General features: G+C 72.4%; 43 protein-coding genes and 1 pseudogene (2 of these 44 only partly in view). 15 read left to right on the forward strand and 29 right to left on the reverse strand.

Going from position 1 to position 57,671, the window contains the following annotated elements; all coding sequences use genetic code 11:
- The 18 genes and pseudogenes from ABZ862_RS01185 to ABZ862_RS01270 form a co-directional block, all read right to left on the reverse strand.
- A protein-coding gene (locus tag ABZ862_RS01185; RefSeq protein ID WP_360950207.1) for a GTPase-associated protein 1-related protein crosses the window boundary here: on the reverse strand, window positions 1–1,161 show its 5' end (the start). 1,539 nt of this gene lie to the left of the window's left edge; 1,161 of the gene's 2,700 nt are visible here — the first part of the coding sequence; its start codon is at window positions 1,159–1,161; its stop codon lies off the left edge, out of view.
- The gene (locus tag ABZ862_RS01190) at window positions 1,158–2,402 is read right to left on the reverse strand and encodes a hypothetical protein (protein ID WP_360950210.1); all 1,245 of its coding nucleotides are present in this window, start codon (window positions 2,400–2,402) and stop codon (window positions 1,158–1,160) included. The genes ABZ862_RS01185 and ABZ862_RS01190 overlap by 4 nt, the downstream gene beginning before the upstream one ends.
- 4 nt (window positions 2,403–2,406) lie before the next feature.
- Window positions 2,407–4,785: a hypothetical protein gene (locus ABZ862_RS01195; RefSeq protein WP_360950213.1), complete on the reverse strand. Its 2,379-nt coding sequence runs from the start codon at window positions 4,783–4,785 to the stop codon at window positions 2,407–2,409.
- Window positions 4,786–4,951: 166 nt separating this feature from the next.
- Window positions 4,952–5,077, reverse strand: a pseudogene (locus ABZ862_RS01200) (sirohydrochlorin chelatase); the annotation flags it as partial.
- 6 nt (window positions 5,078–5,083) lie between these two features.
- The gene (locus tag ABZ862_RS01205) at window positions 5,084–5,995 is read right to left on the reverse strand and encodes an ABC transporter permease (RefSeq protein WP_360950216.1); all 912 of its coding nucleotides are present in this window, start codon (window positions 5,993–5,995) and stop codon (window positions 5,084–5,086) included.
- Window positions 5,982–6,797, reverse strand: coding sequence for an ABC transporter ATP-binding protein (locus ABZ862_RS01210; protein WP_360950219.1), 816 nt, complete (start codon window positions 6,795–6,797; stop codon window positions 5,982–5,984). The genes ABZ862_RS01205 and ABZ862_RS01210 overlap by 14 nt, the downstream gene beginning before the upstream one ends.
- Before the next feature lie 19 nt (window positions 6,798–6,816).
- Window positions 6,817–7,929, reverse strand: coding sequence for an aliphatic sulfonate ABC transporter substrate-binding protein (locus ABZ862_RS01215; RefSeq protein ID WP_360950222.1), 1,113 nt, complete (start codon window positions 7,927–7,929; stop codon window positions 6,817–6,819).
- A gap of 241 nt (window positions 7,930–8,170) precedes the next feature.
- Window positions 8,171–9,517, reverse strand: coding sequence for a GTP-binding protein (locus ABZ862_RS01220; protein WP_360950225.1), 1,347 nt, complete (start codon window positions 9,515–9,517; stop codon window positions 8,171–8,173).
- 2 nt (window positions 9,518–9,519) lie between these two features.
- Complete coding sequence (gene cysD / locus ABZ862_RS01225; protein WP_360950228.1) at window positions 9,520–10,458, reverse strand: sulfate adenylyltransferase subunit CysD; 939 nt, start codon at window positions 10,456–10,458, stop codon at window positions 9,520–9,522.
- Window positions 10,455–10,991, reverse strand: coding sequence for an adenylyl-sulfate kinase (gene cysC, locus ABZ862_RS01230; protein ID WP_360950231.1), 537 nt, complete (start codon window positions 10,989–10,991; stop codon window positions 10,455–10,457). Before cysC ends, cysD begins: the two co-directional genes overlap by 4 nt.
- 86 nt (window positions 10,992–11,077) lie before the next feature.
- The gene (locus ABZ862_RS01235) at window positions 11,078–11,788 is read right to left on the reverse strand and encodes a phosphoadenylyl-sulfate reductase (RefSeq protein ID WP_360950234.1); all 711 of its coding nucleotides are present in this window, start codon (window positions 11,786–11,788) and stop codon (window positions 11,078–11,080) included.
- Window positions 11,785–11,979, reverse strand: coding sequence for a hypothetical protein (locus ABZ862_RS01240; RefSeq protein WP_360950237.1), 195 nt, complete (start codon window positions 11,977–11,979; stop codon window positions 11,785–11,787). Before ABZ862_RS01240 ends, ABZ862_RS01235 begins: the two co-directional genes overlap by 4 nt.
- Window positions 11,976–13,673, reverse strand: coding sequence for a nitrite/sulfite reductase (locus ABZ862_RS01245; RefSeq protein ID WP_360950240.1), 1,698 nt, complete (start codon window positions 13,671–13,673; stop codon window positions 11,976–11,978). Before ABZ862_RS01245 ends, ABZ862_RS01240 begins: the two co-directional genes overlap by 4 nt.
- Window positions 13,674–13,853: 180 nt before the next feature.
- On the reverse strand, window positions 13,854–13,937 hold the full coding sequence (locus ABZ862_RS01250) for a putative leader peptide (RefSeq protein ID WP_313904670.1): 84 nt from the start codon (window positions 13,935–13,937) through the stop codon (window positions 13,854–13,856).
- A gap of 127 nt (window positions 13,938–14,064) precedes the next feature.
- Window positions 14,065–14,637 (reverse strand): GNAT family N-acetyltransferase, encoded by a 573-nt coding sequence (locus ABZ862_RS01255; protein ID WP_360950243.1) that lies wholly within the window; start codon window positions 14,635–14,637, stop codon window positions 14,065–14,067.
- A 101-nt stretch (window positions 14,638–14,738) separates the two neighbouring features.
- Window positions 14,739–16,040: a hypothetical protein gene (locus ABZ862_RS01260; RefSeq protein ID WP_360950246.1), complete on the reverse strand. Its 1,302-nt coding sequence runs from the start codon at window positions 16,038–16,040 to the stop codon at window positions 14,739–14,741.
- A 183-nt stretch (window positions 16,041–16,223) separates the two neighbouring features.
- Window positions 16,224–17,489: a GAF domain-containing protein gene (locus ABZ862_RS01265; protein WP_360950249.1), complete on the reverse strand. Its 1,266-nt coding sequence runs from the start codon at window positions 17,487–17,489 to the stop codon at window positions 16,224–16,226.
- A 422-nt stretch (window positions 17,490–17,911) separates the two neighbouring features.
- Window positions 17,912–19,543 (reverse strand): acyl-CoA dehydrogenase family protein, encoded by a 1,632-nt coding sequence (locus tag ABZ862_RS01270; RefSeq protein ID WP_360950252.1) that lies wholly within the window; start codon window positions 19,541–19,543, stop codon window positions 17,912–17,914.
- Between the two features lie 130 nt (window positions 19,544–19,673).
- Between ABZ862_RS01270 and ABZ862_RS01275 the strand changes: the two genes are divergently transcribed.
- Entirely contained in the window at window positions 19,674–20,810 is a 1,137-nt protein-coding gene (locus ABZ862_RS01275) for a YihY/virulence factor BrkB family protein (protein WP_360950255.1), read from the forward strand.
- A 113-nt stretch (window positions 20,811–20,923) separates the two neighbouring features.
- On the opposite strand, the gene ABZ862_RS01280 is transcribed toward ABZ862_RS01275, so the two are convergent.
- The gene (locus ABZ862_RS01280; RefSeq protein WP_360951367.1) at window positions 20,924–22,006 is read right to left on the reverse strand and encodes a substrate-binding domain-containing protein; all 1,083 of its coding nucleotides are present in this window, start codon (window positions 22,004–22,006) and stop codon (window positions 20,924–20,926) included.
- 431 nt (window positions 22,007–22,437) lie between these two features.
- On the opposite strand from ABZ862_RS01280, the gene ABZ862_RS01285 reads away from it, so the two are divergent.
- Window positions 22,438–24,033 (forward strand): carboxylesterase family protein, encoded by a 1,596-nt coding sequence (locus ABZ862_RS01285; protein WP_360950258.1) that lies wholly within the window; start codon window positions 22,438–22,440, stop codon window positions 24,031–24,033.
- 105 nt (window positions 24,034–24,138) lie between these two features.
- Here ABZ862_RS01285 and mmuM read toward each other — a convergent pair whose 3' ends face one another.
- The gene (mmuM, locus tag ABZ862_RS01290) at window positions 24,139–25,221 is read right to left on the reverse strand and encodes a homocysteine S-methyltransferase (RefSeq protein WP_360950261.1); all 1,083 of its coding nucleotides are present in this window, start codon (window positions 25,219–25,221) and stop codon (window positions 24,139–24,141) included.
- 219 nt (window positions 25,222–25,440) lie between these two features.
- Between mmuM and ABZ862_RS01295 the strand changes: the two genes are divergently transcribed.
- Window positions 25,441–26,904, forward strand: coding sequence for an RICIN domain-containing protein (locus ABZ862_RS01295; RefSeq protein WP_360950264.1), 1,464 nt, complete (start codon window positions 25,441–25,443; stop codon window positions 26,902–26,904).
- 40 nt (window positions 26,905–26,944) lie between these two features.
- Here ABZ862_RS01295 and ABZ862_RS01300 read toward each other — a convergent pair whose 3' ends face one another.
- Entirely contained in the window at window positions 26,945–28,627 is a 1,683-nt protein-coding gene (locus ABZ862_RS01300) for a rhamnogalacturonan lyase B N-terminal domain-containing protein (RefSeq protein WP_360950267.1), read from the reverse strand.
- A 258-nt stretch (window positions 28,628–28,885) separates the two neighbouring features.
- On the opposite strand from ABZ862_RS01300, the gene ABZ862_RS01305 reads away from it, so the two are divergent.
- Window positions 28,886–30,025 carry a rhamnogalacturonan acetylesterase gene (locus ABZ862_RS01305; protein ID WP_360950270.1) on the forward strand — a complete coding sequence of 380 codons (1,140 nt, stop codon included), beginning with the start codon at window positions 28,886–28,888 and terminating at the stop codon, window positions 30,023–30,025.
- Between the two features lie 287 nt (window positions 30,026–30,312).
- The gene (locus ABZ862_RS01310; RefSeq protein WP_360950273.1) at window positions 30,313–32,349 is read left to right on the forward strand and encodes a DUF2264 domain-containing protein; all 2,037 of its coding nucleotides are present in this window, start codon (window positions 30,313–30,315) and stop codon (window positions 32,347–32,349) included.
- A gap of 189 nt (window positions 32,350–32,538) precedes the next feature.
- Here the strand turns inward: ABZ862_RS01310 and ABZ862_RS01315 are convergent, their stop codons facing one another.
- Window positions 32,539–33,729: an ROK family transcriptional regulator gene (locus tag ABZ862_RS01315; protein ID WP_360950276.1), complete on the reverse strand. Its 1,191-nt coding sequence runs from the start codon at window positions 33,727–33,729 to the stop codon at window positions 32,539–32,541.
- A gap of 295 nt (window positions 33,730–34,024) precedes the next feature.
- Here ABZ862_RS01315 and mmsA point away from each other — a divergent pair, with 295 nt between their 5' ends.
- The 3 genes from mmsA (at window position 34,025) to ABZ862_RS01330 (ending at window position 38,078) form a co-directional block, all read left to right on the forward strand.
- Entirely contained in the window at window positions 34,025–35,545 is a 1,521-nt protein-coding gene (mmsA, locus tag ABZ862_RS01320) for a multiple monosaccharide ABC transporter ATP-binding protein (protein ID WP_360951370.1), read from the forward strand.
- The gene (gene mmsB / locus ABZ862_RS01325; RefSeq protein WP_360950279.1) at window positions 35,542–36,840 is read left to right on the forward strand and encodes a multiple monosaccharide ABC transporter permease; all 1,299 of its coding nucleotides are present in this window, start codon (window positions 35,542–35,544) and stop codon (window positions 36,838–36,840) included. The genes mmsA and mmsB overlap by 4 nt, the downstream gene beginning before the upstream one ends.
- 125 nt (window positions 36,841–36,965) lie before the next feature.
- Entirely contained in the window at window positions 36,966–38,078 is a 1,113-nt protein-coding gene (locus ABZ862_RS01330; protein ID WP_360950282.1) for a sugar-binding protein, read from the forward strand.
- Window positions 38,079–38,572: 494 nt separating this feature from the next.
- Here ABZ862_RS01330 and ABZ862_RS01335 read toward each other — a convergent pair whose 3' ends face one another.
- From ABZ862_RS01335 to ABZ862_RS01360, 6 genes are all read right to left on the reverse strand, one after another.
- The gene (locus tag ABZ862_RS01335) at window positions 38,573–39,172 is read right to left on the reverse strand and encodes a hypothetical protein (protein ID WP_360950285.1); all 600 of its coding nucleotides are present in this window, start codon (window positions 39,170–39,172) and stop codon (window positions 38,573–38,575) included.
- A gap of 133 nt (window positions 39,173–39,305) precedes the next feature.
- The gene (locus ABZ862_RS01340) at window positions 39,306–42,197 is read right to left on the reverse strand and encodes a glycoside hydrolase family 2 TIM barrel-domain containing protein (RefSeq protein WP_360950288.1); all 2,892 of its coding nucleotides are present in this window, start codon (window positions 42,195–42,197) and stop codon (window positions 39,306–39,308) included.
- A gap of 12 nt (window positions 42,198–42,209) precedes the next feature.
- Window positions 42,210–43,061 (reverse strand): carbohydrate ABC transporter permease, encoded by an 852-nt coding sequence (locus tag ABZ862_RS01345; protein WP_360950291.1) that lies wholly within the window; start codon window positions 43,059–43,061, stop codon window positions 42,210–42,212.
- Window positions 43,058–44,041, reverse strand: coding sequence for a sugar ABC transporter permease (locus ABZ862_RS01350; protein ID WP_360950294.1), 984 nt, complete (start codon window positions 44,039–44,041; stop codon window positions 43,058–43,060). Before ABZ862_RS01350 ends, ABZ862_RS01345 begins: the two co-directional genes overlap by 4 nt.
- A gap of 42 nt (window positions 44,042–44,083) precedes the next feature.
- The gene (locus ABZ862_RS01355; RefSeq protein WP_360950297.1) at window positions 44,084–45,346 is read right to left on the reverse strand and encodes an extracellular solute-binding protein; all 1,263 of its coding nucleotides are present in this window, start codon (window positions 45,344–45,346) and stop codon (window positions 44,084–44,086) included.
- A 245-nt stretch (window positions 45,347–45,591) separates the two neighbouring features.
- Entirely contained in the window at window positions 45,592–46,836 is a 1,245-nt protein-coding gene (locus tag ABZ862_RS01360; RefSeq protein WP_360950300.1) for an ROK family transcriptional regulator, read from the reverse strand.
- Window positions 46,837–47,057: 221 nt separating this feature from the next.
- Between ABZ862_RS01360 and ABZ862_RS01365 the strand changes: the two genes are divergently transcribed.
- From ABZ862_RS01365 to ABZ862_RS01385, 5 genes are all read left to right on the forward strand, one after another.
- Window positions 47,058–48,074, forward strand: a complete 1,017-nt coding sequence (locus ABZ862_RS01365) for a hydroxyacid dehydrogenase (protein WP_360951373.1) — start codon at window positions 47,058–47,060, stop codon at window positions 48,072–48,074.
- A 229-nt stretch (window positions 48,075–48,303) separates the two neighbouring features.
- The gene (locus ABZ862_RS01370) at window positions 48,304–49,653 is read left to right on the forward strand and encodes a radical SAM protein (protein ID WP_360950303.1); all 1,350 of its coding nucleotides are present in this window, start codon (window positions 48,304–48,306) and stop codon (window positions 49,651–49,653) included.
- Window positions 49,654–50,028: 375 nt separating this feature from the next.
- Entirely contained in the window at window positions 50,029–51,525 is a 1,497-nt protein-coding gene (locus ABZ862_RS01375) for a cellulose-binding domain-containing protein (RefSeq protein ID WP_360950306.1), read from the forward strand.
- 314 nt (window positions 51,526–51,839) lie between these two features.
- On the forward strand, window positions 51,840–52,976 hold the full coding sequence (gene rsgA, locus ABZ862_RS01380; RefSeq protein ID WP_360950309.1) for a ribosome small subunit-dependent GTPase A: 1,137 nt from the start codon (window positions 51,840–51,842) through the stop codon (window positions 52,974–52,976).
- A gap of 267 nt (window positions 52,977–53,243) precedes the next feature.
- A complete protein-coding gene (locus ABZ862_RS01385; RefSeq protein ID WP_360950312.1) occupies window positions 53,244–54,629 on the forward strand; it encodes an SGNH/GDSL hydrolase family protein in 1,386 nt (461 codons plus the stop codon).
- Here ABZ862_RS01385 and ABZ862_RS01390 read toward each other — a convergent pair.
- Complete coding sequence (locus tag ABZ862_RS01390; RefSeq protein ID WP_360950315.1) at window positions 54,577–55,059, reverse strand: DUF456 domain-containing protein; 483 nt, start codon at window positions 55,057–55,059, stop codon at window positions 54,577–54,579. The genes ABZ862_RS01385 and ABZ862_RS01390 overlap by 53 nt on opposite strands.
- A gap of 157 nt (window positions 55,060–55,216) precedes the next feature.
- Here ABZ862_RS01390 and ABZ862_RS01395 point away from each other — a divergent pair, with 157 nt between their 5' ends.
- The gene (locus tag ABZ862_RS01395) at window positions 55,217–56,629 is read left to right on the forward strand and encodes a protein phosphatase 2C domain-containing protein (RefSeq protein WP_360950318.1); all 1,413 of its coding nucleotides are present in this window, start codon (window positions 55,217–55,219) and stop codon (window positions 56,627–56,629) included.
- Between the two features lie 54 nt (window positions 56,630–56,683).
- Window positions 56,684–57,671, forward strand: the 5' portion of a protein-coding gene (locus ABZ862_RS01400; protein ID WP_360950321.1) for a pyruvate dehydrogenase. It continues 755 nt past the right edge of the window; only the first 988 of its 1,743 coding nucleotides appear in the window; it begins with the start codon at window positions 56,684–56,686; its stop codon lies beyond the right edge, outside the window.

Below are 57,671 nucleotides of genomic sequence, written 5' to 3' on the forward strand. Positions count from 1 at the left end.
TACCCGGCCGTCCAGTTCCGCCAGCAGGGCGGCCAGCGCCTCCTGTTCACCGGCGGCGGTGCCGTCACCGGTGGCACGGACACCGGCGGTGGCCTCGGCGGCGAGCGCGCGGGCCCGGCTGACGGCACCGCGACCGGCCCCCGAACCGTCACCGGGCTCCTTGCCGGTGCCCGTGCCCGTGCTCAGGGCTTCGACCAGCCTGGCCAGGGTCTCCTCGTCCATCGTGCCGGCCCGCTCCACCGCCCGGCGGGCCGCCGCCGTACGCCCGTCGGAGCGCAGCGCCACGCCCGCCGTGAGGGCCGCCACGGCGAACGGGCCCAGCTCGTGCGGCGCGTCACGGAACAGCTCGGGCCGTCCCGCGCACCAGACCCGCGCGGCGGCGTCCGCCCAGGTGTCCGTCACCGGTCCGGCCGGTGCCGGTCCCGTGCAGTCGTGCACCCGGAACCGCTGGTCGTGCGCGACCGGTTCGGACGACGGCAGCGCGCCGACGAGCTGCTGACGGGCCTGCTGCGGACGGCGCGTGTACGTGGTGAAGGTCAGCCGGTGGGCCTGCTCGCGCGGCAGTACGGTGCAGGCGAGCGCGATCCACAGCGCCACGTCGGCGCTGTCCCGTTCCACGATCACCAGCTGCCGGACGTCCGATCCGTCGGCCAGGGTGCGCAGATCGGCGAAGAACGGGGCGAGCCGTCCGGCGCGGGACCGGGCGAACGCGATCAGCCCCTCCCGGCGCAGCAGCCCCGACGGCGCGAACCGGCCCGCCGGTACCGGCCGGCCGTCCGCCGGTGTGCGGTCCGACCAGGTCGGCGACTCCCACGCGGTGATGGGCAGCGCGCCGTCCGGCAGCCGCGTCCCGGGCGGCAGATGGACGGCGTGCGCGTGGAAGTTGCCCCACCGCCCGCTGTAGTCGGCGCCGGTGCAGACGGAACGGCTCAGCAGCCTTCCGCCGTCGGCGAGTTCGCTGCAACTGAACGCCTTCGGGAAGTCCTTCAGCTGCTCGGCGTCCGGGCGGGCCGGACCGTCGCGGGGCGGCTCGTAGCCGATGAGCTGTTCGGCCTCCCGCAGCAGTTGCTGTGGCGCGCCGGGGCTGACCGCGGTGAAGCGGAAGCCCGAGCCGTCCGGGCCGGGCGGCGCCGAGGTGTAATGCAGCTGGACCAGGCTCACCTGGCACGTCCCTTCCCCGCGGTGCGGACCGGCAGCACCCCGCGCCGGGCCAGCAGCCACAGCAGCGGATCCTCCACCCGTACCGGCTGCGGCCCCGACTTGGGTGCGTCCGCGGGTGCCTCGGCCAAAGGCGGCGCGCCGAGCGCGGACAGCCCGAACAGTGACAGCTCGGCGAAGTCCAGCTCAAGTTGACGGACCAGCGCGCCCGAGTCCCAGTCGGCCATCAGGGAACGGATCTCCTCGTGCACGGTGAGCCGCTCGTCCGCGTCGAACGCCCCTTCCGTGTGCGGGGCGTTGCGCAGCAGCGGGGAGTGCGGGGCGAGCAGCGGGCGCAGCATGTCCGTCTTGGTGACGGCGACCGCGATCGGTGTCGACACCCTGCCGCGTGAACCGCCCTTGCCGTGCGCGCGCAGCTGGGCGGCGAGATCGGCGGCGATCTGCTGCGGCGGGGTCTCCACGACCGGCAGCGGCGGCCCGTCGCCTCCCGCCAACCGGTCGCGCACCGAACCCAGTTGCAGCGGGTCGACGAGCAGCACGATGCCGTCGGCGGCGCTCAGGTAGCGGGTGTAGCGGTCCATGGCCTCGCTGCCCGCGAGGTCCTCGCCCGCCGCGTCGAAGAACACCAGGGTGGTGTGCCGTGTGCCGCCTTTGCCGAGCGGCCCGCGCCGGGGCACGCTCAGCCGGTACAGCAGCGGGTCGTTGAAGCCGAGGGCGGCGGGCCGGGTGGCCTCCGGCAGCCGCAGCCGCTCGTACAGGTCCTCCGCCATCTCCCGGTCGCGCTGCTGGGTGCTCTGTCCCATCGCGGCCAGCGAGGCGTGGAACGCCTGCCCCACCCGCTGGTTCAACTCGTTGACCAGCACAGAGACATACGTGCTCTTGCCGGACGCCTTCGCCCCGACCAGGGCGATGATCCGGCTGTCCTGGTCGCAGTAGTCGCTCGGCAGATCGCTGTGACACGACCGGCACACCCGCACCGGCGTCGGCACCCCGCACCTCGGGCACGGCACGCTGCCGGCCGCCCTGCCGCGCAGCCCCGCGAGGCGCCTGGCCGGAGTGAACAGCGGGCCGCGCTGCCGCGCCGCCGGAGACACCCCCGGGCCCATGAACGCGGCCCACACGTCGTCGCGTTCGGGTCCGCAGGGCGTGGCGCCGCGGACACCGCTCGGGGTCATCAGACAGCGGTACGGCAGTCCCGTCGCCGGGGCGCGGCCGAAGCAGTAGGGGCAGATCACGGTCGTCATGGCTTCAGCGCACCACCAGGGTCGCGGGGGACGGTTCTTCCAGGCGCACCGCGTCCGCGTGCTCGCCGAGCAGGAACCCGCGCAGCGTGTACGGGGCCGGGCAGGGCGCGGCCGGCAGCTCCCGCTCGACCGTGCCGTGCCGCACCAGTTCCGTGCCGGGGATCCGCAGCACGGTGGTCCCGTCGGCCGCGTCGCGCGGCCGGAGGGTGCCGCTTCGGGCGACGCACACGAACTCCGGGGCCTCCGGGAACACTCCGGGCGCGGACAGGGTGACCCGCAACAGGGTACGGCCCCTGCCGAAGAACCGTCGTGCCGGGCGGACGAGCCGGTACCCGACCGCCGCGTCGGGCGGCAGTACGGCCTCGGCGGCGTCCGGCACCACGACGACGGCCTCCGCGACCCGGGGCGCGGTGGCGACCCGGATCCGCACGGCCCCGGGCCCGACGGGGAGACGGAGCCCGGTGCGACGGTAGGAGTGAGCGGTGACGATGCGCTCGCGGACGGGCACTCCGGCCGCGGGCGCGGGCGCGGGCTCGACCGTGGGTGCGGTGTGCGGCTCGGTCGCGGAGGCCGGGGACCTGGTGCCGAGGGTGGTGGCGGTGCCGGGACCGGGCGTGAGCCGGCCGGGCGCGGTCGCGTCGCATGTGGCAAGTGCGGGGCGGGGATGCGGCGGGGTGCCGGGACCGGAGGAGGCGCCGGCAGGGGGAGTCGCCGGGATCTCCAGGGGTTCCCAGGTCACCCGCAGCAGGTCCGCGTCGTCCGGCCAGTCGAGCGTGAGCCGGGCCTCGCCGTCCGGGAGGCGGTGGGCCGTGAGACCGGTGACCGGGTGGAGCACCTCCACGTCGAGGGCGGGCCCCGTGATCGCCCGCTCTCCCAGGACCGCGACCGACGCCACGCGGGCGAGCACGCCCGGCGGCGGACACAGCGCCCCCGCCCGCTCCGGCCACGCGAGCCGCGGCGGCAGCTCCGCCGTACGCAGCTCCCTCCCCGGCGCCGGAGTCTCCCCGGACCACTCCACCAGCCGTACCTCGGCGTCCCGCGCCCCGGTCCAGGCGAACCGCAGCGCCCCGCCCTCGGCCCGCGCGGTGAGCGTGAGGACCGGTTCCGGCCAGCGGTGCACGGTGCGGGTGACGCACACCCCGGGTGAGGTGACCGGCCTGCCGCCGGGCCCGTCGTAGCGGCACACGATGCGGAAGGTGTGCGTCCCGGTGACCAGGCCCGAGGCCGTGAAGCCGCCGGAGCCGGTGCTCACCCGCCCGGCCGCGCCGTCGGGACCGGTGTGCTCGACGGTCACCCCGGCCGCTCCCGCCGGGCGCCGCCAGACGCAGTCGACGCGTCCCGGCCCGTCCGTCAGGACCGGCGCCGCCACCTCCGGTGCGACCAGCACCCGGTGCGACACCAGCGGCGGCCCGGCCACGCGTCCGCCGCGCAGCGGGAACGCGGCGTAGCGGACCGCCGAACCGAGGGCCGCCGTCCCGTCACGGGCGGCCCCGGCCGTCGCGTCCACCTCGCGCACCCGCGGGATGCCCCGCTCGTCGCGGTACAGGCGCAGCAGCCGCCAGCCCTCGTCCGCCCCGTCGGCGGGCCACGCCAGCTCCACCGCGGCAAAGTCCGGTTCCGTCCGGAGCGGGGCGGGCCGGCCGGGTTCGGGCCGGTGGACGCGGACCAGGCCGCGCAGTGCCTGCCGGTCGTCGGCGGCGGTGCGCAGGGCGCGCAGATACTCCTGCGAGGCGGTGTCCGGGTCACCGGCGTCCTCGGCGCGGCGGCCGGCGCGCACGGCGGTGCCGGCCGCGGCGAGCCGGTCCGCGGCCCGGGCGGCGAGCGCGTCCACGGCCGGGTCGCCGGCCGGTATCCGCCCCAGCAGGGCCCGTACCGTGTGCAGCCGGTGCCGTTCCCAGGCGTCGGCGACGGACTCGGCGGCGTCGCGCTGCCGCCGGTCCAGGACGGGACGCAGCCGTGCGGCGGCGGCGAGAGCGGCCGCTTCCTCGGCGTGGACGCCCGACGCGGTCGCCGCGCGGACGCGTTCCGGTTCGGGACGGTCCTGCAGCAGCCCGATCAGCTGGTAGAGGACCACCCGGCGCGGCGCCTGCGGATCACGCCGGTGCAGTCCGGCCAGGAACCCGGCGACCGCGTTCCCCGCGCGGGCCAGCCCGTCCAGCAGGGCGGCGTCCACCCGGCGCCGCGCGCGCGGCCCGGAGGGGACGTACAGACCGTCGAGGACGCGCAGTCCGCCGCCGGGTGCGAGCGCCTCACCGGCATGACGGAGACCGGCCGCTCGCTGGGCGGCGACAAGACCGGCGTAACCGGGGGCGAGCGGACTCGACGGCAGCCCGGACAGGGCGCCGGGCAGCCCCAGATGGTGCCCGAACTCCCGACCCACCACGTGCCCTGCTCCCCCGATAGCCCTACGGCACCATCCCAGCAGATCCGCCCGCCGGCGGCTGGGGTTTTCGGGTAATCCGGGCCGCCCGGCACCTGCCGTGACGACGGCTCACGCGGCGCGGCGGCGGGGCGACGACGTCCCGCACGGACGGGACGCCGAGGCCGGGGAAGCCGGTCTTCCCGCGAGGCCCCGGACGCGGCGACCGCACCCGCCGCACCAGGGCGTGCACGGTCGCCGCGCGCCGCGGATCACGGCTGCCGTGGGCGACGGGCCGAACCGGCCCTTCGCGCAGGACCGTTCAGTTCCTCACCAGCAGGCCGCGGCTGCGCAGCACCCACCGCTCCAGCGGACTGAAGATCAGCAGGTCGATCGCGATGCCGACGAACAGGATGAGCAGGATCCCCTCGAACACCATCGCCATGTCGCTCGCGTTGCGGCCGTTCTCCAGCAACTGCCCGAGACCGACGCCGAGATCGGGGAACGAGGCGATGATCTCGGCCGCCATCAGCGAGCGCCACGAGAACGCCCAGCCCTGCTTGAGCCCGGCCACGTAGCCGGGCATCGCGGCCGGGAGCGTGACGTGCCAGGTCCCCTTCAGACCCGTCGCGCCCATCGTGCGGCCCGCGCGCAGGAACAGCGGAGGCACCTGGTCCACGCCGGACACCAGACCGTTGGCGATCGACGGGACGGCGCCGAGCAGGATCACCGCGTACATCATCGAGTTGTTCAGGCCCAGCCAGATCACCGCGGGCGGCACCCACGCCACCGACGGCAGCGACTGCAGGCCCGACAGGATCGGGTGGAGCGCGGCCCGCACGAACTTCACCCGCGCCACCAGCAGGCCCAGCGGAGTGCCGATGAGGAGCGCGAAGAAGAAGCCCAGCAGGCCGCGCGAGACACTGGTCCAGATGTAGCCGAGCAGGGTGCCCTTCAGCCACGCCTGGCGGAACTCCTCCCACACGGCGTGCGGCGAGGGCAGCCTGGTCGGGTCGTCGACGATCCTGAGGGTGATCAGGGCCTGCCAGACCACCAGGATCAGCACGACCGCGACGACCGGCGGCAGCACCTTGTTCAGCAGGGTCTCCCGCAGCGGCGGCCGCCCGGTGGCCGTGGTCTCGAGCGCGTCGAGCCCGGCCTCCACACTTCCCAGCCCCCCGGCCTCGGCCGTACCGGGCTCACCGGTGCCGGTGGTGGTCTCAGTGCTGGCCATGACGGCGGATCTCCCCTCGCAGGACTTCGGTGATCTCGAGGGACAGTTCCGCCACGGGGGCGTCCTCGATGCGGCGCGGCTGCGGGATGCCGACGGTCCACTCGCGGGCCACCCGGCCCGGCCGGGACGACAGCAGCACCACCCGCTGCGCGAGCCGGACGGCCTCGCGCACGTTGTGCGTGACGAACAGGACCGAGAGGCCGGTCTCCTGCCAGACCCGGGTGAGTTCGTCGTGCAGCACGTCCCGGGTGATGGCGTCGAGCGCGGCGAACGGCTCGTCCATCAGCAGCAGCCGGCTCTCCTGGGCCAGCGCCCGGGCCAGCGCCACCCGCTGCCGCATACCGCCGGACAGTTCGTGCACCCGCTTGCCGTAGGCGCCCTTGAGACGGACCAGTTCGAGCAGTTCCTCGGCCTTGCCGCGCCGCTCGGCCTTCGCCACGCCCCGCAGCCGCAGGGCGAGTTCGATGTTCTTCCCCGCGGTCAGCCACGGGAACAGGGCGTGCTCCTGGAACATCAGGGCCGCGCGCCCGTCCGTGGTGATGGACCCGGCGGTGGGCCGGTCGAGGCCCGCCACCAGGTTCAGCAGGGTGGACTTGCCGCAGCCCGAGGCCCCCAGGAGGGTGACGAACTCGCCGGGGGCGACATCGAGACTGATGTCGTCCAGGACGAGCTGCTGTCCGCCGGGTCCGGCGAAGGACTTCGAGACGTGCTCGAGGCGGGCCGCGTACTCGGCGGTACCGGTGGTCTCGGCGGTCGTGGCGAGGGTGGTGGTCGCCATGGTCGTCACCTCCTGGGAACTCATCGGGCTCATCGGGACCGGGTCAGCTGCTGCCGAGGCCGGCGTCGTCGACGGTGCTGCCGCCGTCGGCCTTCAGGACCTTGTTGAGGAGCGTGAGGTCGTAGATGCCCTTCAGATCGGGCTGCTCCAGCAGTCCGGCCTTGACGGCGTGCGCCGCCTCGGTGCCGAGCGTGGCGGCCAGCGGGTCGTCGAGGACGCGGATCGACTTCCACGCCGGGTCCAGGACGTTCGCCGGGAGCGCCTTGCCGGAGTCCGCCTCCAGCTGCTTGTTCGCGGCGGCCTTCGCCTCGTCGGGATGGGCGTTGATCCACTTGTTGGTCTCGACGGAGCCCTTCAGCACGGCCTCGACGGCCTTCGGGTGCGCCTCGAGGAACTTCTGCGACACGATGATGTTCGTGATCACGAACTTGCCGCCGGGCCACAGCGTGGACTCGTCGAGGAGGGTCTTGCCGCCCTCGGCGATCAGCTTCGACGCGGTGGGCTCCGGCACCCACGCGCCGTCGATGGAACCGGCCTTGAAGGCGTCCGGGGTCACCTTGTTGTCGCTGCGTACGACGGTGACGTCGCCCTTGCCGCTCTGGGCGTCGGTCTTCCAGCCCTGCTCGGCGATCCAGTTGAGGAACGCCACGTCCTGGGTGTTGCCGAGCTGAGGCGTGGCGATCTTCTTGCCCTTGACGTCCTTCAGGGACGTGATCTTCTTCGGGTTCACGACCAGCTTCACGCCGCCGGAGGCCGAACCGCCGATGATCTTCAGGCTCTTGCCGCCGGACTTGGTGTACCCGTTGATCGCCGGGGACGGACCGATCCAGCCGATGTCTATGGAGCCGGAGTTGAGCGCCTCGATCTCGGAGGGGCCCGCGTTGAAGGTGGCGTACTCGGCCTTGGTGGCGCCGAGTTCCTTCTGGAAGATGCCCTGACCCCGGCCGACCAGCGCGGTGGCGTGGGTGAGGTTGCCGAAGTAGCCGATCTTTATGGAGTCCAGGCCGTCGATCTTCGACGACCCCGCGGCGACCTTCTGCTGGGGCGAGTCACTGTCGGCGTCCGAGCCGTAGCCGCAGGCGGCGAGGGCGAGGAGCGGGAGCGCGGCGAGCACGGAAAGGCCCCGGCGGGCGGAGATGAGGCGGTTGGCAGGCACGGGAGGTCGTCCTCTCGTTGGCCCGGCGGTCACGGACCCTCAGGTCGTGGCCGGGAGTTCGGCATGTCTTCGTCTGTTGCGTGTGCTGCGGTGGGGGGTGAGGGCGCGCATGCGGTGCGCGTACGTCACATCGCACATCGGGCCACTCCGCCCTGTCCGCTGCCGAGGGCGCCGCTGCCGATGCGGCCGCCCTCCTTCGCGAACGTCGCGTAGACGTCGGAAAAACCGGGGGAGTCCATGGTCAGAAGTCCCACCCGTCGTCGTCGGGACCATCCTTGACGGGCTCGGGGGCGGCGAACGACTCGCCGACCATGCCCGCGGTGAGCGTGGTGCCGTCCGCCGGGTCGATCAGGATGAAGGAACCGGTACGGCGCGAGTCCGCGTAGGAGTCGACCGGCAGGGGCTCCGCGGTGCGGATCTTCACCCGGCCGATGTCGTTGGCGACGAGCTGTCCCGGATGCGGGTGCAGGGACAGGTCGTCGAGCGTGAGCCGGGACGGGATGTCCCTGACGATCGCCTTCACCGTGCGGGTGCCGTGCTTGAGCAGCACCCGGTGGCCGACGGTCAGCGGCTGGTCGGCGACATGGCAGACGGTCGCCTCCACGTCCTGCGTGGTCGCGGGCGCGTCCTTGGCCGGCACGATCAGATCGCCGCGCGAGACGTCGATGTCGTCGGCCAGCAGCACGGTCACCGACTGCGTCGTCCACGCCACGTCGACGGGCACGCCCAGCAGGTCGATGGCGGAGATCGTCGTCGTACGGCCGGACGGCAGGACCGTGACCCGCTCGCCCACCCGGAACGAGCCCGCCGCGATCTGCCCCGCGTAGCCCCGGTAGTCGGGGTGTTCGGCGGTCTGCGGGCGGATCACGTACTGCACGGGAAGCCGCGCGTGGCAGTGCGCCAGGTCGTGGCTGACCGGGACGGTCTCCAGGTGCTCCAGGAAGGTCGGGCCGCCGTACCAGTCCATGACCGCGGACGGCTCCACCACGTTGTCGCCGGCGAGCGCGGAGATCGGGATGGCGGTGACCTCGGGGACGCCCAGCTCCGTCGCGTACGCCGTGAACTCCTCGGCGATCGCGGCGAACACGCTCTCCCGGTAGTCGACCAGGTCCATCTTGTTGACGGCGAGCACGACGTGCGGGACACGCAGCAGGGCGGCGATCGCGGCGTGCCGGCGGGTCTGCTCGACGACGCCGTTGCGGGCGTCGACGAGGATCACCGTCAGCTCGGCCGTGGACGCCCCCGTCACCATGTTGCGCGTGTACTGCACATGGCCCGGCGTGTCGGCGAGGATGAACCGGCGCTTCCGGGTGGCGAAGTAGCGGTAGGCCACGTCGATGGTGATGCCCTGCTCGCGCTCGGCGCGCAGGCCGTCGGTGAGCAGCGCGAGGTCCGGCGCCTCCTGGCCGCGGCTCGCCGAGGCGCGCTCGACGGCCTCCAGCTGGTCGGAGAGGACCGACTTCGAGTCGTGCAGCAGCCGTCCGACCAGGGTGGACTTGCCGTCGTCGACGGAACCCGCGGTGGCGAAGCGCAGCAGGGTGGTGGCCTGGAGCTCGAAGGCCGCACTGGTGCTCGTGGTCGTGCTCATGCTTAGAAGTACCCCTCGCGCTTGCGGTCCTCCATGGCGGCCTCGGACATCTTGTCGTCGGCGCGCGTGGCGCCGCGCTCGGTGAGCCGGGAGGCGGCGATCTCGGCGATGACCTTCTCGATGGTGCCGGCGTCCGAGTCGACGGCGCCGGTGCAGGACATGTCGCCGACGGTGCGGTAACGCACCAGCCGCTTCTCGACCGTCTCACCGTCCTTCGGGCCGCCCCAGTCGCCGCCGGTCAGCCACATCCCGGCACGCAGGAACACCTCGCGCTCGTGCGCGAAGTAGATCCCGGGCAGCTCGATGTCCTCGCGGGCGATGTACTGCCACACGTCCAGCTCGGTCCAGTTGGACAGCGGGAAGACACGGACGTGCTCACCGGGCGCGTGGCGGCCGTTGTAGAGGTTCCACAGCTCGGGCCGCTGGCGGCGCGGGTCCCACTGGGAGAACTCGTCGCGCAGCGAGAACACCCGCTCCTTGGCGCGTGCCTTCTCCTCGTCCCGGCGCCCGCCGCCGAACACCGCGTCGAACTTCTCGCTCTGGATCTTCTCGGTGAGCGGCAGCGTCTGCAGCGGATTGCGGGTGCCGTCGGGACGCTCCTTCAGCACACCGCGGTCGATGTAGTCCTGCACGGAGGCCACGTGCAGCCGCAGCCCGTGCCGGGCCACCGTGCGGTCGCGGTACTCGAGCACCTCGGGGAAGTTGTGCCCGGTGTCGACGTGCAGCAGCGTGAACGGCACCGGCGCCGGGGCGAACGCCTTCAGCGCGAGATGCAGCATCACGATGGAGTCCTTGCCGCCGGAGAACAGGATCACCGGCCGCTCGAACTCGCCCGCCACCTCGCGGAAGATGTGCACCGCCTCGGACTCCAGGGCGTCCAGGTGCGAGAGGGAGTACGGGCTGCCCGTGCCCTCCCGCGCGGACGGGACGGTCGTCGTCATGCCAGGCCCCTCTCACCGAGCAGCGCGTACACCGACGCCGCGGACTCCTGCACCGTCTGGTCCTGCGACTCGATGCGCAGATCCGGCGCCCCGGGCGCCTCGTACGGGTCGTCGACCCCGGTGAGCCCGCTCAGCTCACCCGCGGCCTGCTTCGCGTACAGCCCCTTCACATCGCGTACGGAGCACACCTCGACCGGCGTCGCCACATGCACCTCCAGATACGTCGTCCCGCTCTCGGCGTGCCGCTTGCGGACCGCCTCCCGGCTGTCCGCGTAGGGCGCGATCACCGGGACCAGCGCCTTGACGCCGTTACGGGCGAGGAGCTCGGCGAGGAAACCGATGCGCTGCACGTTGGTGTGCCGGTCCTCGCGGGAGAAGCCGAGGCCGGCCGAGATGAACTCACGGATCTCGTCGCCGTCGAGCACCTCGACACGGTGGCCCTCCGCGCGCAGCCGGCCGGCCAGCTCGCAGGCGATGGTGGTCTTGCCGGCGCTCGGCAGACCCGTGAGCCAGACGGTGGCTCCGGTCGTCACGTGTGTCTCCTGACTCGTCCGATGCGGTGGATGGGTCCGCTGGGTCCGCTGCTGATACGTCTGATGCGTCGAGGGCGTGGCCATGGTCAGTCGTGCAGTCCGCACTCGGTCTTGGCACGGCCCGCCCAGCGGCCGGCGCGCGCGTCCTCGCCCGCCAGGACCCGGCGGGTGCACGGCGCGCAGCCGACGGATGCGTAGCCGTCCATGAGCAGCGGATTGGTCAGCACGCCGTGCTCGGCGACGTAGGCGTCCACGTCGTCCTGGGTCCAGCGGGCGATCGGGGAGACCTTGACCTTCCCGCGCTTCTCGTCCCAGCCGACGACCGGGGTGTTCGCGCGGGTCGGGGACTCGTCGCGGCGCAGTCCCGTCGCCCACGCCCGGTAGCCCCGGAGCCCCTCCTCCAGCGGCTGGACCTTGCGCAGTTTGCAGCACAGGTCGGGGTCGCGGTCGTGCAGCCTCGGCCCGTGCTCGGCGTCCTGCTCGGCGACCGTACGGCGCGGGGTGAGGGTGATGACGTGGACGTCCATCACCGCCTCCACGGCGTCGCGGGTGCCGATGGTCTCCTCGAAGTGGTAGCCGGTGTCGAGGAACACGACGTCGACGCCCTTGCGTACGCGGGAGGCGAGGTGGGCGACCACCGCGTCCTCCATGGAGGAGGTCACGCAGAACCCCTCGCCGAACGTGTCCACCGCCCACCGGAGGATCTCCAGGGCGGGGGCGTCCTCCAGGTCACGCCCGGCCTGCTCGGCCAGCGCCTTCAACTCGTCGTTCGTACGGTCCTGCTGAGCCGTCGTCATATCCCGTCCCCTCGGTCGCCGTCCCGGTCGCCGGCCGCCCGCCGCACGCCGCGGGCGAGCAGGCCCAGGAACCTGAGCTGGAACGCGCGGTTGCAGGAGGCGCATTCCCAGGCTCCGTGGCCCGCCTCGTTGGGCCGCAGGTCCTCGTCGCCGCAGTAGGGACAGTGGAAGGGGGCCGCGCGCTCGCTCACGACAGGGCCTCCTCGGAGGCCCGCGCGACCCAGGCCGCGAACCGCTCGCCGTCCGTGCGCTCGGCCTGGAACCGGTTCAGCACCCGCTCGACGTAGTCCGGCAGCTCGTCCGAAGTGACCTTCAGGCCACGGACCTTCCGCCCGAATCCGGCCTCCAGGCCGAGTGCGCCGCCCAGATGCACCTGGTAGCCCTCGACCTGCTCGCCCTTGTCGTCGAGGACCAGCTGGCCCTTGAGACCGATGTCCGCGACCTGGATACGGGCGCAGGCGTTCGGGCAGCCGTTGATGTTGATGGTGATCGGCTCGTCGAACTCCGGGAGACGGCGCTCGAGTTCGTCGATCAGCGCACTGCCGCGCGCCTTGGTCTCCACGATGGCGAGCTTGCAGAACTCGATACCGGTGCAGGCCAGGGTGCCGCGCCGGAAGGGCGAGGGCGTGACGGTGAGGTCCAGGGCCTCGAGATCCTCGACGAGCGAGCCGACCTGCTCCTCCTCCACGTCGAGCACGATCATCTTCTGCTCGACGGTGGTGCGGACCCGGCCCGAGCCGTGTGCCTCCGCCAGATCGGCGATCTTGGTGAGGGTGGTGCCGTCGACCCGTCCGACCCGCGGGGCGAACCCGACGTAGAACCGGCCGTCCTGCTGCCGGTGCACGCCCACGTGGTCGCGCCAGCGCCGCACCGGCTCGGCGGGCGCGGGCCCGTCCACGAGCCGCCGCTTCAGGTACTCGTCCTCCAGCACCTGCCGGAACTTCTCGGTGCCCCAGTCGGCGACCAGGAACTTCAGCCGCGCGCGGTTGCGCAGCCGGCGGTAGCCGTAGTCGCGGAAGATCGAGATGACGCCCTCGAAGACGTCCGGCACCTCGTCCAGCGGGACCCAGGCGCCCAGCCGCACGCCGATCTTGGGGTTGGTGGACAGCCCGCCGCCGACCCACAGGTCGAAGCCGGGGCCGTGCTCCGGGTGTTCGACACCCACGAACGCCACGTCGTTGATCTCGTGCGCCACGTCCAGCAGCGGTGAGCCGGAGATCGCCGTCTTGAACTTGCGGGGCAGGTTCGAGAACGCCGGGTTGCCGATGAACCGGCGGTGGATCTCCTCGACGGCGGGGGTGCCGTCGATGATCTCGTCCTCGGCGATTCCCGCGACGGGTGAACCGAGGATCGTACGGGGGGTGTCGCCGCAGGCCTCGGTGGTGGAGAGGCCGACGCCCTCCAGGCGCCGCCAGATCTCGGGCACGTCCTCGATGCGGATCCAGTGGAACTGGACGTTCTGACGGTCCGTGATGTCGGCGGTGCCGCGCGCGAACTCCTGGGAGATCTCCCCGATCACCCGCAGCTGGTCGGTGGTGAGCCGTCCGCCGTCGATGCGGACGCGCATCATGAAGAACTCGTCGTCCAGCTCCTCCGGTTCCAGGATCGCGGTCTTGCCGCCGTCGATCCCGGGGCGGCGCTGGGTGTAGAGGCCCCACCAGCGCATCCGGCCGCGGAGGTCGTTCGGGTCGATCGAGTCGAAGCCCCGCTTCGAGTAGATCGTCTCAATGCGTGTCCGCACATTGAGACCGTCGTCGTCCTTCTTGAACTGCTCGTTACCGTTGAGCGGGGTGAAGTGACCCAGGGCCCACTGACCCTCGCCGCGGTGACGGCTCACCTTGCGGCGGGGCGCTGCGGCGGAAGGGTTCTGCGGGGTGGCGGTCATGGTGGACACGTCCTTCGGGACAGGCGGTATGCGGCTTCGACCTGCGCGTACGGGCGCACGGATACGTACCCGCGCGTCATTGCGCAGGCAGCGGAAGAGGCAGGAGAACGGAGGGAAAGGCCAGCGGGCAGAGGCTGGACGAGGCAGGGAACCGGCGGCGTGGGCGGGAAAAGGGATCCGTCAGCAGGCCGGACAGATGGCGCTGGACATGCGGCCGAGATCGACGTGCCGTCGACTCACCAAGGCAATTCCAGTTCCGGACATGACGGAAGCGTGGCACGGCGATCTGGACACCGTCCAGCTTTGTCCGCGATATGGACGTCACTGTCTCGAAATACGGACGAAGGGTGGTGTCGCTCACATCTGCCGCACACGGGCTTGCCCCGGCAGGTCAGGCCGGGTATGCCCCGGGCCAGGGGCCGGGCGTGCCGAGATCCGGTTCCCGGGCCACCTTGGTGTCGAACAGCCGGAATCCGCGCCGCAGATAGTTGTCCAGCGCGTACTCGCCGTCCTTGCTGCAGGTGTGCAGCCACACCCGCTTCGTCGGCGTACGGCCCGGCCGGCGGTCCGCGAGGTCCCAGGCGCGGGCGGTGCCGTACGACAGCAGGTAGCCGCCGATCCGCCGACCGCGGAAGGCCGGGAGCAGGCCGAAGTAGACGATCTCGACGACGCCGTCGTCCTGCGGCTCCAGCTCCAGGTATCCCGCGGGAGTGCCCCGGTCGTACACCACCCAGGTCTCCACACCGGGCTGGTCCAGCTGCTTCTGCCAGCGGGCGTACGGCCAGTCGAGCCGGTCGGTCCACCGGATGTCGCCGCCCACCGACGTGTACAGGTACCGGCTGAACTCCGGTGAGGGCACCTCGGCGCGGACGATCCGCAGATCGTCCCGGGGGGCGGGGGAGGGCGCCAGGTCGGTCGGCGCGGTCTGCTCCAGGGACCAGGTGGTCACGTCGATGTCGCTCATGACGGTCAGAAAAACATACCGACCGCCGGGGCCGCCGTCGGCGCCGCATGGTGATACGGCCGTCTGCCGGGGGATCATCCGCGGGAGGCACCCGCGCGGGGTCATCCCAGTGCGTCGCCGATGGAGGCGAGGGGAAGGGCGAACAGGACCCGGTCCGACTGGGACCAGACCTCACCGGTCTCCTGCCCGTAGGACAGCGATCCGGGCAGCGATGTCCAGCACAGCTGTGTGTCGTCGGCCCCGCAGCGGGTGGCCGCGGCGCCGTGCGTGTCCTGCCGCCACAGCGTGCCGTGGCCGTCCGCCCCGTCGGCCGCCCGGTCCAGGTACCAGCCCGCGCGGTACGACAGCACGCCCCGTACGCCGGTCGCCTTCGTCTCGTACGCCTCACCGGCGTACGCGCGGCCCGCGAAGTCGGTGGCGAGCAGCCCGCCGCGGGCCGCGGTGCCGTCGAGGTCGTAGCGCCACAGCCGGCTGTGGCGGTCGTGGCCGCCGTCCTGGGGCACCCGTTCGGCGGCGACCAGGCTGTCGGGCGCGGTGCTGCGGTCCAGGGAGATGGCGTCCATGCAGGGAGTGCCGTCGTCCGTACGGGTCGTGCAGGCGCCGGCGGCCCGTGTGTAGGTGCCCACGGCGGGCATCACGTACGGGTAGCCGGCCGCGGCGAAGCCGCCCGGCACCCGGCCGACCGCGTCGGAGCTGACGGTGGCGCGCTGGATGCGGCGCAGGTCGTAGACGTAGAGCGCGTCGGATCCCTGGCCGGACGCGGTGACCAGCAGCTTCTTGTGGTACCAGACCATGCCGGTGACGGTGGAGGCCAGCGCGCGGTAGTCCCGGCCGCCGTCGACGGGGAGGGCGAGCAGGACCCAGGTGTAGGTGAGACGGTCCGGGTCGCCCGCGTCGACGAACGCGACCCGGGCGAGACTGCCGTGCCGGCTCCAGCCGGAGAGGACGACCCGGTCGGCGCCCCACCGGTCGTCGGGGTCCGTGCCGCCGGAGGTGGTGACACCGCCGGGCTGCCATGCGGCCGTGTCCGAGGCGGACCAGCAGTACGCCCGCGTGGCCGCCGGTGCGACGGGCAGCGTCTGCTTCTCGCTCCCCGTGCAGGAGTCCTCGGAACGCAGGGAACGGTCGGCGCTCCGCAGGACGGTGCCGACGTCGACGGGGCGGCCCATGGCCGAGGCGAGCCGGTCCAGCACCGCCTGTGGTTCCGGGTGCTCCTGGAGCCGCAGCCTGTCCAGCGCGGCGGGCGAGGTGAGCGGCCTCAGCGCCCCGGGATCGGAGGCGACCGTGGCCTGCGAGGCGCTGATCATGGTGGCCGCGGCGGTCAGCGCGAGGGCGGTTCCGGCCAGGAAGGCCCGTAGCGCCCTGCCCCGCCTACGGCGGCGGTGTCTGCCTCGTTGCGTCATCTGCCCTCCCGAGGCGAGCCAACTGGGCCCTGTGCGCTTTGCGTTGCACCGGGCACAGGTGGGGTGGCCTGTAGAGGGATGCTACGGCAGGTGAGCGTTGCTCAGGTCCAGGACTGCGGAAGAAGTCCGCTTGCAGGCGGAATGGGGGCGATTTGGCATATGCCAGTGCCGGGCGGGCGGGGGTCACGGGGTGGGACCGGGGGTGGGGGCGGTGGCGGGGCCGGGGGTGGGCGCGGGGCGGTGGAGGGTCACCTCCACGCCGGTGCGGAAGCGGTACGGGCGGTGCTCCAGGAGGTCGGCCAGGTAGCGGCGCACCCGGGACATCTCGGCGCGTACCGTCACGGTGCGGGCCGGGTCGCCGAACACCGCCTCGGCCAGTTGGGCCGCGCTGCGGCCCGTCCGGTGGACGGTGAGGAGGTACAGCAACTCCGCGTGCCGTGCGCTCAGTTCGCGGGTCCACGAGCCCGACCCGCCGGACACCGTCAGGGTCCGGCGGCGCGGCCGGCTCAGGTCCAGGACGACCCGCGCGGCGTCCTGCGGCACCGGCTCGTCACCGGCCCGCACCAGCCAGCCGCCCGCCAGCGGCTCCAGTGCGCACAGCCCCAGCGTCGGCAGCCAGCGGCGGCCCGGCGCCGGTGACCTGGGCAGCGCGATCCGCCCGGTGTACGGCATCCCCGTGAGCGCGGCGGTCCAGCCGTCCCGGTCCACCACCAGGGCGCGGCCGCTCAGCCGGGCCAGCACCGGCGCCGCCACCGCCCGCAGCTGGTCCAGCGACTTCAGATGCATCTCGTGGAGCCTGGCCTCGGCGAGCTTCGCGACCGAGTCGACCCAGGCGAGCGTGGCCGGATGCATGGACTCCAGCGGGCCGCTCACGTCCACCACGCCGAGCAGCGTGCCGTCGCGCGGGTCGGTGATCGGGGCGCCCGTACAGGTCCAGGTGCCCAGCGAGCGGGCGAAGTGCTCGGCGGCGAAGACCTGCACGGGCCGCCGTACGACCGCCGTCGTGCCCACGCCGTTGGTGCCGACGACCTCCTCCCGCCAGTCCGCGCCGGGCTCGATCCCGGTGTCGTCGGCCTTGCGGAGCACCGCGGGCGAGCCCTCGCGCCACAGCACCCTGCCGTCCGCGTCCGCGACCACCATGATGTGCTGGGCGACGTCCGCGACCGGCAGCAGTCCCTCCCGCAGCACCGGCAGCACATGACGCAGCGGGGAGCGGGCGCGCCGCTGGCGCACCTCCTCCCGCGCGAGCAGCCCCGCCGCCCGGAAGTCGTGGTCCGGGTCCACCCCGCCGCGCAGCACCCGTTCCCAGGACCGCTCGATCACGGGCCGGGGCGCGACACGGGAGCGGCGTCCCGCGAGCGCCGACTCGCGCATCTCGCTCAGCACCCGGGCCGCCCCGGCCGCGTCCACGGCGGTGAGTCGTGCCACGTCCATCGGCGGGTTCGCCACAGAGATCCTCCCGGGGGTCAGCAAAGACGGACGGCCGTCGAGCGCGCCGGCGGGCGGTCTCCGGGCCGGGCGCCGGACCCATCTTGCCGTCCGCCGGTGACACAGGGACACCGTACGCACACAGTCACCGGCAAGTTGCAACCCCTTGCAACCCTGGTGGACACACCGAGTGGTCATTGAAACTTGTGCCACGCCGCCGCGAGCGGCGTACGGGCCCCGAGGGACCCGTGAGACGGGGGTGGTGCCGTGTCGGCGCAGCACCACCCCCGCGCCGGCACCGTCCGCGTGGGCGAGGCGGGCGAAGGCCTCGGGCGGGCAGCTGCCCGGGGGCCGGGGCACAGCCCCCGGGAACGGGAAGGGGCGGCGGGGGGCGTACACCTCCCGGCGAGGACACCGCAGGTCCCGCGCCGCAGGCCCCCGCGTCACTCCGGCCGCGCCCGCTCCACCACCGCCGCGAGCCCCCCGCCGTAGGGCAGCGTGCCGAACGTGCCGCCCCAGTCGCCGCCGAGCCGCGAGCCGCAGAACGCGTCGGAGACCTCCGGCGGCGCGTGCCGCACCAGGAGGGCGCCCTGGAGGACGAGGGCGAGGCGTTCGGCCACCCGGCGGGCCCGGCCCTCGACGCCGTCCAGGTCGGCCAGTTCGGTCAGCAGGTCCTTGATCGCGGCGTCCAGACGGTGGTCGGCGCCGCGGGCCCGGCCCACCTCCAGCAGGAAGGCGTTCAGCGCCTGCGGTTCGCTTCGCAGCGCCCGCAGCACGTCCAGCGCCTGGACGTTGCCCGCGCCCTCCCACACGGAGTTCAGCGGCGACTCCCGTACCAGCCGAGGCAGCCCCGACTCCTCGACGTACCCGTTGCCGCCCAGGCACTCCGCGGCCTCCACGACCAGCGGCGCGCACCGCTTGGTCACCCAGTACTTCGCCGCGGGCACCGCGAGCCGCAGGAACGCCCGCTCCTGCTCGCCCCCGTCGTCGTACGCCGCCGCGAGCCGCATCCCGAGCGCGGTCGCCGCCTCCGACTCCAGCGCGAGGTCCGCCAGGACGTTCCGCATGAGCGGCTTGCCGATGAGCGGCCCGCCGAACGCCTCCCGGTGGCCGCAGTGATGGATCGCCTGCGCCACCGCCTGCCGCATCAGGCCCGCCGACCCGAGCACACAGTCCAGCCGGGTCGCGGCGACCATGCCGAGGATGACGTGCACCCCGCGCCCCTCCTCACCGACCCGGCGCGCCCAGGTGCCGTCGAACTCGACCTCGGCCGACGCGTTCGACCGGTTGCCGAGCTTGTCCTTGAGCCGCTGGAGGAGGAAGACGTTGCGTTCGCCGTCCTCCAGCACCCGGGGGACCAGGAAGCAGGTGAGGCCGCCGGGGGCCCGGGCCAGCACCAGGAAGCCGTCCGACATGGGCGCGGAGCAGAACCACTTGTGCCCGGTCAGCGCGTACGTGCCGTCCTCGGCCAGCGGCAGCGCGGTGGTCGCGTTGGCGCGGACGTCGCTGCCGCCCTGCTTCTCCGTCATCGCCATGCCGAACAGCACCCCGGCCTTGTGCCGGGCCGGCCGCAGTTCACGGTCGTAGACCGTGGACGTCAGCCGCGGTTCCCACTCGGCGGCCAGCGACGGGTCGGCGCGCAGCGCGGGCACCGCCGCGTGCGTCATCGACAGCGGGCAGCAGTTGCCCGCCTCGACCTGTGTCCACAGCACGAAGGCCGCCGCCCGCCGCACGTGCCCGGCGGGCCGCTCCCAGGCCGCGGTGAGACCCGCCCCGACGCCCTTGCCGAGGACCCGGTGCCAGGACGGATGGAACTCGACCTCGTCGATCCGGCGGCCGTAGCGGTCGTGGGTGCGCAGCCGGGGCGGATGCTCGTTCGCCGCCACCCCCCACTCCTGCACCTGTGCCGATCCGCAGGTACGGCCCAGCGCGGAGAGTTCGCCGCGCACCTCGTCCAGGGCGCCGGGAACGGTGTACCGGTCGACCGCCGCCACCAGGGCACGGTCGGTGGCGAAGGTGTCATGGCCGGTCAACGGGGGCGGCTGATTGGTCACGGTGTGCGTGGTGCGTGCCATGCCGAGAAACGTACCCGGGCACCCGGGACCCCTCACCCGTGACCTCCGCACCGGGGCCGCGGGGCCCGGGGAAACGGGCCTCGGGGCCCGGGGGATGAGTGCGACCTGCCACGACGGATACCTTTAGGTCGTGCAGCATGCAAGTGACACCCCCGAGAGGCCCGCGGGCCGCCTCCACCGGGCCCGGGCCCTCTACCGGAACGTCTCCAAGCGCAAGACCGCCTGGCTGCTGCTCAAGGACACCGTCAACTCGTGCGTGCACTACCGCATCCTGGGCCTGGCGGCCGAGGCGGCCTTCTTCACCCTGCTCTCCGTGCCCCCGTTGCTGCTCAGCCTGATCGGCCTGCTCGGCTACGTCGACGACTGGACCGGCACCGACACCATCAAGAGCCTGGAGGACAACATCCTCGAGGCCTCCCGCACCGTCCTGTCGGAGAAGGGCGTCCACGACATCCTGGTGCCCCTCCTGCACGACGTGAGCAAGGGCGGCCGTCCCGACGTCATCTCGCTCGGTTTCCTGTTCGCCCTGTGGTCGGGTTCCCGCGCGGTGAACGTCTTCGTCGAGACCATCACCGTCATGTACGGCCTGGACGGCGTGCGAGGCGTCGTGTGGTCCCGTGTGATGTCGTTCCTGCTGTTCATCGTGGCCCTGCTGATCGGCTCGGTCGCACTGCCCCTGATGGTGGTGGGCCCGGACGCGGTGGTGGGGGTGGTCCCCTGGTCGGAGACGCTGGTACAGATCCTCTACTGGCCTGTGCTGATCGTCCTGTCCGTGGTCTTCCTGACGACGCTCTACCACGTGTCCGTGCCGGTGCGCTCCCCCTGGGTCGAGGACGTGCCCGGCGCGCTGGTCGCCCTCGCCATGTGGGTGCTCGGCAGCTTCCTGATGCGTATCTACATCACCCACGAGATCGAGGGAGCGACGATCTACGGCTCCCTCGCCGCCGCCGTCGCGGTCCTGCTGTGGATCGGCGTGTCGGCTTTCGCCGTGCTGGTCGGGGCGGCGGTCAACGCCGCCGTCGACCGGGTCTGGCCGGCCGCCGCGACCGCCGCGGCCCGCGCCGCGAACGAACGTCTGCGGGAGGCGCAGATCGCCGAGTACGTCGCCCGGGTCGCGGCGGAACGCGAGCCCGACCCCGACGACCCCGACATGCCCTCCGAGTTCCCGGAGCGCTGGTCCCGCTTCCTGCCCCCGGAGGACGTCACCTCCCGCCTGCGCACCCACGCGAAGAACGGCCAGCCGCCCCAGAAGCCCGACGAGCCGTGACCGACCCGGCCGGGGTCCTGCGAGGGGCGGCCGGGGTGCGGCCGGGGTCCTGGTCATGGTGCCGACCGGGGTGCGGCCGGAGGCCCGGCCGGGGTGCGGGCCGGCCTCTGCCGTCAGACGGGAGGCGGGGCGGTGCTGGCGCGTTCCACCAGACGGGTGGAGAGCTCCGTCCTGGTCCCCTCCGGGCGGTCCCCGGCCATCATCCTCACCAGCAGGCGCAGCGCCGTCGAGGCCATCTCCGCCGTGGGCCGGCGGACCGTGGTGAGTGCGGGGGCGGCCCAGCGGGCCTCGGGCAGATCACCGAAGCCGACCACGCTCATGTCGTACGGCACCCGCAGCCCGCGCTCGGCGAGCGCCCCGTACACCCCGAGCGCCGCGCGGTCCGAGCAGGCGAAGACGGCCGTCGGCGGCTCCGGCAGATCGAGCAGCTCCAGCATCCGGACCCGGGCGGCCCCCTCGTCCGGACCGCCCACCCGGAGGTACTCCGCACGCGGCCGAACCCCCGCCGAGGCCAGCGCCGAGCGGTACCCGGCGACCCGGGCCGCACCGCACATCCGGCGCCGCGACCCCGCGACCACGGCGATGCGCTCGTGCCCCAGCTCCAGCAGGTGCTCGGTGGCCGTCACCCCGCCCCGCCAGTTCGCGGCACCCACCGACACCACGCCCGCCGGCGGCTCGGACACCGGGTCGATCATGACGTACGGGAGGCGGAGGTGGTCGAGCCGGGCGTACTGCGCCGGTGACAGCTCCGCCACGTGGAACAGCACCCCGGCGGAACCACGCGCGGTGAGCCGGTCCAGCCACCCCCGGTCCGGACGTCCACCGCTGCCGCTGCCGCCGCTGCTGTGGGTCAGGCCGGTGCCGTGGCCGGGCGGGGCCGACGACACCACCACCTCCAGGCCCGCCTCGCGGGCAGCCTCCTCCACCCCGCGCAGCACCGCCCCCGACCAGGGACTGTCCAGCGCCTGCACCACGAGATCGACCAGCGCGGGCGCCTTCGCCGCGTCGAACCGGGGCCTGCGGACGTAACCGAGCCGTTCGAGCGCCTCGGTGACCCGGCGGCGGGTCTCCGGAGCCACGTCCGCGCGGCCGTTGACCACCTTCGACGCCGTCGGTACCGACACGCCCGCCTCCCGGGCCACCACCGCCAGTGTCGGCCCCGCCGTCGTGCCGCTCGCACTCCCCGAACGGACCACCATCGGGAACCCGCCTCTCCGGCCCGCCCCGGGGCCATCGAAAGTTGCGACCAGCGCGGCTCGCGCGGCCCGCACAGCCACCACAGAGAAAGCGCTTCCTACGATAGATGCGCCGCAAGACGGCGGGAAGACAAGGTAATTCGCGGAATCACGCCGGGCCGTACTTGCGAAACCGCGAACGGATCGATCACGGCGGGACACGGACCGCGCGGCCGTCCGGCCCGCCGGGCCCGCGGCACGCCGACCGGAATACCGGGGAGCGATGTGGTGCTCTGGTGTGGACGGTGCACGAGCGCGGCGAGGAGCTGGTGCAGATGACGGCGGAACCAGAGGAACCGACGGAACCGGCGTGGCGTGCGGAGCGAGTGGGCCCGGTGGGCCGGACGCCCCGGGCGGACGCCGCGGACCCCCCGGACATCGAGAACCCTGTCGTGCGCACACCCCACGGAGCGGTGCGCGGCCGCCACGAGCACGGGATCGCCGTCTTCCGCGGCATCCCCTACGCCGCACCCCCCTTCGGCCCCCGCCGCTTCCGGCCGCCCGTCCCGCCCGAGCCCTGGGACGGCGTCCGCGACGCGGGAGCCTTCGGTCCCACGGCACCGAAACCGCCGTACTCGGCCGCCTTCTCGCAGTATCTGTCCGACCCCGTCGTGCCTGGCGACGACTGCCTCAACCTCAACGTATGGACACCGCAGCCGGACCCCGGCGCCCGCCTCCCGGTCCTCGTCTGGCTGCACGGCGGCGCGCTGACCAGGGGCTCCTCCGCGGTACCGGTCTACGACGGCCGTGCCTTCGCCCGCGACGGCGTCGTCTGCGTCTCCCTCAACCACCGCCTCGGTGTCGAGGGCTACGGCCTCTTCCCCGACGCGCCGGCCAACGCCGGGCTGCACGACCAGCTCGCCGCGCTGCTCTGGGTCCACGACTCCGTCGCCGCCTTCGGAGGCGACCCCGACCGCGTCACCCTGTGCGGGCAGTCCGCCGGCGCCATCAGCATCGGCGCGCTCATCGCCGCACCGCAGGCCCAGGGGCTGTTCCGGCGGGCGGTGCTGCAGAGCGGGGCGCCCGAGGCGTCCGACCGCGACGACGTACGGCGCATGGTGCGCCGGATGGCGGCCCGGCTGAGGATCCCGGCCACGGCGGAGGCGTTCGCCGCCGTGGACCGCGACGTACTGCTGCGCGTCCAGGCGGAGGCGGGACGGCTCAGCGGCCCCGTCCTCGGCGGCCCGGCCTTCGGCATCGTCGTCGACGGCGACCTCGTACCGCGTGATCCCCTGGACGCACTGGCCGAGGGCGACGTGGCACGGGACGTGGAACTGCTGCTCGGCTGGACCCGGGACGAGTACCGGCTGTGGCTCGTGCCCGGCGGACTGCTGGAACGCGTCGACCGGCTCGGCGCCTTCGCCGTCGCCGTGGGGCGCGCCCGCTGCCACTGCGGTCCCGACGTCCCGCGCGGATACCGCGCGCTGCTCCCCACGGCCTCGACCGCCGACCTCGTCGGCCAGATGGTCACCGACCGTCTGCTGCGGCTGCCGCTGCACCGGCTCGCGGACGCGCGGTCCGGTTCCGCGTACGTCTACGAGTTCGCGTGGCCCTCACGGCTTGCCGACCTCGGCGCGTGCCACGCCCTGGAGCTGGGGTTCGTCTTCGACAACGGTGAGGTGCCGGAGTCGGCGCGGCTCGCGGGGGAGGGGGCGCCCCGGGAACTCGCCCGGGAGATGCACGGGGCGTGGGTCCGCTTCGCCACCGAGGGCGATCCCGGGTGGGAGGCGTGGGACGCGTCGCACCCGGTGCGGGTCTTCGGGGACGGCGAGCAACCGTACACGGTGTACGGCCCCCGGGACGCGCATCTCGCGCTGTGGCCGCCGGGCTCTCCGGAGGCGGACGCCCCGCAGCCGGACGCCCCGGAGACCGCGGGCCCGGCCGCGGAGCGTCCGGCTGCGGCCACGGACGGCGGCGGGACGGAGCCGCGGGCAGGGGCGGCGGTCCTGCGCCGGCTGCGGCGCCCCGGCGCCTCGCGGCGGAGCTAGGCCGTCCGGCGGATCACGCCAAAGACGCGGGGGCCGGCACTTCCCCGAGCCGATGGGCACCGCCGGTGTCCTGGGCCGATGCTCTCCGGCCTGATCCGCCGGACGTTAAAGATCAAGCCAGGGCGTCCCGTCACTCCCGTCGTCCGCCCGGCCCATGGCCCCCGCATCCTGGTCTTCCCTGCCGGTGGCGCGTCCGCCCGGACGCAGGGGACCGGGACCGGTCCGCGGCGCGTCCTGGGGCACGGTCCGCGCGAGGGTCCGGGCGACGGCCCCGACCGTCTCGGGACCGACCCGGCAGCACCCCCCGATCAGCCGCGCACCGGCCCGGTACCAGGACCTGACCTGCTCCGGGGCGAAGGTGGAGCCGCCGGTCCAGGTGCGGGTGCCGGCGTCCCAGGACTCGCCGCTGTTCGGGTAGACGACGACAGGTCTGCCGGTGACGCGGGAGGCGGTCGCCACAGCCGGTCCGACGTCCCCGGGGGCGCAGCAGTTGACCCCCACCGCGATCACCTCGTCCGCGTCCGCCGCGACCGCGAACGCCTCCGCCAGCGGCTGCCCCGCCCTCGTACGGTCACCGGCGACCGTGTACGACAGCCACACCGGCACCCCGAGCCCCCGTACCGCCCGCAGCAGCGCCCTCGCCTCGTCCACGTCGGGGACCGTCTCCAGGGCCAGGACGTCGGGACCCGCCGAGGCCAGCGCCTCCAGCCGCGGCCGGTGGAAACGCTCCAGCTCGGCGACGCCCAGCCCGTACCGCCCCCGGTACTCCGAGCCGTCCGCCAGCATCGCCCCGTAGGGCCCCGCGGATCCGGCCACCCACAGCGGACGCGTCACACCCCCGGCCCGGGCCCGCCGCGCCGCCTCCCGCGCCAGTTCCACGCTCAGCGCCATCAGCCGCGCCGCCTCCCGCGCCCCGATGCCGCGCCGGGCGAAGCCCTCGAACGTGGCCTGGTAGCTCGCCGTGATCGCCACGCTCGCACCGGCCTCGAAGTAGGCGAGGTGGGCCTCGGTGATCGCCGCGGGCCGCTCGGCGAGCAGCCGGGCCGACCAGAGCCCGTCGCCCAGATCGTGCCCGGCCGACTCGAGCTGATTGGATATCCCGCCGTCCAGGACGACCGGTCCGGCGCCGAGCGCCTCGGCGAGGCCGGGGGAGGGCGGGCGGGGAGAGTTCCGGTCGGGGGTGCGCACGATTCGACGCTAGTCCATGCCCTCCGACCCGACCCGACCCGACCCTGCCCCGGACGGCAGTCGCAGAAATCGCTTACTGCCATGTCCCGTCCGAACCGTTGACCTCCTCGCACCCCGCGCGTACCTTTCCGGCGTTCGGCATGACAGATGGCGGCCGGTATCACGAACAATCGCCGTCCCGGTCGTCCCACCTCACCGTGTCCCCGACAGGGAGCCCGTATGAGCCGCGAACAGCATCTGCCACCCGCCCGTCCCCCCGCCCCGGTCCCTCTCCTCGCTCCCCTCCTGTCCCTCCTCCTCGCCCTCTGCCTCGCGCTCGCCGGTGCGCTGGGTGTCGCCGGTACGGCGCGGGCGGCGGTCCAGACCGTCACCAACGGCGTCCAGTTCACCGACACCTCGGGCAACGCCCTGCACGCGCACGGCGGCGGTGTCGTCAAGGCCGGCTCCTACTACTACTGGTTCGGCGAGGACCGCAACGCCGACAACACCTTCAGATACGTGGACGCCTACCGCTCCACCGACCTGAAGTCCTGGGAGTTCCGCGGCCACGTCCTGTCGCAGTCCTCCGCCGCCGAACTCGGCACCGCGTACATCGAGCGGCCCAAGGTCATCTACAACGCGGCCACCGGCACGTACGTGATGTGGATGCACAAGGAGAACGGCGTCGACTACAGCCAGGCCAGGGCCGCCGTCGCCGTGTCCGCGACGATCGACGGCACCTACACCTACCAGGGCAGCTTCCAGCCGCTCGGCCAGTACATGTCCCGCGACCTCACCACCTACGTGGACACCGACGGCACCGCCTACCTGGTCTCCGCCGCCAACGAGAACTACGACCTGCACATCTACCGGCTCACCGCGGACTACACCGGGATCGCCGCCCTCGTCGCCAACCCCTGGCCCGGCGGCCACCGGGAGGCCCCGGCCCTGTTCAAGCGGGGCGGCGTCTACTTCATGCTGACCTCCGGCGCCACCGGCTGGAGCGCCAACCAGCAGCAGTACGCCACCGCGACCTCCCCGGCCGGTCCCTGGACCTCCTGGACGAACGTCGGCGACTCGACGGCGTACAACTCGCAGACCGCCTACGTCCTCCCGGTGAGCGGGAGTTCGGGCACCTCGTACCTCTACATGGGCGACCGCTGGGGCAACTCCTTCGGCGGGACCGTCGACGACTCCCGTTATGTCTGGCTGCCGTTGACCTTCCCGACGGCCACGTCGATGTCCCTGTCCTGGTACCCGGAGGTGTCCGTCGACACCGCCGCCGGCACCGTCACCGGGACCGCCGCCACCTACAGCACGCTGATCGCCCGGCACAGTGCGAAGTGCGCCGACGTGCCGAACCAGTCGCTCTGGCAGGGGGTCGCGCTCAGCCAGTACACCTGCAACGGCGGCACCAACCAGAAATGGTGGTTCAAGGATCTCGGCTCGGGCCACTACGCGCTCATGGGCCGCGGCAGTTCCCTGTGCCTCCAGGAGAACGCGAGCGACGTCACCCAGGAGAACTGCACCGGGAGCACCGCCCAGCAGTGGTCGGTGGTCACGTCCGGCTCCTACGTGACCATCGCCTCGCGTGCGAGCGGCGAGTGCCTCGATGTGTCCGGCGCGTCCACCGCCGACTCCGCCGCGCTCATCACGTACACCTGCAACGGAGGGACCAACCAGCAGTGGACGCGCGGGACCTGAGATCACCCGGCGGCCGTCGGGCCACCGGGCCGCCGGCCCGTCAGGCCAGCAGGTCGATCGCGTCGACCGCCGTGCCCGCGCTGAGATAGCCCGTCGTCCCCGAGCCGCTCACCACATAGATCCTCAGCACGTTGTACTGGCTGGTGTCCGTGAGCCAGGCACTGGCCGGAACGCTGTAACTGAAGGTGTAGTTGTTGCCCCGGTACGAGCCCACGGTCAGTGACCGCGTGCTCGGCTGGGCGGGCGGTGAGGGGATCGACGACGTCCAGCTGTTGACGGTGATCTGGGGGCGGCCGTTGGCGTAGGCGGTCGTCACGCCGATCCGCAGGGTGTGCGCGGCGGCGGCCTGTGCCGCGGTGAGCCTGAAGTACACGACCAGGCCGCTGTTGACGTCCTTCCAGAGGTACGCCGGGAAGGCCGCGGTCTCACCGCCGCCGCCGATCACCACGTTGCCGGTCCAGGCGGCGGCCCGCACGTCGGACGGATGGGCGTACGTCATCAGGGCCGCGTTCTTGAACCCGCCGGGCGTGCCGTCCCAGTCGCCGAGACGCCAGATCGCGGTGGCGTTCCCCGGATCGTTGGAGGTGGGGACCGCGATCGTGTTGAGGGTGGTCGTACCGCCCGCGGTGACCGTCACCGACGTCGTGTACACGGCCAGTTCGCCCTTGTGGACGGTCAGGGTGTACGTCCCCGGCAGCACCCCGGTGATCGAGAAGTAGCCGTCCGACGCGCGCGCCGAGCCCCAGTACTGGGCCGCCGAGTTGGCGAGGCCCACGGTGTACGCGAACGCGGTGTTCCGCCCGGTGATCCCGACCCCCGCCACCCGGCCCCGGCCGCTCGCGGGCACGTACCCGGAGAGACCGAGCGAGTCCGCCCAGGACGGGGAGGTGGTGAGGTTCGCGTGGTAGAGGGCGGAGGACGGTGCGCCGCCGTCCGTGAAGGCGATCACGTACGGACCCTGGAGGCCGTAACGCTCCGACTCCGTCTGGTTCTCGCCGTAGTACAGGATCTCGTACAGCCCGCCGCCGTCCGCGCTCTGGTGGCGCAGCAGCGAGCGGTAGAAGGGGCCGCCGGACGCCTTCTCGTGGTTGCTGCGCACCACCCACAGACCGACGCCACCGGTGGTCCAGCCGATGTAGTCGTAGTCGATGACGCGCAGCTTGGAGTAGTGCTTCGAGCGGGTCTGGCCGTCGGACTTCTGGAACACGTCCGACGCCTCGACGGTGGTGGGCGCGTAGGTGTACGAGTCCGGCTCGTCGTTGAGGAACAGCCCCGCCTTGACGCGCACGATGTACCGGGTCGCGCTGACCGACGCGTCGGCCTTGTTCGTCCAGACGTACACGTTGTTCTCGCCGCTGCGGGCCGCGTAGTAGAGCTTCAGCGTGCCGTACGTGACGGAGACCAGGATGGTCGAGCCGGACTGCGCGAGGGTCACGGTGGAGGTGCCGAGCCCCGACTCGATGTGGGAGTTCTTGCCGCCGTAGCCCTGGTACTCGGTTCCCTTGTAGACCAGCGAGGCCAGATCGCCGTTGGTCTTGCTGACCTTGAACACCAGGCTCGCGCCGGTGTCGACGACGTAGTTCGAGCCGTCGTCGCTCCAGCCGAAACCGGCGGCCGCCGCGGTGGACGCCAGCGGGCCGGCGAGCGCCGCGGAACCGGCGGCGGCAGCCGTGCCGAGCACGAAGGTACGGCGTCGGACCGGCTTGTTCACGGATCCGGACATGGGAGTGCCTCCTTCGGAGGTGCGGATACGGGGTGCGGGTGCGTGATGCGTGATGCGTGACGGGGGCGGTGCGTGGTGCGGGTGGAGCCGTGACGCGTGCGGTGTCTGGCAGAGTGACAGTTGAATCGTTATTGCGAAAGGGCTTTCGCTCGGCTGGAGTTGGCATTTTCGTCAAAAAATCCAAGGGGCTAGAAAGCGCTTGTCGGCAGCGGTACGGTCCAGCGGCCAGCCCCGTGCCCGCTCACCGAGGAGCCGCGTATGACCCCCAGGACGCTCACGAGACGACTCGGCCTCGCCACCCTCGCGGCGCTCACCCTGAGCACCGCGCTCACGGCCGTGCCCGCCTCCGCGGACGAGCGGCAGCCACCGCGGCCGCCGTCGCCCCCGCTCGGCATCGGCGACTGCACCGCGACCGCCTGCCACTTCGACGTCCCGCCGGGCGCCTACGACGTCCGGGTCCGTCTCGGCGGTGCGGCGGCCGCGAGCACCGGCATCAGCGGTGAGACCCGCCGCTCCCTGCTCCCGGAGACCGCCACCGCGGCCGGTGAGACCGTCACCCGCTCCTTCACCGTCGACGTCCGCACCCCGGAGGGCGAGCCCACCGGGCCCGACGGCTCACCCGGACTCGACCTCGCCCTCGGCGGCGCCGCCCCCGCCCTCGCCGGTATCACGGTCACCCCCGCGAGGCACGCCCGCCAGATCCTCCTGATCGGTGACTCCACCGTCTGCGACCAGCCCGGCGCCCCCTACTCCGGCTGGGGCCAGCAGCTCCCGCAGTTCCTGCGCCGCGGCCTGTCCGTCGCCAACCACGCCGACTCCGGGGAGAGCACGGTCAGCTACCTGGCCGACCCGCGCCTGTGGGACACCGTCCGGCCGCTGATCCACCCGGGAGACCTGGTGCTCGTCCAGCTCGCCCACAACGACAAGACGACCGACGAGCCGACCTACCGGGCCAACCTCGAGAAACTGGTCGCCGGTGTCCGGGCGCGGAGGGGCCGGCCCGTTCTGGTCACGCCGATCGTCCGGCGCTGGTTCAACGCGGACGGCACCCTGAACAACGGCACGGCCCTGCTGGTCAACGGGCTCGGGGTGGACCACCCGGCGGTGATCCGCTCCGTCGCCGCCGCCGAGGGCGTGCCGCTCGTCGACCTGACCGCGCGGACCAAGACGCTCGTCGAGTCCCTCGGGGTGGAGGGCTCCAAGGCGATCTACCTCTATGACGAGAAGAAGGACAACACCCACACCTCCGCCCACGGGGCCACCGTCTACGCGGGGCTGGTCCGCGACGGACTCGTCGCCCTCGGCCTGGTGTCCGAGCGGGAGGTGCGCGGGGAGCCGGTGCACGGGGAGCCGGGCGCGGCGACCGGTCGGCCCATGGACGTACGACCCGTCCCATAGGACCCTGAGGCGTCCCGACCGGAACCGGGGCGTCCCGGGCCCCCGCCGGGTGGGATGCGCCTCACCCGGCAGGTACAGAGCGTCACTGTGGCGTTACACGGCTTCATGGACTGAAGGATCTTGGCTTTGGGGAGGGAAAGTGCTTTCACTACCTGAACAAGCAAGAGGTGCTTGATTTCACGGCTTGAACACGCAGGAGTGTTTCTGGAGTGATTGATTTCACTCGCCGAACGATCGGACCCTCTCTGACCGGCGTGCAGCCCCCACTGTAAGGAGCGAAGCCTCCGATGCACCTGCCTCCCACCGACCGTACTCTCAGCCCGCGCACCGGCTACACCCGAGCCCACTGGGAGGCGGCCGCCGACGCCCTGCTCGCGGCCGTCCGGCCGTACGCCACCGGGGACCAGGCCCTCTATCACCTTCCCGGAGACCGCCAGAGTTGGTCAGGACGCCTCTCGGACGGGCTCGAGGGCTACGCCCGCACCTTCCTCCTCGCGGCCTTACGCAGGGACGAGAACGCCCTCGGACGCTACGCGGAGGGCCTCGCGGCCGGCACCGCCGGCGTCTGGCCGCGTATCGAGGACCGCGGCCAGCCCCTCGTGGAGGCCGCCTCGATCGCCCTGGCCCTGCGGCTGACCCGGCCCCTGCTGTGGGACCGGCTCCCCGACCCGGTGCGCCGAAGAGCCGCCGACTGGCTCGCCGGCGCCCTCACCGCGGAACCGTGGGTTTGCAACTGGGAGCTGTTCCCCGTCACCGTCGGCGGCTTCCTCGCGGAGGTCGGACATGAGCCCGAGGCCTCCCGCAAGGCCGTCGAGCGCGGCCTGGAGCGGATCGAGGACTGGTACGTCGGAGAAGGCTGGTACTCGGACGGTCCCGGCCGGGCCTTCGACTACTACAACGGCTGGGCCCTGCACCTCTACCCGGTGCTGCACGCCTGGCTGGCGGACGACCCGGGGCTGCTCGACCACTACGGCAGCCGCCTCGAACGCCACCTCGCCGACTACGCCCGGCTGTTCGGCGGCGACGGCGCCCCTCTGCACCAGGGCCGCTCCCTGACGTACCGCTTCGCCACCGCGGCCCCCCTGTGGCTGGGCGCGCTCACCGGCCGTACGCCGCTCACGCCCGGCGAGACCCGGCGGCTGGCCTCGGGCGCGCTCAAGTACTTCCTCGACCGCGGTGCCGTGGACGAGCGGGGTCTGCTCACCCTCGGCTGGGACGGTCCGGACCCGGCCGTCGTGCAGGGCTATTCGGGCCCGGCGTCGCCGTACTGGGCGAGCAAGGGCTTCCTCGGGCTGCTCCTGCCGCCCGGCGACCCCGTGTGGACGGCGCCCGAGGAGCCGGGCCCCGCCGAGCGCGCCGACGCGGTGACCGGCGTGAGCGGCCCCAACTGGCTGCTCCAGTCGACCCGCACCGACGGCATCGTCCGGCTGCACAACCACGGCAGCGAGGACGTCCGTTACGACCCCTACTACACCCGCCTCGCCTACTCCACGGTGACGCGGCCGGTGGCGTCACCGCCGGACAACTCCGTCACGGTCGGCGGCGATCCGGACCGTACGGGCATCGTTCCGCTGGGGGTGGGGGAGGGCTGGGCGGCCTCCCGGCACACCACGGCCTCCGGCGCCACGGTCGTCAGCCTCGTGGTGGCCGAGGGCGCGGCGGAGATCCGGGCCCATCTGGTCGCGGGCGCCGCCCCGGGGACGGAGGTGCGGCTCACGGGGTGGGTCCCGTGGGAGGAGAACGGTGAGACGGCCGAACTGCTCCCGCTGTACGGCTTGCGCGCCCTGCACGGCGTGCCCGGGCCGGACCGTTCGGACGGTGCCGGCGCCCCCCTTGACCTTCACGGCGTCCGTGGTCCTCGCGGCCCCCGTGGCCTGCGGAGCGCCGACGAGGTGCCGCCGGACACGGCGGAGGTCCCGCCCCCGCTGACCGGTGCGACCGGCGGGGCACCGGCCACGCTCTTCGTGGCGGCGGCCCGCCTCACCGCCGAACGCGATCCGCTGCCCCTGGCGCGCCTGGTCTCCGTCCGCGTGAGGGAGAGCCGCGGGACCGGCGCCGGGCCGGTACCCGAGCCGTACACGCGGCCCGACACCCCGCCGGACAAGCGGCCCGACACCTGCCCCGACACGCGGCCTGACACCCCGTCGGGGACGGAGCCGGGACCCGGGCCGGACATCGAGCTGGAGGTCGTCTGGCGGGATGCGCCGACCCGCCGCTTCCGCTTCGCGGCGTCGCACGGCCCGGGGGCGGCGGCGTCGGCGTCGGGCCGTGCGTCCGGGCAGGCGTCCGGCCCGGCGTCGTCGTGGTCGGTGACGTCCCGCTGAGCGCCGCGCCGGACAGCTGATCCCGGCCGGGAGATCCCGGCCGGACGGACGGGTGCGGTCCCTTCGACGCGCCCCCGACCACCGGGCCGAGCCGCCGGCCGGCCGACTCCGCTCGCAGGCAAGCCCTTTCGGCGGACAGCGCTCTTGACGGACAGTCACTTTTCGGCCCGGCCGGGACTGCTCCGCAGCTCAGTTCGCCAGGAGGGCCGACAACTGCGGTGAGTACAGACGGTGCAGGACCAGGGCCGCGCTGCCCACCACGGCCGCGTTGGGACCGAGCGGTGAGGCCGCCACCTCGACGACCCGGATGTGCCGGGACAATGGCCTGGTTTCGAGGGCGGACCGCACGACTTCGACGTACCGTGACTCCACGAACTGGATGCCGTGCCCGCCGAGGATGACGAGGTCGATGTCGATGAAGTTGACGATGGCTGTCGCGACCACGGCCACCCGGGCCGCCGCCTCGTCGATGACCGCGGCGGCGACCGGATCCCCCTCGGCGGCGGCGATACGGACGGCGGCATGATCGACCGACGCCGGATTCCTCGCGAAGGATTGCGAAAGCATACTTTCCTGACCGCCCTCGGCGAGCCTGCGCCGGGTCTCCGCCACGATGGCGGACGGGTTGGCGATCCGGTCCAGGCACCCCCGGTTGCCGCAGTAGCACTCGGGCCCGTCGGGCAGCAGCGAGGCATGTCCGAACTCTCCGGCGTTCAGCGAACCTCCTCTGTAGACCTGGTAATTGAGGATGAGTCCGCCGCCGATCCCGGTACCGAAGAAGAAATGGGCGAAGTTCGCCACACCTTTGCCCGCTCCGGCCCAGCGTTCGCCGATCGCGGCTGCGGTGGCATCGTTGTCAAGAGTCACAGGCAGCCCCGTCAAGTCACTCAACATTCGCTGCAACGGGACGCGGGCCCAGTGCGTGAGCTGCGGCGGAGCGACGATCATCCCCAGCTCCCGCTCGATCGGCCCCGGAGTGGCCAGCCCGAGGCCCAGCACCTCGTCCCGGGAGAGTCCCGCCTCGGCCAGCACGGCGAAGACCAACTCCGCCATGGCGGCCACGATCCGGGCCGGATCGGCATCCGGCGGCGTGGGTCTCCTGCGCACCACGAGAGGCCTGCCGAGCAGGTCGATCACCGCGCAGGTCAGATGGACGGGGTCGAAGTGCACCCCCACCGCCCGGCCCGCGCCCGCGTCGACCCGCAGGGTGGTGCGGGGCTTGCCGCCGGTGGCCCCGCGGCTCGCGCCGTCCTCGCGCACGATGCCCTCGTCGAGCAGCCGGCGCACGATCCCGGACACCGTCTGCGGGGTGAGACCAGTTCGTTGCGCGATCTCTACTCGGCTGATTCCGTCGGCCATCTGGATCTGGTCCAGCACCACGGCTTGGTTGTATCGCCCGACTTTGGGAAGGTTCGTGCCGGCCTTCGGTACGTCTCCACTCCCTGACATGTCCGTTTGGTCCTCCGATGCTCCTGGCTTGACTAAGTAAAACAAATGGATTTAGCGTCCGCAGCAACGTAATAAGCCGGACATGAAGGAAGCACGGCGTAGTGCTACTCGGAGGCAAGCTGATGTCCACAAACTGCCGCATCACCGACGGCATGGAGCCGTGCGGTCACGCGGGCCCCCGCAGTGCGGAGCTCCTCTCGTGACCGGGGCACCGATCCTGCTGGAGATGCAGTCGATCACCAAGACCTTCCCCGGCGTGAAGGCGCTCTCCGACGTCAACCTGGTTGTCCGCGAGGGCGAGATCCACGCGATCTGCGGAGAGAACGGTGCCGGCAAGTCCACCCTCATGAAGGTGCTGAGCGGGGTCTACCCGTACGGCACCTACGAGGGGGAGATCTTCTACCGCAACGAGCGCTGCCGGTTCGGCGACATCCGGGCCAGTGAGCACGCGGGGATCGTCATCATCCACCAGGAGCTCGCCCTGGTCCCGGGGATGTCGATCACCGAGAACATCTTCCTCGGCAACGAACCGCGCAAGCGGGGCGCCATCGACTGGAAGCAGGCCCAGCGCCGGGCCGTCGAGCTCATGAAGCAGGTGGGCCTGGAAGAGGACCCCGACACGCTGATCAAGGACATCGGTGTCGGCAAGCAGCAGCTGGTGGAGATCGCCAAGGCGTTCGCCAAGGATGTGCGGCTCCTCATCCTCGACGAGCCGACCGCGGCCCTGAACGAGGACGACTCCCGGCATCTGCTCGACCTGCTCCGCGGTTTCAAGCAGCAGGGCATCACCTCGATCATGATCTCGCACAAGCTCAACGAGATCGAGGCGGTGGCCGACACCATCACGATCCTGCGTGACGGCCAGACCATCGAGAGCCTCGACGTCAAGGGCGACGGGGTCAACGAGGACCGGATCGTGCGCGGGATGGTCGGCCGCGAGCTCAGCAGCCGCTTCCCGGACCACACCCCGAACATCGGAGAGGTCTTCTTCGAGGTCTCGGACTGGACCGTGCGGCACCCGATGGCCGAGGACCGGCTCGTCTGCAAGGGGTCCGCCTTCAACGTCCGGCGCGGTGAGATCGTCGGCTTCGCCGGCCTCATGGGCGCCGGCCGGACCGAGCTCGCCATGAGCCTGTTCGGCCGCTCCTACGGCACCTGGCTGTCCGGCAGGGTGTTCAAGGACGGCAAGGAGATCCAGGTCAAGACGGTGGCGGACGCGATCCGTCACGGCATGGCCTACGTCAGCGAGGACCGCAAGGCGATCGGCCTCAACCTCCTCGACGACATCAAGACGTCGGTGGTGGCGGCCAAGCTGTCGAAGATCGTCAAGCGCGGTGTCGTCGACAAGCCGGCCGAGTACCGCATCTCCGACGAGTACCGCCAGAGCCTCAGGATCAAGACCCCCACGGTCGACGAGGGTGTCATCAAGCTCTCCGGCGGCAACCAGCAGAAGGTCGTCCTGGCGAAGTGGATGTTCACCGACCCGGACCTGCTGATCCTCGACGAACCGACCCGCGGTATCGACGTGGGTGCCAAGTACGAGATCTACGGGATCATCCACAAGCTCGTCGACCAGGGCAAGGGCGTCATCGTCATCTCTTCGGAGCTGCCCGAGCTCATCGGCCTGTGCGACCGCATCTACACGGTGTTCGAAGGCACCATCACCGGCGAGGTGGCGCGTAGCGACGCCGATCCGGAACTCCTCATGAAGCAGATGACCGCGATGAAGAAGAGCCCGACGACATGAGCAAGTTCAAAGAGCTGCAGAAGAACCTCTTCGGAGGCACATCCTCCAACGCCCGCCAGTTCGGCATGATCTTCACCCTCGTGGCGATCGTCCTCCTGTTCCAGATCTGGACCGGCGGCCTGACCCTGACCTCCAGCAACCTGATCGCGGTGGTCAGCCAGTACTCGTACATCCTGATCCTCGCCATCGGCATGCTGATGGTGATCGTGGCGGGGCACATCGACCTCTCGGTCGGCTCGGTCGCGGCGTTCACTGGCATCGTTGTCGCGAAGGCGATGCAGGAGTACGACCTGCCGTGGCCGCTGGCCATCCTGCTCGGTCTGCTCGTCGGCGCGGCGATCGGCGCCTGGCAGGGCTTCTGGGTCGCCTACTTCGGGGTCCCGGCGTTCATCGTCACCCTGGCCGGCATGCTGCTGTTCCGCGGCGGCAACCAGTACATCGGCAACGCCGACACCGTGCCGGTCCCCGAGGGCTTCCGCAAGATCGGCGCCGGCTTCCTGCCCGAGGTGGGCCCGGACACCGGGTTCAACAACCTGACGGTGCTGCTCGGTCTGCTGGCCTGTGCCGGTGTGGTGTGGCGCGAGTGGCGGTCCCGCCAGACGCGGCACGAGATGGGTGCCGAGACCGGCCCGATCTGGGTCACCGGTGTCCGCGTGGTGATCATGGTCGCCGTCATCATCTTCGCCACCCTCCGGTTCGCCGGCGGCCGCGTCGGCACCAGCTTCCCGATCTCCGGCATCATCCTGATGGTCCTGGTGCTTGCGTATTCGCACTACACCCGCAACACTGTCGGCGGCCGTCACATCTACGCCGTGGGCGGCAACTCCCGCGCCGCCGAGCTCTCCGGTGTGAAGCTCAAGCGGACGAACTTCTTCGTCATGATGAACATGTCGATCCTGGCCGCTCTGGCCGGCATGATCTTCGTGGCCCGCTCCACGGCCTCCGGTCCCCAGGACGGTCTGAGCTGGGAGCTCGACGCCATCGCCGCGGTCTTCATCGGCGGCGCGGCGGTCACCGGCGGTCTCGGCACCATCAGCGGCTCCATCGTCGGTGGTCTCGTGATGGCCCTGCTCAACAACGGCCTCCAGCTCGAGGGTGTCGGCTCGGACATGGTCCAGATCATCAAGGGTCTGGTCCTCCTCCTCGCAGTCGCCCTCGACGTCTACAACAAGAGCCAGGGGCGGTTCTCGATCATCGGGACGCTGATGCGTCCGTTCCGACGAGAAGAACCGGCGGCACCGGCCGACTCCTCCGGGTCGGCCTCTGATCCCCAGAAGACCCCGGTCGCCGGCTGACCCACCAGGTCCCCGGTCGGCCAACGGTCTACCGCTCGCGGGCTGCCCGTCAGTTCAGTCCGCTCCTCCAGCGCCGACACCAAGGCGCGCACTCCCGCACCATTGCTAGAAGGGCACTACTCGTCATGCGCAGACTCACCACCAGAGCCGTTGCCACGGTCGGCGCTGCCGCACTCCTCACCCTGGGTGCCACCGCCTGCTCCAGCGAGCGCGACAGCTCCTCCTCCACGGACAAGTCGTCCGCCTCGGGCTTCGCGAAGGACTCCCTCGTCGGTGTCGCGCTGCCGGCGAAGACCTCCGAGAACTGGGTGCTCGCGGGCAACCTGTTCACCAAGGGTCTGAAGGATGCGGGATTCAAGGCCGACGTCCAGTACGCCGGTGCCTCCACCACGGTCGCCGACCAGCAGGCGCAGATCTCCTCCATGGTCACCAAGGGCGCCAAGGTCATCGTGATCGGCGCGACCGACGCCTCGCAGCTGGCCACCCAGGTGCAGCAGGCCAAGGACGCCGGTGCCGTGGTCATCGCCTACGACCGCCTCATCACCAACACGAAGAACGTCGACTACTACATCGCGTACGACAACTTCAAGGTCGGCCAGCTCCAGGGCCAGGCCCTCATCGACGGGATGAAGGCCAAGAACCCCAAGGGCCCCTGGAACATCGAGCTGTTCTCCGGTTCCCCGGACGACAACAACTCGAAGGTCTTCTTCAACGGTGCGATGGACGTCCTCAAGCCGTACATCGACAAGAAGCAGGTCGTCGTCGGCTCCGGCCAGACGGACATCAAGCAGACCGCGACTCAGGGCTGGAAGGCCGAGAACGCGCAGTCCCGCATGGACTCGCTGCTCAACTCGACCTACAGCGGCAAGAAGAAGCTGGACGGTGTCCTCTCCCCGAACGACACCCTGGCCCGCGCGATCCTCACCTCGGTGAAGGGCGCCGGCAAGGCCATACCGGTGGTCACCGGCCAGGACTCCGAGGTCGAGTCGGTCAAGTCCATCATGAAGGGTGAGCAGTACTCCACCATCAACAAGGACACCCGTAACCTGGTCAAGGAGACCATCGGCATGGTCACCGCCCTCCAGAAGGGTGCCAAGCCGACCGTCAACGACACCAAGTCCTACAACAACGGTGTCAAGGTCGTCCCGGCCTACCTGCTCGCCCCGGTCATCGTGACCAAGGCGAACGCGGCCGAGGCCTACGCCAACGACCCGAACCTGGCCCCGCTCACCAAGTAGTCCCCTCGCGGAGTCCCGCGCCCCGGCCGCCCTCCGGGGCGCGGGACCCCCGGCCGACACCGCCGCCCGAGCCACCACCCCCGGCCCGCGCGGCACCCCGGAGCCGCCCCACCAGCGGCGGCCCCCCAGAACGGCGGACGGCGCCCCCGGCCCACCGCGACCCGGACCTGACACCGGATCGCCCCGGACCGGACGGTTCTCACGCCGAGGGGACCCGGCGACCCGGACCTGACACCGGATCGCCCGCCCCGCGGCGACGCCGTCGAGAACCCGGCACCGCCCGCCCTCCCCGGGAAGCCTCGTGCTTCTCGGGGAGTTCTGCGTCTGCGGCCCCCACGGCCTCCTCACGCCCTCCTCACGCCCTCCCGCGACTCGCCCTCGGCCACGCCCGTGGGCCCCCGCCCTCGGCCACGCCCGGTGGCCGCCGAGACGACCAGGTCGGTGGTGAGGCCGACGCGGGCCACGGCGGGGGCGGTCCCTTCCGAGGGATGTCGTTATGCGGGGGATCGGTGGGATATGTCACAACGGCAGACTGTCCGCAGGGCCGCGAGGGCCGCCCAGGCCGCGTCCCGGCGCGTCTCGTCGAACACCTGCGGGGGCAGGGAACCGTCCTGTGCGTACACCACGTGGAACTCGGGGACGTAGGACAGGTCGCCCCAGTCCTCCCGCTCGTGGGCGCGGGCCAGGGTACGGCCGCAGGAGCCGCAGGAGATCCACGGGACCAGCCAGAGGTCCGGGGTCGGATGCTCCGGCAGCACGGTGCGCACCGGCACCGGTTCGGCGTCGGCGCCGGCCCGGACGCGCAGCGGCGCCGGGTCCGTGCCGTCGGCCCGGCAGCGCATGATCTCGTCGGCCAGCCGGTCCCACACCCCCCACTGCGCCGCCATGACCGCCAGTTCGGCGCGGACCGGTTCGGCGATCACCAGTTTCCGTTCCAGCAGCCGTCCCACCAGTACGTCCAGCCCGGCCTCCTGCTCCCCGACGTCCCAGCAGCCCTGCACCCGGTCCACGTCGTCGGGGTCCGGGAGCAGGGCGGCGAGACGGCTCCAGACGGAGGCTTCGTCGTTGTACGCCTGGGCTGACAGGTCACTCATGAAGGCCGAGCGTAGCGGGGCGCGGACCCGTCGCGGGCGTTCCCGTCCGGCACGGGCGGGTCCGGTACCACTTCTGCCGTTAACTCCCCCGTAACCGTGGAGGAGTCCGCGCGCCGGTCGCCGCGACCGGGGGTCAGATCACCTCCGAGAAGGTGACCTTGAACTCCGCGGGCCGCGCCCGCAGGTGGTACCGGGGGAGCGGGCCCGGCCCGCAGGACTGGGAGCCGATGCCGTGCAGGCCGTGGTCGAGGTTCACCCAGACCGTGCCGCCGGGCGTCAGACCGGTGCGGTGCCGGGCGGCGTCCAGCTGCTCGGTGGTCCAGCGGCGGGCCGTCAGCCAGAACTCCGGGTCGCCCTCGACGCGCAGACCGCCGAGTTCGGCCCAGCGGACGTCGGCCCGGGCACCGTTCTCCTGCGGGCGGACGTAGGGGGTCTGGAGCGCGTCCACGGTCGACCGCCAGCGGCCCAGCCGGGACGCCGCCCTGGTGTCCGGGTAGGCCTCGCCCGGGCCACCGCCGAACCAGGTCACCCCGTCGGCCGCGCCGAGCGCGAAGCGGATGCCGAGCCGGGGGAGGGGGACCGTCCAGTCGCCTTCCGGCGAGACGGAGACCGTGAGCGCGAGCCGGGTGCCGTCCGAGGTCCAGCGGTACGTCGTCGCCAGGCCCAGCTCGCGGGCCGCCGGGGCCACCCGGGTGCGTACGGTCAGGGCGTCCTCGCCCGCCTCCACGGAGTCGAGGCGGTGGCGCATGCGGTGCAGGCCGATGGTGCGCCACAGCCGGCCGTAGCGGATGTGCGACTGCCAGGCGGCGCCGTCGTCGTTGTCCGTCGTCGCCCGCCACACGTCCAGGCGGAGACCGGTGACGGCCACGGAGCCGACGGAGCGCAGCGCGCCGGTACGGGGGTCGAAGGCCGCCGGGCCCAGCGTGATCGCCCGGTCGGTGCGGACCGGCCGGCGCGGCGCGGTGACGGGGCGCGGGGTGCGGCGGGGGGACAGCGGGAACTGGCCCCAGGCCACCTCATGGCCCCGCGGGCCCCAGGGGGTGTCCGCGGCCAGCACCGCCCGCACCGTACAGTGGATCTCGGCGCCCGCGGCGGCCGTGGGCGGTGCCGGGAGCTTCGGCTCGGCCGACTCGCCGGGGGCCAGGGGCGGCACCTGGAGCGGGCCCGACTCCACCGTCTCGCCGTCCACCTGGTACGACCACTCGAACGCCAGCGCCGAGAGATCGGCGAAGTCCTGCTTGTTGGTGATCCGTACGGTGCCGTCGCCGCCGCTGACGGCCACCGGCTCGATCACCTTGGCGTACTCGGCCAGCCCGGGGGAGGGCTGCCGGTCCGGGAACAGCAGGCCGTCGCAGACGAAGTTGCCGTCGTGCAGCTCCTCGCCGAAGTCGCCGCCGTAGGCGAAGCCGTACCGCTCGTCCTTGATGCCGTGGTCGATCCACTCCCAGATGAAGCCGCCCTGTAGCCGGGGGTGCGACTCGAAGATCCGCTGGTAATCGGCGATGCCGCCGGGCCCGTTGCCCATCGCGTGGCCGTACTCGCAGAGGATGAAGGGGAGTTCACGGCGCCGGAGCGGGCCGCCGTCCAGGCCGCCGCCGATCCGCCCGACCTCGGCGTGGTCCGCGTACATCCGTGAGTAGACGTCCGTGTCACGGCAGTTGACGTCGCCCTCGTAGTGGAGGAGACGGGACGGGTCGCGGTCGCGGATCCACTCGGCCATCGCGGTCAGGCCGCGCCCGGTGCCGGCCTCGTTGCCCAGGGACCAGATGACCACCGAGGGACGGTTCTTGTCCCGCTCGACCATGCGGGCCGCGCGGTCGAGCAGGGCCGGGGTCCAGCGGTCGTCGTCGACGGGGTTGTCGCGCCAGCCCTGTTCGGTGAAGCCGTGGGTCTCCAGGTCGCACTCGTCGATCACCCACAGGCCGTACTCGTCGCACAGGTCGAGGAAGGCCGGGTGCGGCGGGTAGTGCGAGGTGCGCACGGCGTTGACGTTGTGCCGTTTCATCAGCAGCACGTCCTCGCGCATCGTCGCGAGGTCGAGGGCGCGGCCCTTCTCCGGGTGCCATTCATGGCGGTTGACGCCCTTGAACAGGACCGGCCTGCCGTTCACCGTGATCAGGCCGTCCGCCAGCCGGACGGTGCGGAAGCCGATGCGCAGCGGCACCCGTTCGCCGTCGGTGGCCAGGACGCCGTCGTAGAGCGCCGGGGTCTCCGCCGTCCAGGGGCGGACCGGGACGGTCACCGCTTCGCCGGTGGCGACATCGATGTCCAGCGCGGGCACCGACACCCGCCCCGCGGCGGTGGAGTCGACGCGCAGGGTGCCCGTGCCGGTGAGGTGGTCGTAGGAGGCGTGCACGAAGAAGTCGGCGGCGGCTCCCGGCGGCCGGTGCAGCAGGGTCACGTCACGGAAGATGCCGGGCAGCCACCACTGGTCCTGGTCCTCCAGGTACGAGCCCGCCGACCACTGGTGGACGCGGACCGCGAGGACGTTGCCGGCCGGCTCCAGCAGATGGCCCACCGCGAACTCGTGCGGCAGCCGCGAGCCCTTGAACTCGCCCAGCTCCGTGCCGTTCAGCCACACCCGGGCGCACGACTCCACCCCGTCGAAGCGCAGCACGGCCCCGCCCGCGGCGGGCCAGTCGGAGGGCAGGTCGAAGAGCCGCAGATGGTCGCCGGTCGGGTTCTCGGTCGGTACCCGGGGCGGGTCGACGGGGAAGGGGTAGAGGTGGTTGGTGTAGACCGGGGAGCCGAAGCGGCCGTCGCCCTGGAGCACCCAGTGGCCGGGTACGGTGACCTCGGGCCACTGCCCGGCGTCGTAGCCGGGCGCGGCGAACGCGTCGTCCTCGGCGTCCGCGGTGGGGGACACCCGCAGGCGCCAGCCGCCGTTCAGCGACAGCGACCCGGCGTCCGAGGCGGGGTGCCAGGCGCGGGGCGGCAGCGTCCCGCGGCCCGGCGAGACGTCTTCCACGTAGTCGGTCGCATGGTCCGTGACGTAGTCGGTCACATGGTCGGTGCGAGATGACATCGGTCTCCTAGGTCAGCCCTTGATGCCCGTCTGTGCGACGCCCTGGACCAGCCAGCGCTGCAGGAAGAGGAACACGAGCAGCAGGGGCAGGATCGAGAGGGCGGTGGCCATGAAGATCAGGTGGTAGTTGACGGTCTGGTTGGTCATGTACGACGACAGCGCGACCTGGACCGTCCAGGCGCTGGGGTCCTGACCGATGACCAGCGGCCACAGGAAGGCGTTCCAGCCGCTGATGAAGGTGATCGTGGCGATCGCGGCGAAGAAGTTCAGCGAGTTCGGCACGACGACACGCCAGTACGCCCGCCAGTGGCCGAGTCCGTCCACGCGCGCCGCCTCCTCCAGCTCCCTCGGGAACCCCAGGAAGTACTGCCGGAAGAGGAAGCAGGTGAAACCACTGAACAGCACCGGGATCACCAGTCCGCGGTAGCTGTCCACCCAGCCGAGTGACGACACCAGCACGAAGCTGGGGACGAAGGTCACGGCGGGCGGCACCATCAGCGTCACCAGGACGGCGTAGAAGACCTTGTCGGCGTGCCGGTACGGGATGCGCGCCAGGCCGTACCCGGCGAGCGAGCAGACCAGCAGGGTGCCGGCGGTGATCAGCACGGCGACGATCGCGGAGTTGACCAGCGAGCGGCCGAACTCGACGGTGGTGTCGTGGAACGGCTCGGTGAGATTGTCCCACCGGATGTCGGTGGGGAAGAACTTCCAGTTCTCGCCGGTGATGTCGCTGTCCCTGGACAGGGCGTTGCGGACGATCAGATAGAAGGGCACGAGGAACAGCAGGGCGGCCACGCCGGTGGCGGCGTAGAGGCCGGTGCTGCCGAGGAGGGTGCCGCCGCCTCTGGTGAGCGGGCGTTTCATCGGGTGTCCTCACTCCTTCCGAATCCCATGAACCTGCCCTGGGCGAGGGTCACGACGCAGATCAGCAGCGTGAGGATGACGGCGCCCGCGCTGCCGGTGCCGTAGTCCTGGCTCTCGCCGAGGGCCCGGTAGTACAGCTCGACGAGCGGCGGCCGCCCCCAGGTGGTCTTGGACAGCAGGTTGTAGAACTCGTCGAACGCCTGGTACGCGGCGATGAGCAGCAGCAGGATCACCGCGGTCGAGGTGGCCCGCAGCTGCGGCAGGGTGATGTACCGGAACGTCTGCCAGCCGGGCCTGGCCCCGTCGATGGCGGCGGCCTCGTACAGCTCGCCGGGGATGTTCTGCAGGGCGGCCAGGAAGAGGATCATGTAGAAACCGGACTGCAGCCACAGCCGCGCCGTCACGATGACCAGCCAGTACCAGGGCGGGTCGGGGTCGGCGAGCCAGGCGATGTTGTCGACGCCGAACCAGCCGACCACGGTGTTCGCCAGGCCGAAGCGGACCCCGTTGAAGATCGACATCTTCCACACCAGCGACGCGGCGACATAGCTGCACGCCGTCGGCAGGAAGAACACCGAGCGGAAGAACGCCCGCAGGAACCGCAGCCGGTGCACCAGCAGCGCGAGGCCCAGCGAGAGCGCCCAGGTGGTCGGCACGATGAACGCGGCGAACACGGTGAACGTCCCGAGCGAGCCGGTGAACCCCGGATCCGTCAGCATCTGGCGGTAGTTGTCGAGGCCGACGAACTTGCTGGGCGTGACGGTGAAGCGGGCCTCGAAGAAGCTCAGCCACACGCTCCAGCCGATCGGGACGTACACGAAGACGGCGAGCCCGATCAGGAACGGGCCGGTGAAGAGCCAGAAGTTCAGCGTGTTGGAGCCGCGCAGTCCGCGCAGTCCGTGCGGTCCCCGCCGCGGCCGGGGGGTGCGGCCTGCGGCGGGGGCGGGATCCGCGGGGCCGCGCGTGGTGGTCGTCGACATGATCGTGATACCGGTCCGTCCGCTCGTCCTCCGTCCGCCGTCCTATCCGAAGAGCTTCTTCAGCTCGCGGTCGACGGTCTTGTCGCAGGCGTCGAGCGCGGCCTCCGGGTCACCGTTCTTGCGGACGCAGTTCGCGAACAGGTCCTCGGTGGCCGTGATCATGGCCTGGGTGAAGCCGATGTTGTCGAAGTGCCCGTACTCGGTGAAGAGCTTGACGCCCTCCGCGGGCAGCCCCGACTTCAGCTTGCCGGCCGACCGGGCCAGCGAGGTGCGCGCCGGTATGTGGAAGCCGTAGGACAGCGACCAGTCCTCCTGGTACTTCTTCTGGTCGATCCACAGCCACTTCACGTACTCCTTGGCCGCGTCCGCGTTCTTGCTCTTGGCGTTGACGAACATCGACCAGCCGCCGTTGTAGACCGAGGGTCTGCCGGCGTCGGACGCCTTCGGGAAGGCGAAGACACCGAGGTCGTCGCCGAGCGTCTGCTGCATCTGCGGCATGGCCCACATGCCGCAGAACTGCATGGCGCACAGCCCCTGGTCGATCGCGGACGGGTCCCAGTAGTCGGCGGGCGCGTCGAGCAGCAGGTGGCCGCTGGTGAACAGCTTGCGCATCTTCCTGAGGCTCTCGGCGAACCCGTCCGTGTGGTACGCGATCTGGTTCTTCGCGTCGAGGGTGTCCGCCCCGGCCGCCCAGATCAGCGGCCTGATGATCCCGTGCAGGTCGTTGCCGAGGAACAGACCCTTGACCTTGCCGGTGGTGAGCTTGGCGGCGGCCTCGATCAGCTCGTCCAGGGTGGTGGGCACCTCGACCCCGGCCTTCTCCAGCAGCGAGGGCCGGTAGAAGAAGAACTGCGGGTCGTCGATCATGCGGACGCCGTAGATCTTGCCGTCCACCGTGTGGGACTGGATGTCCGCCTGGTTGAAGTCGTTCTTGACGGGTTCGACGATGTCGGTGAGATCGGCCACCTGACCGCTCTTGACCAGCTGGATCTGCGGATGGAACTCGAAGAGGTCCGGCGCGTTGTCGGTGAGCAGGGTCGCGAACAGCTTGCTCTCGAAGTCCGAGCCCGTGATCCACTGCGTGGTCACGTCCGCCTCGCCGTACGCCTTCGCGTAGCGCTTGATCGCCTGCTCGGTGCCGGCCTCGCCGTACGCGTGGAAGTACTGCACCAGGCCCTTGCCCGAACCGCTGCCCCCGCCCCGGCCGTTGTTGCCGCCGCAGGCGGCCAGCGGACCGGCCGCGGCCAGGCCGGCGGCGGCGCGGAGGAGTGATCGGCGGTCCCAGTTGCTGCTCGTTGCCGACATGGTGACGTCCTTGTCTCGAGTACGGCTGCGGCTCCCCGGCTGAGCGCCAGTTGGCTCGGAATTGCGGTGCGGAGCGGGACGTTAACCTTCCGCTAATACTTCGGCAAGGGGTTGGACGAAGTCTGCGCGAAACGTTGCACGGGGTTCGGGATCACGAACACGCCTTGCGCGCAACGAAGATGACGGGAAGTGAGGGCCGCCGGGTCAGGGGGTTCCGGCGGCCCTCGGTCAGCGGCGGGGACGCCTCAGGAGGACGGCGCCGTCCGGCTCCGTACGGCCGTCGCCCGCTTCCCGCCCCTCGCGCCCGCCGACTGGAGCGCCCCCTCCAGGGCGAAGGTCGCGGCGCCCAGGCACACCGGGTCGGTGGGGATGGGCGACAGCACGATGTCCGTCGCGGCGTACGGCCGTCGCAGCGCATGCCGTCCGACCGCCTCGCGCACCTCCTCCAGCAGCGGCTCGCCGAGTGCGGCCGCGACCCAGCTGCTGAGCACCACCACCTCCGGGTTGAGGAGGTTGACCAGGCTGGCGATCCCGGCACCGAGGTAACGGGCCGTGTCCCGCACCACCTTGACGGCCACCGGATCGCCCGCCGCGACGGCGCGGGCCAGCGCGTCGACGGTCGCGGTCTGGTCCTCGGGATGCAGCAGCGGACTGTCCGGGCTCAACTCCCGCAGATTCAGCATGATTCCGGGCGCCCCGACATACGTCTCCACGCAGCCGTGGTTGCCGCAGTGGCACAGCCGCCCGTCGAGCACCAGCGTGGTGTGGCCCCACTCGCCGGCGCTGTTGCTGACGCCCCGGTGCAGTCCCCCGCCGAGCACGAGACCGGCGCCCACCCCCGTCCCGAGGTTGACCACCACGGCGTCCCCGCGCCCCCGCGCCGCCCCGAACCACAGCTCGGCGACCGCACAGGCACGCAGCGGATTGTCCAGGTACAGGGCGTGCGGGAGATGCTCGGTGAGCAGATCGAGCAGCGGCACGTCGTGCCAGTTCCAGTTGGGCGCGTACTGCGCCACCCCCGTGTCGCGGTCCACCTGGCCGGGCACGCTCACCCCGACCCCGAGCACCCGGGAGTCCTCCGCCCCGGCCTGCGCGACCACCGAGCCGACGGCCGCCGCGACATGGCCGACGACCTGCTCCGGGCGGCTCTCGCCGGGGCGGATGTCCTCGTCGGCGCGGGCCAGGACGTTCAGCGCGAGGTCGAACAGCTCGACCCTGACGTACGTCTCCGCGATGTCCACGCCGATCAGCGTGCCGCCCGCCGCGTCCACGGCCACCAGACCCCGGGGACGGCCGCCCGCCGAGTCCTCGAAGCCGACCTCGGTGATCATGCGCAGTTCCAGCAGCTCGCCGACCAGGGTGGCCACGGTCGCCAGACTGAGCCCGGTGGCGGCGGCCAGCTCCTGACGGGAGGTGGGGGATTCGGCGATGATCTGGCGCAGTACCTCGTAGCGGTTCGCGGTGCGGATGTCACGTGACGTGCGCTTCACCGAGGTGTGCCCCCATCCCGACGGCCAGGCCGGCCGGGCACGACGACACCGGCGCCGGGCAAGGCTATGGCCTGCGACGCCTTTCTACAAGGGGTTAAGAAATGGGCTTTACGAAGTCGTACGGTGGAGGACCGGCCGCGATCCGAGCCCTGCGGCAGTCCCGTCACGGCCACGCCGCGCCCCGCCGTAGCCCCGTCATACCGAACCGGAAGGCCACCACCGTGCCCGAGCGCCCCCAGGCCCTGTTCGCCATGACCGCCGAGAACGTCCCGCTGATCTTCCCGCCCCCGGTGCTCACGCAGCTGCGCGAGTCGCTGGCCCTGGACCCGGCCCTCGTCCTCCAGGATCCCGCCGGCCTGGCGGACCCACCCCTCGCCCGTGCCCTCTCCCGCGCCGAGGTGCTGGTCACCGGCTGGGGCTGTCCCCTCCTGGACACCCGCGTGCTCGACGCCGCCCCCCGGCTGCGCACGGTCCTGCACGCCGCCGGCTCCGTGAAGGGCTTCACCACGCCCGGACTGTGGCGGCGCGGCATCACCGTCTCCTCGGCGGCCGAGGCCAACGCCGTGCCGGTCGCCGAGTACACCCTGGCCATGATCCTGCTCGCCGGGAAGGACGTCTTCGCCTTCCGCGACGCCCTCCGCACCCGCCGCGCCTTCCCCTACGGCGGGATCGTCCCCGGGATCGGCAACTACGGCCGCCGTGTCGGGGTGATCGGCGCCTCCCGCACCGGCCGCCGGGTGATCGGCCTGCTGCGCCCGCACGACGTCCGGGTGACCCTGGCCGACCCGTACCTGGACGAGTCGGCCGCCGCCGCCCTGGACGTCCCGCTCCTGCCGCTCGACGAACTGCTGCGCGGCTCCGACATCGTCACGGTGCACGCCCCGGAGACCCCGGAGACCCGGCACCTCCTGGGACCTCGTGAGCTGTCCCTGATGCCCGACGGGGCGGTACTGATCAACACGGCGCGGGGTTCGCTGGTGGACCAGGACGCGCTGGTCGCGGAGCTGGTCACCGGCCGCCTGAGCGCGATCCTGGACGTGACCGACCCGGAGCCGCTGCCCTCCGCCTCCCCTCTCTTCGACCTCCCGAACGCCTTCGTCACCCCCCACCTGGCGGGCTCCCAGGGCAACGAGGTGGCCCGCCTGGGCCGCGCGGTCGCCGAGGAGGCCGGGCGCCTGGCGGCGGGCGATCGGCTGCGGTTCGAGGTGGACCCGGCGGTACTGGGGCGTACGGCGTGACCACGGGGGTGTTTCGCCCCCGCCGCCCCTTCCCGTCCCGACCCGGGGGCGCTGCCCCCGGACCCCCGCTCCTCGAACTCCCCCAGAGGGGGCACCCCCGGGAGGGGCTGATCCAGCCCGTCCGGCTTGAGGACGAGGCCACCCTCCCCGCCCACCCCCGGCGGCCCCGTACCCTCGCCAGGGGCATACCGTGAGAAGCCGTACGACCTACCCACGAGGAGAACAAGGCATGGGCAGCCGCACCGAGCTGGTCGAAGACCTGATGGAGAGGTTCCCGCACGTACCCCGGGAAGCCGTCTTCAAGGAGGACCTGCTCCGCGGCGGCGTCGCCTTCGACGCCTCCGCGCTCTCGGACAACGAGGACGGCGAGGTCAAGCCGAAGTCGTACTTCATCTTCTCCTTCGACCACGGGACCCTCCCCGAACTCGGCGAGGCGGCCCTCCGCCGTCCCCCGGAGGAGATCATCCTCACCGGCGGCCCCTACGACCTGCGCCGCACCGTCGTCTCCGTCCGCGTGAACCCGGCCTCCCCGTACCGCGTCGCCGCCGACGACGAGGGCGTGCTCGGTCTGTACCTCGACGGCAGGCGCATCGCGGACGTCGGCGTGCCGCCGATGCCCGAGTACTACCGGCACACCCTGTCCAACGGGAAGTCGGTCATGGAGGTCGCCCCGACCATCCAGTGGGGCTACCTGATCTACCTGACCGTGTTCCGCGTCTGCCAGTACTTCGGCGCCAAGGAGGAGTGCCAGTACTGCGACATCAACCACAACTGGCGCCAGCACAAGGCCGCCGGACGGCCGTACACCGGGGTGAAGGACGTCGAGGAGGTCCTGGAGGCCCTGGAGATCATCGACCGGTACGACACCGCGAAGGCCTCCACCGCCTACACCCTCACCGGCGGCGCGATCACCAGGACAGTCGCGGGCCGCGACGAGGCCGACTTCTACGGCCACTACGCCAAGGCCATCGAGGAGCGCTTCCCCGGCCGCTGGATCGGCAAGGTCGTCGCCCAGGCGCTGCCGAAGGACGACGTGCGCCGCTTCAAGGACTACGGCGTGCAGATCTACCACCCCAACTTCGAGGTGTGGGACCGGCGGCTGTTCGAGCTGTACTGCCCCGGCAAGGAGCGCTACGTCGGCCGCGACGAGTGGCACCGGCGGATCCTCGACTCGGCGGACGTCTTCGGCGCGCGCAACGTCATCCCCAACTTCGTGGCGGGCGTGGAGATGGCCGAGCCGTTCGGCTTCACCACGGTCGACGAGGCCATCGCGTCCACCACCGAGGGCCTGCGCTTCTTCATGTCGCACGGCATCACGCCCCGCTTCACCACCTGGTGCCCCGAGCCCACCACCCCGCTCGGCAAGGCCAATCCGCAGGGCGCGCCGCTGGAGTACCACATCCGCCTGCTGGAGGCGTACCGCGCGACGATGGACGACTTCGGGCTGTCCTCCCCGCCCGGCTACGGCCCGCCCGGACCCGGCCGCGCCGTGTTCTCGGTGAGTTCCTTCATGGACAGCCTCCCGGCGCGGGAGGACACGGCGGAGGACACCGCGCAGGAGGCACCGGCCCGCGGCTGAACCGGCCGCGCCGGCCGGCCGCCCCGGAGACCGGGACCACCGGAACCGGCCACTCCCGGCGGCCCCGGCCGGAACGGACTCGTCGGTGTCGGCGCCCCCGTCGGCTCGTCGGAAGAATCATGGGAACACGGTGAGTCGGAACACGGTCGCCGTCCGTACAGGAGACGGAAGTCGTGAGGTACGGGCGGTCACCGGCCGGTGACCGGCGGTGGGGCGACGGGGCGCGATCGGTCGCACCAGCGGCGGCAGCCGGATTCACAAGCGCGGCTTGTCAGTTGTGCGCGTGGCGTGAAAAGCTCGTGCCCTGCGACGAGGTTCCCCCCAACTCCATTGCCAATAAGGCGAGTTGACCTCGCTTGCTGATGCAGGAGACCCATGCCCGACCTGCCGACCCCCCAGGACGCCACAGAGGCCGCGCTGTTCTCCGAGTACTGGGACGCGGTTCTCTCGTACGCCGATCTGTGCACGGCCGGCTCCACCGCGGCGAACCAGCTGGCCACCGAGGCGTTCACACTCGGCATGCGCGAAGCCCGCGCCGCCGGGACCGGACCCGCCCGGGGCAGCGGCCGCCGCGCCTCCCGGCTGCCCATGATCCCGCTGCTGCTCACCGCCGTACGCAACACGGCCGCGGCATGGGAGGAGGACGGCCGCGGCCATCGCCTCGACACCGATCTGCGGCTGTGGCTCAACTCCGAGAAAGCCGCGCGCTACCTGGGCCCGCCCCTGCAACGGCCCATCGCGCTGCGCGGCTTGCGCGACATGCAGGAGGCGGACGCCGAACTGCTGTGGCTGGCCGAGGTCGAGGCCATGCCGCTGCCCGCCGTCGCCCGCCGGCTCGGCCTCGACCCGGCCACCGCGGACCACGAACTCGACCAGGTGCGCGGCCTGTTCAGAGACCGTTGCCACCGCAACCACCTCGACACGCCCATGGACGCGGCCTGCCGCAGCTACGCGCGTCTCCTCGACGCGGTCACCCGCTCGCCCTCCGCCGACACCCCCCTCGACCTCTCCCGGCACATCGCCACCTGTGTGCAGTGCGCCGAGGCCGCCGCCTGCCTGCGGCTGGACGGCGGCGCACTCCCGGCGGCCCTCGCGGGCGGGGTCATCGGCTGGGGCGGCCTCGCCTATCTGGAGCGCCGCCGCCGCGCCTCCGAGGTACGCCGCGGCGGCCGCCCGCCGGCCCTGGACCCGGAGACCGGGGAACCGAGGAGCGGCGCGAGCCGCGCCCGCGTGGTGCGCAACTCGCTGCTCGGAGCGGCCGTCGCGCTGTCCTTCGTGGCGCTCGCCGTGTCGATGGCACCGTTCGGCGGCTCGGGCTCCGACGACACCGCGGCCGCCGACTCCGGGCACCGCTCGGCGGCCGACCCCGCCGCCGCCCCGGACCCGTCCGCGACCGTGCCGCCGGTCGGCTCGGCGTCCCACGCCCGCACGCCCACCACGAGCGGTACGGCGGGCACCGGGCACGACGGCGGCTCCGGTACCGACCCCGAGCCCCAGGGCACCTCGTCCTCCACCGCGCACGGCTCCGACGACGGCACCGGCACCAGGAGCGCGCCGGGATCCTGCGACGTCGAGTACCGCCTCGACAACCAGTGGCCCGACGGCTTCCAGGCCACCGTCACCGTCACCACCGGCCGCCCGCTGGCCGGCTGGACCGTCGGCTGGACCTTCCGGGACGGCCAGCGGGTCGGGCAGATGTGGGACGCCAAGGTCGCCCAGGACGGCTCCCGGGTCACCGCCGACGCGGCCGACTACAACAAGTCGGTCGCCGCGGGCGGCACCCTCAGCTTCGGCTTCCTCGCCTCCTGGGACGGCCGCAACACCACCCCGCACGACTTCACCCTCAACGGGGTCGACTGCTCGGTGGGCTGAGCCGGTCCCGCCGGGTCCGCGCAGGTGGAAAACGCGTTGACGGTGTGCCGTGGCGGCGGGCTAGAGTTGCGGCGAAGCGTGGTGGCGGCGGTTGCCGGCCGGTGGCCGCCGCAGAGGAAGCACACGCACGAGTGAGAGAGGAGGTGTCGACCGATGACTGTCCGTGCGGCGGGCGCTGCCCGCGTCCAGGTTCCGGGCCTCGCCCCGGAACGCGAACTCGTCTCGTCCACCTCCGTGGCCACCGGCTGATCTCACCACACCGTCCTGCCGCGCCGTGCGCGCGGGGCCGGGGCCGCCCCTGTGAAGGGTCACTCTTGTCCTCCAGCGTTTCGTCCTCCTCGTCTTCTTCCTCCTCCTCGTCCCCCGGCCCGCTCGTCCCGTACGGCTGGGACGCCGGCTGGGCAGCCGGTTTCGCCCCGTACGGTGAGCGTGGTCTCGTGCCCGGCCGGGTCGTGCGCGTCGACCGCGGGCAGTGCGATCTCGTCACCGCCGAAGGGACCGTGCGCGCCGACACCGAGTTCGTCGTGCCGCGCGACCCGATGAAGGTCGTGTGCACCGGCGACTGGGCCGCCGTCGATCCCGCCGGGTCCGACCCGCGCTACGTACGGACGCTGCTGCCGCGCCGTACCGCCTTCGTGCGCTCCACCTCCTCCAAGCGGTCCGAGGGACAGATCCTCGCCGCCAACGTCGACCACGCGATCGTCGCCGTGTCGCTGGCCGCGGAACTCGACCTCGGCCGCGTCGAGCGCTTCCTCGCCCTCGCCTGGGAGTCCGGGGCACAGCCCGTCGTCGTCCTCACCAAGGCCGACCTGGTACCCGAGGCGGCGACCCTCGCGTACCTCGTCCAGGACGTCGAGGCGAGCGCGCCCGGCGTACCCGTGCTCACCGTCAGCGCGCTGCACGACGACGGCCTCGACATCCTCACCGCGGTGCTCGCCGGCGGCACCTCCGTCCTGCTCGGGCAGTCCGGCGCGGGCAAGTCGACGCTCGCGAACGCGCTGGTCGGCGCCGACGTGATGGACGTCCACGCCGTGCGCGACATGGACGGCAAGGGACGCCACACCACCACCACCCGCAACCTCCTCGTCCTGCCCGGCGGGGGCGTGCTGATCGACACCCCCGGACTGCGCGGCGTCGGGCTGTGGGACGCCGAGGCGGGCGTGGGCCAGGTGTTCGCCGAGATCGAGGAACTGGCGGCGGGCTGCCGCTTCCACGACTGCGCCCACGAGAACGAGCCGGGCTGCGCGGTGCTCGCGGCCGTCGCCTCCGGCGGCCTCGCCGAACGACGGCTCACCAGCTACCGCAAACTGCTGCGCGAGAACCGGTGGATCGTCGCCAAGACGGACGCCCGGGTCCGGGCCGGACTCCGGCGCGAGTGGCGGCTCAAGGTCCAGGAGGGCAGGGCCCTCGGCGAGGCCAAGCGCGGGCAGCGGGCCTGGCCGGGGTACTGACGGCCGGACCCCGGACCCCGGACCCCGGGGCACCGGCCCCGGGGTCCGTTCCGGGTGCGGGTGCCCCGTGGGGCCGCCCGCGCCCGGCACCGGCACGCCCGCACCCGGCGTCGCACGGACCGACCACACCTGTCGATCATCATTCCGTTCACCCGGGCGAGGGGTGGCGGGTGACGTTGCGCGCCCCCCGCCGTTCTCCAGGGCACCGCCCGTCTCCGTGGCGTTGACCTGCGATGAAGAACGGATTTTCATGATCGGGGCTGGTTCATGAGCAGAACCCGGCGCATGCTCGCCGCGCTGCTCTTCCTCACCCTCGCGGCCCCCGCCGCGCACACCGCCACCGCCCACGCCGTACCCGCGGACACCGCGCCGGCGTACGCCGTGGCCGCCCGCCCGGCCGTACCCGACGGCACCGCCCCCCACGCCGCCGCGCGCGTCCCCGCGTGGACCGGCAGCTGGGAGACCGGCGTCTCCGGCACGACCGCGCTGCCGCCCGGGGCCGCGGTGCGCAACGCCGTGCACCTCACCGTCGGCGGTACGGCCGTCCGCGTACGGCTCAGCAACCGGCTCGGCACCGAGCCGCTGCGCCTCGACGAGGTCACCGTCGCCCGGCAGCGGCCCGGCCGGCCCGGGAGCCCCGCCGCCGTACCGGGTTCGCTGCGTGCCGTCACCTTCCGGGGCGAGCGCACCGCCGTCCTGCCGTCCGGCGCCGACGCGGTCAGCGACCCGGTCCGCCTCACCGTGGCCGCCGGTGCCGACCTGCTCGTCACCGTCCGCCCCCACCCCGGCTCCGGGCCCGCGACCTACCACCGCGACGCCCTGCGCACCGGCTTCGTCGCGCCGTACGGCACCGGCACCGGCACCGCCGCCGAGGAGGCCGGCACCGCGTACACCGCCGTCACCGGCTCCTGGTACTACGTCACCGGCGTCGACGTCCGCACCACCCACGCCGCCGGAACCGTCGTCGCCCTCGGCGACTCCCTCACCGACGGCATCGGCACCACCCCCGACACAGACCACCGCTGGCCCGACCTGCTCGCCGCCCGGCTGCGCGACCTGCCGCCGCAGCGCCGTCTCGGCGTCCTCAACGCCGGGATCTCCGGCAACCGCCTGCTGCGCGACGGCACCGGCCCCAGCGCCCTGTCCCGGCTCACCGCCGACGCGCTGACCAGGACCGGGGTACGGGTCCTCGTCGTCTTCGAGGGCATCAACGACATCAAGGGCAGCCCGGCCGCCACCGACGCCGAGGCCTTCGTCCGGGCGTACCGCACGCTCGTCACCCGCGCGCACCGGCGCGGCGTCCGGGTCGTCGGCGTCACCCTCACCCCGTTCGGCGGCCACCGCGCCTACACACCCGCCCGCGAGGCCGTACGCCAGTCGGTCAACACCCTCATCCGCGGCGGGGAGATCTTCGACGCGGTGCTGGACTTCGACGCCGTCGTCCGCGACCCGGACCGGCCCTGGCGGATCCGGCCGGACTACGACTGCGGCGACCATCTGCACCTCGGCGACGCGGGCACACGGGCACTGGCCGACGCGGTCGACCTCGCCGAGCTGACCGTCCCCTACGGCCCCTCCGGCCCGGACGCCCCCGTCTGGTTCACCCCCAGATCACCGCGCCCAGCCACGCCCCCGCGATCAGCAGGCAGCTGAACAGCTCCACGAGCAGACCGGTGCCGCCCGCGCGCATCAGGGTGCACAGCGCCGCCCACGCCTCGCGCCGGCCGCCGAGCCGCAGCCGTTCGTGGAGGTAGATCCCGGCCATGAAACCGGGTACCACGCCGAGCACCGGGAGCAGGAAGAAGCCCAGGAAGGCGCCTGCTCCCGCGTACGCCCACAGCCGGGGCGCGGCGCCCGTGGCGCGCAGCCGGCGGGGCGGCAGCGCCCAGCGCACCGCCTGCGAGAGGAACAGCACGGCCGTGGCCCCGACCAGGACGCCCCACGCGACCGGCCGCGGGTCCTTCAGCGCCCACCACAGCACCGCGGACCACACCAGCCACGACCCGGGCACCCCGGGCACCAGCACTCCGCACAGGCCGAACAGCACGACCAAGCCGACCAGCAGGAGTTCCCACACTCCCATCTGTTCAGAGTGCCGGACCCGGGCCGGAACGGCAGGTCACGGGCAGCGGCCGGCTGCCGTCCGGCGCTCCTGGCACACCTGCCCCCCGGACGGGCCGAGCGGCGCATTTTCGGGATGCCCCGTTTCCAACTGCCCCTGGCGGTGGACAATCAGGGGCATGAGCCAGCAGGGGGGAACGCCCGACCGCCAGCGCGACGACTGGTGGGGGCAGCTGTACGACGACTCCGCCCCGGACACGGGCCCCGCGCCCGGTCCGGACTCCGTCGACGACCGCTTCGCCTCGGCGAAGAACACCCTCACCGGCTCGGGACCACCACCGGCCCGCCAGGAGCCCCCGCTCCCGGCGCCCGCCGATCCGCCGCCCGCCGATCCGCCGCCCCGCCGGGCACCCGGTCCCGGCCCTGGGCGGCACCGGGCGCCCTGGGAGGCGCCGCCCGCCGAGCCGCCGGGCCCGGTGACGTTCCCCACCGCGCCGCGACCACCGGCCGTGCCACCGACCGCACCACCGCCCGCATCACCGGCACCGCAGACCGCCACCCGCCTCGACATCCCCTCACCTCCTGGAACCATGCCGGCGCAGATGCCCCAGCCCGTCCCGTCCACCGGCCTGCCCGACCACGTCGGCTCCGGACCGCCCACCTACGCCGCCGACCCCACCGCGCTGCCCGCCGCCGATCCCGACAGGCTCGGTGAGCTGGTCGCCGACACCGTGCTGGACGGTGCCCGGTACGGGACCTGCACCCTGCGCGCCGTCTCGATGCGCGGCGACTCGGCACGGTTCCGGGGCGAGCCGCGCCGCGACGCGCTGCTCACCGCCCGCTTCGGCAGCGGCGACCAGGCACTGGTGCTGGTCGCCATGGCCACCGGCGCGCGCGCCACCCCGCACGCCCACCGCGCGGCGGCCGAGGCGTGCCGGTGGATCGGTCAGGCCGTCGGCCGCAGCCACGTCCGTCTGTCCGAGGACATCCGGGCGGCCCGGCGCGGCGACCTCAAGTCGGGGCTCCAGCGCCTCACCGACCGCAGCCTCGGCAAGCTGCGCGCCGGCGCCGCCGAGCAGGGCGCCGACCCGGAGGCGTACACGGCCGGCCTGCGCTGTCTGCTGCTCCCCGCCGACCCGGACTGCCGGGTGAGGGTGTTCTTCGGCGTCGGCGCGGGCGGCCTGTTCCGGCTGCGCGACGGCGAGTGGCAGGACATCGAACCGCGCGCCGGCGACGCCGCGGGCGCCGCGGTCGTCGGCTTCGGCTCGCGGCCCGCCGAGACTCCCGAGGGCGACCGGCTCACCATGGACCTGGGCATCCCGGTGCCGCCGAGCCCGTACGAGCCCGCCCCCGAACCGCCCCGTGAGCCGTTCCGCTTCCGGGCGTCGGTAGCCCGGCCGGGTGATGTGCTGCTGATGTGTTCCGGAGGTCTCGCCGATCCGCTGCGCAGTGAGCCGGAACTGTCCGCGCACCTCACCGCGCGGTGGTCACCGGCGGTGCCGTCCGCTCCGGCGGCGTTCCTCGCGGACACCGGCGTACGGGTCAAGGGCTTCGCGGACGACCGTACGGCGGCCGCTGTTTGGGAGGCGTGAGACGGGTCACTGTGGATGGATGGACCCAGAGAACCGGAAGGGGTGCATGGATCCATGGCCAAGCAGAACGTCGCCGAACAGTTCGTCGACATCCTCGCCCGCGCGGGAGTACGGCGTATCTACGGTGTGGTGGGCGACAGCCTCAACCCCGTCGTGGACGCCGTCCGCCGCAACTCCGCCGTCGACTGGGTCCACGTACGCCACGAGGAGACCGCCGCGTTCGCCGCGGGCGCCGAGGCCCAGATCACCGGCACCCTGGCGGCCTGCGCGGGCTCCTGCGGTCCCGGCAACCTGCATCTCATCAACGGCCTCTACGACGCGCACCGTTCCACGGCTCCCGTGCTCGCGCTCGCCTCGCACATCCCGGCCAGCGAGATCGGCCTCGGCTTCTTCCAGGAGACCCACCCCGACCAGCTGTTCCGCGAGTGCAGCCACTACAGCGAGCTGGTCTCCACGCCGAAGCAGATGCCGCGGCTGCTGCACACCGCCATCCAGAACGCCGTCGGGCGCGGCGGCGTCAGCGTCGTCTCGCTGCCCGGCGACATCGCCGCCGAGCCCGCGCCGGAGAAGTCCGCCGGGACCGCCCTCGTCACCTCCCGGCCCACCGTGCGGCCCGGCGACGCCGAGATCGAGCGGCTGGTCGCGATGATCGACGAGGCCGACAAGGTCACCCTGTTCTGCGGCGCCGGGACGGCCGGCGCGCACGCCGAGGTGATGGAGCTCGCCGGGAAGATCAAGTCGCCGGTGGGGCACGCACTGCGCGGCAAGGAATGGATCCAGTACGACAATCCGTACGACGTCGGCATGAGCGGACTGCTCGGCTACGGCGCCGCCTACGAGGCCACCCACGAGTGCGACCTGCTGATCCTGCTCGGCACCGACTTCCCGTACAACGCCTTCCTGCCGGACGACGTGAAGATCGCCCAGGTGGACGTGCGGCCCGAACACCTGGGCCGCCGCTCACGGCTCGACCTCGCGGTGTGGGGCGACGTACGCGAGACGCTGCGCTGCCTCACCCCGCGGGTGCGGGACAAGGGCAACC

This window comes from Streptomyces sp. NPDC047000 (genome assembly GCF_040644295.1).
Lineage (GTDB): Bacteria > Actinomycetota > Actinomycetes > Streptomycetales > Streptomycetaceae > Streptomyces.

Coding starts and splice junctions, on each gene's coding strand:
- mmsA (WP_360951370.1), top strand. CDS start 34,025: ATGCAGTCGATCACCAAGACCTTCCCCGGCGTGAAGGCGCTCTCCGAC.
- ABZ862_RS01295 (WP_360950264.1), top strand. CDS start 25,441: ATGAGCCGCGAACAGCATCTGCCACCCGCCCGTCCCCCCGCCCCGGTC.
- ABZ862_RS01340 (WP_360950288.1), bottom strand. CDS start 42,197: ATGTCATCTCGCACCGACCATGTGACCGACTACGTCACGGACCATGCG.
- ABZ862_RS01260 (WP_360950246.1), bottom strand. CDS start 16,040: ATGACGCAACGAGGCAGACACCGCCGCCGTAGGCGGGGCAGGGCGCTA.
- ABZ862_RS01355 (WP_360950297.1), bottom strand. CDS start 45,346: ATGTCGGCAACGAGCAGCAACTGGGACCGCCGATCACTCCTCCGCGCC.
- ABZ862_RS01300 (WP_360950267.1), bottom strand. CDS start 28,627: ATGTCCGGATCCGTGAACAAGCCGGTCCGACGCCGTACCTTCGTGCTC.
- ABZ862_RS01305 (WP_360950270.1), top strand. CDS start 28,886: ATGACCCCCAGGACGCTCACGAGACGACTCGGCCTCGCCACCCTCGCG.
- ABZ862_RS01330 (WP_360950282.1), top strand. CDS start 36,966: ATGCGCAGACTCACCACCAGAGCCGTTGCCACGGTCGGCGCTGCCGCA.
- ABZ862_RS01220 (WP_360950225.1), bottom strand. CDS start 9,517: ATGAGCACGACCACGAGCACCAGTGCGGCCTTCGAGCTCCAGGCCACC.
- ABZ862_RS01250 (WP_313904670.1), bottom strand. CDS start 13,937: ATGTCCGGAACTGGAATTGCCTTGGTGAGTCGACGGCACGTCGATCTC.
- ABZ862_RS01205 (WP_360950216.1), bottom strand. CDS start 5,995: ATGGCCAGCACTGAGACCACCACCGGCACCGGTGAGCCCGGTACGGCC.
- mmsB (WP_360950279.1), top strand. CDS start 35,542: ATGAGCAAGTTCAAAGAGCTGCAGAAGAACCTCTTCGGAGGCACATCC.
- ABZ862_RS01270 (WP_360950252.1), bottom strand. CDS start 19,543: ATGGCACGCACCACGCACACCGTGACCAATCAGCCGCCCCCGTTGACC.
- ABZ862_RS01345 (WP_360950291.1), bottom strand. CDS start 43,061: ATGAAACGCCCGCTCACCAGAGGCGGCGGCACCCTCCTCGGCAGCACC.
- ABZ862_RS01335 (WP_360950285.1), bottom strand. CDS start 39,172: ATGAGTGACCTGTCAGCCCAGGCGTACAACGACGAAGCCTCCGTCTGG.
- ABZ862_RS01390 (WP_360950315.1), bottom strand. CDS start 55,059: ATGGGAGTGTGGGAACTCCTGCTGGTCGGCTTGGTCGTGCTGTTCGGC.
- ABZ862_RS01370 (WP_360950303.1), top strand. CDS start 48,304: ATGGGCAGCCGCACCGAGCTGGTCGAAGACCTGATGGAGAGGTTCCCG.
- ABZ862_RS01255 (WP_360950243.1), bottom strand. CDS start 14,637: ATGAGCGACATCGACGTGACCACCTGGTCCCTGGAGCAGACCGCGCCG.
- cysD (WP_360950228.1), bottom strand. CDS start 10,458: ATGACGACGACCGTCCCGTCCGCGCGGGAGGGCACGGGCAGCCCGTAC.
- ABZ862_RS01310 (WP_360950273.1), top strand. CDS start 30,313: ATGCACCTGCCTCCCACCGACCGTACTCTCAGCCCGCGCACCGGCTAC.
- ABZ862_RS01245 (WP_360950240.1), bottom strand. CDS start 13,673: ATGACCGCCACCCCGCAGAACCCTTCCGCCGCAGCGCCCCGCCGCAAG.
- ABZ862_RS01190 (WP_360950210.1), bottom strand. CDS start 2,402: ATGACGACCGTGATCTGCCCCTACTGCTTCGGCCGCGCCCCGGCGACG.
- ABZ862_RS01395 (WP_360950318.1), top strand. CDS start 55,217: ATGAGCCAGCAGGGGGGAACGCCCGACCGCCAGCGCGACGACTGGTGG.
- ABZ862_RS01235 (WP_360950234.1), bottom strand. CDS start 11,788: ATGACGACGGCTCAGCAGGACCGTACGAACGACGAGTTGAAGGCGCTG.
- ABZ862_RS01350 (WP_360950294.1), bottom strand. CDS start 44,041: ATGTCGACGACCACCACGCGCGGCCCCGCGGATCCCGCCCCCGCCGCA.
- ABZ862_RS01385 (WP_360950312.1), top strand. CDS start 53,244: ATGAGCAGAACCCGGCGCATGCTCGCCGCGCTGCTCTTCCTCACCCTC.
- ABZ862_RS01375 (WP_360950306.1), top strand. CDS start 50,029: ATGCCCGACCTGCCGACCCCCCAGGACGCCACAGAGGCCGCGCTGTTC.
- ABZ862_RS01210 (WP_360950219.1), bottom strand. CDS start 6,797: ATGAGTTCCCAGGAGGTGACGACCATGGCGACCACCACCCTCGCCACG.